This window comes from Amycolatopsis nalaikhensis, assembly GCF_030264295.1.
In the GTDB taxonomy this organism is placed as follows: Bacteria; Actinomycetota; Actinomycetes; order Mycobacteriales; family Pseudonocardiaceae; genus Amycolatopsis; species Amycolatopsis nalaikhensis.
The window spans coordinates 4,193,759-4,250,958 of record NZ_CP127173.1 but is presented as its reverse complement, the minus strand read 5'-3'; the positions used below and the strand labels follow the sequence as shown (position 1 = coordinate 4,250,958).

The following is a 57,200-nucleotide window of genomic DNA, read 5'->3' as shown; positions in this document are numbered from 1 at the left end:
TGCCGTAGTCTCGTAACGATCTTCTTCTCCGGTAAGGATTGCACTATCGATGGTGCCGCGGAAGCAGGTGTCGTCGATATGGGTGGCGCGGCCAGACTCGTGCGGTGCATGTTCACCGTTCGTTCCACGGCCTGGCCCAGGTTCTGCCACAGGTGAAAGCGGTCGGCGACCTGGATCGCCTCGGGTGCGCCGGTGCGTGCACCCTCGGCGTAGCCGCCGGCGCGGTCACGGCAGATGACCTCGGTTCCTGGATGCCGGCGCAGCCAGGTCGCCAGCGCCGCGCCCTCGCGGCTATCCAGCACGTCGACCGGTGTATGGGTGCGCAGATCGATCAGGACCGTGCCATATCGGCGTCCGCGGCGAAAGGCGAAGTCGTCCACTCCGAGCACCGGCACGTGCCCTACCGGTTTCTCCGGTAACGCCCGAACCGCGCGAAGGAGGGTATCCCGCCCAACCGGAATCCCCAACGCGGTCGCGAGCCTGGCTCCGGCACGTCCCGCCATGGCCAGCCCGAGGTGACCAAGCATATCGCGCAGCAATGGAGTATAGCGAGAGTGCGGCCGTGTCAGGCCTGCCACTTGCTCGGCGAAGGTCACCGCAGCACATCCGCCATTGACACAACGGAATCGGCGGACCAGCAACTCGATGACGACCCGCGTCCCGGCCGTCGGCGCATCGGCGATACGACGGAGGTACCGACCGTGAACCACCGTGGACGACACCCCGCAATGCCCGCACTTCCCGCTCTGCCCACGCATCCGGGCGCACACCGTCACCATCCCGGACGAGCGTTCAACCCTGTCGAGCAGTAGTCGGGATAGGTGAGGCCACAACACCCTTTGAGCGTCCACAGTGCACAGCCATCATGATCCGCTAAGCCGCGCACTAGATCACGACGACACGCTTCACAAGATCAGCGCCAGAACCCGCACCTTCACCACGATCGCGTCGATGAAGATCGCAGCGTAGACCGCGTCCAGTGGGCGATGCGCCCATTCCTCCATCTCCGCTACGACTTTGTCGGTGATCCGCGAGATTGTTTCCTTCGAAACCGACGCGCCGTAAATGTCGGCGAAGTGCGCGGAAATCTCACCCGTGGTGAGCCCTTTCGCATACAACGACAACACAATCTCGTCCACATCACCGATTCGGCGTTGCCGCTTCTTCACGATTTGTGGTTCGAACGTGCTTTCCCGATCTCTCGGCACCTCGATCCGCACTTCACCGGCGGCATCCGAAATCACAGTCTTCGACCGGGTGCCGTTCCGGATGTTCGTCGACTCCCGATCCACCTCGGCACGATTCTTCTCGTGGCCGAGGTGCTCGGTCATCTCCTCATTCAGCGCGGTTTCCAACACGTTCTTGGTGAACAGCTTCAACAGCCCGTTCGGGCCGGTCAGCTCCAGCCCCCGCTGCCGGGCCTCGGCCACCATCGCCGCCGCGGCGGCCTGCTCCGGCGACAACTGCCGCGCCGGCTCGGCATCACTCTTACGTGGAGTCACAGCCCCAGATGTCATCACTCACAGTGCCCATCCCGCCGGACCTTCGGCCCGGCGTAGTAAGGGAACTATGCCGATGCGAGTTGATCACGGGGACGTCCTCCTGATGTCGTGTGCGAGCTTGCAGTCCCAGGACATCGAGGAGGACGTCATGCCCCACGGTAGTGGCCTGTCGCGTGGTGACAAGCGCCGAAACGAGCGGTTGGCTCGGTTGCGGGCGCTGGTACCACCCCAGAACGCGATCGTGGGGATCGATCTGGCCGATGAGAAGCAGGCGATCGTGGTGACCGATCACGATTCGCGGGTGCTGGCGCGCAAACGGGTCCGGGCCAAGGCGTGGCGGCTGGGTTCGGTGCTGGAATGGGCCCGTGAGGTGGCGCGCCGGCACGGATTCGCCGATGTCACGGTGGGCTGTGGGTCGCGTCCCATCGAGTGGTGTAACTCGGTGCGCGTGAGGCTCTGCTGGTCAGATCATGCCGTGATGAGTTCGGGTGTGGCCAGTTCTTCCGGGGTTGGCGGTGTGGTCAAGGTGGCCATGGTGGCTTCGGAGAGGTAGCGGCGGTCGGTGGTCTGCCATTCGTCGTGGGCTTCGACCAGGACGGCGCCGGCGAGGCGGAGCAGGGCTTCGGGGTTGGGAAAGACGCCGACGACGTCGGTGCGGCGTTTGATCTCCTTGTTCAGCCGCTCGAGGGGGTTGGTGGACCAGATCTTCTTCCAGTGGCTGGGCGGGAAGCTGGTGAACGCCAACAGGTCGGTCGCGGCGTCGCGCAGCATCGTCTCGACCTTGGCGGACTGCCGTCCCAGCATGCCGGCGATGACATCGAGCTGGTCGTGCACCATCTCTGCCTTGGGCTGGGCGAAGATGGTGCGGATCGCCGCGGCGACCATCTCGCCGGAGGCCTTGGGGATCTGGGCGAGCACGTTGCGCAGGAAATGCACCCGGCAGCGTTGCCAGGCCGCACCGAGCACCACTGCGGTGATGGCGTGCTTCAAACCGGTGTGCGCGTCGGAGATGACCAGCTGCACCCCACCCAGCCCGCGGGCCTTCAGACCGCGCAGGAACGCGGTCCAGAACGCGCCGTCCTCGCTGTCGCCCACGGCGAACCCGAGCACCTCGCGCCACCCGTCCGCGCGCACGCCGGTGGCGATCACCACGGCCTGGGAGATCACTCTGCGGTTGACTCGTGCCTTGCAGTAGGTGGCATCCAGGAACACATACGGGAACGTGTGCTCGGCCAGTGACCGGTCCCGGAACGCGCCGACCTCGGCGTCCAGATCGGCGCAGATGCGCGACACCTCGCTCTTGCTGATGCCGGTGTCCGCACCCAGCGCCTTGACCAAGTCGTCGACCTTTCGGGTGGACACACCGTGCAGATAGGCCTCCATCACCACCGCGAACAACGCCTGATCCACCCGCCGACGCCGCTCCAACAGCGATGGGAAGAACGACCCGGTGCGCAGTTTCGGGATCCGCAGCTCCAGATCACCAGCGGTCGTGGTCAGCATTCGGGCACGGTGCCCGTTGCGTTGCGTGGTGCGCTCTGCTGAACGCTCGTGCGGCGCGGCGCCGATCACCGCCGTGAGCTCGGCCTCGATCAGCGCTTGATAGATCGTTTCCGCGGCCTGGCGGACACGATCACCGACGTCCGCGACCTTGAGTGCGTCCAATACTTCCAGCAGGGCAGACTGGTCCAGGGCCATCGCGTGGCACCTCTCTACGAGAACTTTGGTCGGTTCACGCAGAGACTCACGCGGTGGCCCCTCCCGGCTGGTCAGACACGCCGGTCAAGACCCCGACTTACACCACCACCTGGGACGCAACCGGGCTGTGAGCCGACCGGGCACCGGTGGCGCGTTCTTGATCAGCTCGCGGCGGGGTTGGGCATGCCGCTGGTGTGTGTGCAGCCGCTGCTGGTCGGGCGGGCCCGGGAAAGCGAGGACTACACCCGGGACAAGACCGACGACAAGGACGCCGTGCTGATCGCGCGGCTGGTCGGTGACCTGCGCTGCTACGTGCCGGAACGGGCAGAGGAAACCTGGGCGCGGCTGCGGCACCTGGGCGCTCGGCGGGAACGGCTGGTCGCCGCGGCCACCGCGAACGTGCAACAGCTGCGCGACCTGCTGGAATGCGCCTGGCCAGCGGTGCTGGGCTGCGCGGCCAAACCGTTCGAGTCGAACAGTTGGTGCGCCGCGCTGACGGTAGTGCTCCACCGCGGCAACGGCCGGCCGGAACGGCTGGCCAGAATGAGGTTTTCTCAGTAGCGTCCGTGGTGTTCGTGGTGGGTGAGGACGAGTGCTGCTTGGACGATGTGGCCGATGCGGTGGGGGCAGAGGCTGATGTGGTGGAGTGCGCGCCAGCGGGTTTTGAGCAGGGCGATGGCGCGTTCGCCGAGGGCTCGTGCTCGTGATTGCAGCAGGTTGTAGACCCGCTGACGAGGGCCTAAAGGTGGTTGACCTGCGGCTTTCTTGATCGGGGTGTGGATGCCGATACCGGCTGAGTGGTAGGCCTTGTCGGCCAGGGTCGGCAGGCCCTGCCCGGCGGCGGCGGTCAGGGCGCCGACGATGTCCAGGTCGCGGGCGGCGGAGAGGTCGTTGCGGGAGCCGGGCAGCACCGCCGAGACCCACAGCGGGAACCCGTCGGGGGTGGCCAGGAACTGGATGTTGCCGCCGAAGGCGCGGTGCTTGCCGGAGTACCACAGATGCACCGTGGCCCCCCGATTGCGGCCTTTGGTTTTGATCGTGGTCGCCGCGACCCGGTCACAGGTGATCAGCGTGCCGTCGAGGATGACGTGGGTGTCGCCGGCGGCGCGGCGTTCGCGCAGGACCTGGTGCAGGTCCGGGGCGTGGGCGGCCAGGGCGGTGATCGCTTCGTGCAGGTAGCGATAGGCGGTAGCCACGCTGATCCGGTGATCGGTGGCCAGGCGGTGGATCGGGGTGGCGTCGCGGAACCACCGCAGCACCAGCACCGCCTGCCGGTACGGGGTCAGGGCCCGCCGGCCCCGGCGTGTGCCACGACGCCGGCGTTCGGTGCGCAACACATCGGAGACGAACCAGACCAGCTCGCGCGCCACATCGAGCGTGGCACCATAATCGATCACGTGGGGCCTCTGGAACCTCGGACTTGATCTTCGCAAATCCAGTCCTACCAGGGGCCCCACGCCCACATCTCAAGGCACGCGCACCCACTACTGAGAAAACCTCAATGGGGCTTGCACGGTTTCTGCAGGCAGTCAACCGTGAAGTCGCGCACTGGGGCGGGCGCCAGATCTGGCGGCGCATCGTCAGCGCCGTCTTCACGGCGCTGACCGACCAGGCGGGCGTAAGCGCGCAACGAGCCGGCGCGTTGGAACGGGCCTGTTTCGTGCTCGCCGACTGGCATGCGACGAAGCGTCGACTGTCGGAAGTGGAGGCTCGTATGGTCGAGGTCCTCGACCAGCTTGAACTGACCGACCTGGTCAGCTCCATCCCGGGACTGTCGACCGTGGGCGCGGCCGCGATCCTGGCCGAAACCGGGGATCTGACCCGGTTTGACAGCCCGCGCGCGGTGGTCAAACACGCCGGGCTATGTCCCCGCGAGAACAGCAGCGGCACCAAGGACGGCCGGACCCGCATAGCTCGTCGCGGCCGTCCCAGGCTGCGCTTGGCCGCATGGCGCGCAGTCTGGGGCGCCCAAGCGAACAACCCGGTGCTTACCGCTCGCTTTTATCATCTGACCACCCGGCCGGAAAACCCGCTCACCACCGGGCAAGCCCACGCCGCGCTCGCCGCCGCACTGCTGCGCTGGCTGCATGTCATCATCACCCAACGCGTCCCCTGGAACGAACAGATCGCCAGCGGACGCATCGATCTTTCCGCCGCCGCCTGAGCCAGGCCGCGGCGGATTCCAGGGACGGGCCAAGCTCCACCCGGCGTTGAGGACCGACCTCGACCGACACCCTGAGCAGGCCCGCCGTCTCCTCCCCAAACTCGATTGCACGCTGTCGGGTCAGCAACCCCATTGCCAGCTACGTAGAGCCGAGGAGCCGGTGAGCCCCCGATCCCCACTTGACAAATTCGTCTTACGCTGGTGTCGGGCCAGAAACACCGATCTTGAGACAGTCCCGCCACACCGAGTAGGCAGTAGATCGGCGCGTGGTCCGCAGCCAGCGGGGGTGGCTGAAGGTGATCGTCGTGCCCGGTGTCCCGGCTAGTTGCTGCGGTAGGGCTTGTAGGGCAGGACGCGTGGTTCGCGGGGCGGGGAGACGAGGTTGTCGCCTGGCCAGAAGGGTCCTTCCGCGGCGAACCGCCGTACGTGTCCGGTCAGCTCGTCCAGGTGCTGTTGCCGCTCGACCGGGCCTGCCTGGGAGCGGGTGCCGTCCGGGTGGTACAGCTCGTGCACGGTGTTCGGGCCACCGCCCACCAGAACAGCCGCGACCTGCGGCAGACCCATCGGCATCGCGTCGCAGCCTTGGTGGCGGGCGATGTGCACCACCGCGTCCACCACCTGTTCCCAGTCGGCGACCAGAGGCCACAACTGCCCGCCGTCCAGCTCGAAGGTCAGCGTCGATAGCGGCACCACCTCGCCAGGCGTGCGGCCGGGGAACTCGGTCAGGCAGCGGTAGATCCGGCCGCCGTCCGGCTGCGGCGCCGCCGGGTGCAGCAAGGTCAGGGCGTGCACGATCGTGGCGTTGATCGGCACTGGGTGCTGCGGGGACTGGTAGGGCTCGTGTAGGGCGAGCAGATACACGTCCTGGATCGTCACATGTTCCCTTTCCGTCGCGGCTGAGGTGGGGCGGGCCATCAGGCGTACGGCTCGACGGAAATGCTGTAGACATGCCCGCGCCAGGACCGATCCACCGGCAAGGCACGGACGGCGTACTGGTAGGTGGGCAGGCCCAGCTTGTCGGCGCGGGCGAGTAGCGCGCGGATATCGCCCAAGGTCAGCACATGTGCCGACAGTCGACGGCCCCAACGGCGCCATTCCACCTCGGGGCCGGTGGGCTTCTGTGTGACGCTCGTGCGTTTCTCCGCGTCGCTGCGGTCGGCTCCGTGTGCGTTCGCGGGTGGTGACGCTGGCGGACCGTCGCTGTCGGTGTCGCGGGCGTCTTCGACCACGGTCTCCAGGCGTTTCACCTTGCCGTCCCAGCCGGCGAAGCACCGGACGGGCGTCGCGTCGGGGAAGTGCAACGCCGTGGCGCTGTCCACGAACTCGCGCAGCTCATGGAAGTGGAAGATGGTCCGGTCAGGGCGCCTGGCCTGCGTCACGTTGTGCGTCACGACCACCACGATAGGCATTCGCCCCGACACGGCACGTGGCCCCTCTGTGGATCACCCGACTGGCCGAGCGGGGGGTGCCGACAAAGGACACGTAGGTGGCCAAGCTCGATTGGTGATGCACGCTGTGGCGGTCCGCCAGCGCGGTGCCCTGCTGGGGTTGCCGGGGGGTCCTGGTCGCGGTAGGTGGGTTCGGTGTGCTCGCTGCCGATGTCGGCGTCCTGTTGCTCGCTCTCGGCCGTCACCGGATCGATTTCGGGTCCGCTCATGCGTCCACCCTTCCTTGCGTGGCTCCGGTCGGCCAGCTATGTTCATATGTAGAACTTGTGTGCGGAATGCGAACGGAAGCAGCTCAATGGCCGAGATAACGTCGCTCCGTGACGCCGTCGCCCAGCTGGTGCACGACGGGGACACGGTCGCCCTCGAAGGATTCACCCATCTGATCCCGCACGCGGCGGGGCAGGAGATCATCCGCCAGCGGCGCAGGGACCTCACGCTGGTCCGGATGACCCCGGACATCGTCTACGACCAGCTCATCGGCGCCGGGTGCGCGAAGAAGCTGATCTTCTCGTGGGGTGGCAACCCGGGTGTCGGGTCGCTGCACCGCTTCCGCGATGCCGTGCAGAACTCCTGGCCGGTGCCGCTGGAGATCGAGGAGCACAGCCACGCCGGCATGGCGAACCGCTACGTCGCCGGCGCGTCCGGGCTGCCGTTCGCGGTGCTGCGCGGCTACCGCGGCACGGACCTGCCCAAGCACACGGACACGATCAAGACGATCACCTGCCCGTTCACCGGTGAGGAACTGGCCGCGGTGCCCGCCATCAACCCGGACGTGTCGATCATCCACGCGCAGCGGGCCGACCGGGCGGGCAATGTCCAGATGTGGGGCCTGGTCGGGGTGCAGAAGGAGGCCGTGCTGGCCGCCAAGCGCAGCCTGGTCACGGTCGAGGAGGTCGTCGACGAGCTGACCCCGGTGCCCGGCCAGGTCATCCTGCCGACCTGGGCCGTCACGGCGGTCGCCGAAGTGCCCAACGGCGCGCACCCGTCCTACGCGGCTGGGTACTCCGAGCGCGACAACGAGTATTACGCGTATTGGGATTCCATTGGGCGGGAGAGGGACTCGTTCCAGCGCTGGCTGGACGAGAAGGTGTTCGGCGTGGAGGTGGCCCAGTGACGACGGTCGAACGGACGTACACGTCCGACGAGATGATGTCGATCGCCGCGGCCCGCGCCCTCACCGGCGGCCAGCGGGTGTTCGTCGGCATCGGGCTGCCCTCCACCGCGGCCAACCTCGCGCGCCGCACCCACGCCGAGGACCTGGTGCTCATCTACGAGTCCGGCACGCTCGGCTCGAAGCCCACCCGGCTGCCCGCGTCGATCGGTGACGGCATCCTCGCCGACACCGCCGACGCGGTGATCAGCGTGCCGGAGGTGTTCAACTACTGGCTGCAGCCCGGCCGGATCGACGTCGGCTTCCTCGGCGCGGCGCAGCTGGACAAGTTCGGCAACATCAACACCACGGTCATCGGCGCCGACTACGCCGACCCGAAGGTCCGCCTGCCGGGCGCCGGTGGCGCGCCGGAGATCGCCGCGAACTGCCACGAGGTCTACGTCGTGGTGCGGCAGAGCAAGCGCAGCTTCGTCGAGCAGGTCGACTTCATCACCTCCTTCGGCCACGGCCGCGGCAAGGGCGAGCGGGAGAAGCTGGGCCTGCCCGGCGCCGGCCCGACCCTGGTGATCACCGACCTCGGCGTGATGCGCCCGGACCCGGAGACCGCCGAGCTGGTGCTGACCCAGATCCATGAGGGCGTCACGGTGGAGCAGGTCAAGGACGCGACCGGCTGGGACCTGAAGGTCGCGCCGGAGCTGGAGACCACGCCGCCCCCGACCGAGGCCGAGCTCACGGCCCTGCGGGAGTTGAAGGCCGCCAAATGAGTGACGCATACGTTCTCGACGCCATCCGGACCCCGTTCGGCCGCTACGGCGGCGCCCTGGCGGGAGTCCGTCCCGACGACCTCGCCGCGCACGTGCTGCGTGAGCTGGCCTCCCGCAACGACCTCGACCCCGCCACGGTGGACGAGGTCGTGCTCGGCGACGCCAACCAGGCGGGCGAGGACAACCGCAACGTGGCGCGCATGGCCGCGCTGCTCGCGGGCTGGCCGACCTCGGTGCCCGGCACCACCGTGAACCGGCTCTGCGGCTCCGGTCTGGACGCGGTCATGCAGGCCAGCCGCACCATCGCGACCGGCGACGCGTCGCTGGTCGTCGCGGGCGGCGTGGAGTCGATGACCCGCGCGCCGATGATCCTGCTCAAGCCGGAGAAGGCGTACTCCCCGGCGACGCAGACCCTGCATTCGAGCACCCTCGGCTGGCGCATGGTCAACCCGGAGATGCCCGAGCAGTGGACGATCTCGCTGGGCGAGAGCACCGAGCGGCTGGCCGAGAAGTACGGCATCACCCGCGAGGCACAGGACGAGTTCGCGCTGCGCAGCCACCTCAACGCGGCGAAGGCGTGGGACGCGGGCTTCTACGACGACCACGTCGTGCCCGTCCCCGGCACCGGCCTGACCCGCGACGAGGGCATCCGCGCCGACTCGACGCTGGAGAAGCTGGGCAAGCTCAAGCCCGCCTTCCGCAGAGGTGGCACCATCACCGCGGGCAACGCCTCGCCGCTCAACGACGGCGCGTCCGCCGTCCTGCTGGGCGACCAGGCCGCGGCCGACCGGCTCGGCAAGACACCGCTGGCGCGCATCGCGGGCCGCGGCGCGGCCGGTGTCGACCCGGACGTGTTCGGCATCGGCCCGGTGCGGGCCGCGGAGATCGCGCTGGAGCGCGCCGGGATCGGCTGGGAGCAGCTGGCCGCGGTCGAGCTGAACGAGGCGTTCGCCGCGCAGTGCCTGTCCTGCTTCGCCGACTGGCCCAAGCTCGACCCGTCGATCGTGAACGTCAACGGCGGCGCGATCGCGATCGGGCACCCGCTGGGCGCCTCCGGCGGCCGCATTCTCGCGTCGCTGGCCTACGAGCTGCGCCGCCGCGGCGGTGGCTACGGGCTGGCCGCGATCTGCATCGGCGTGGGCCAGGGGCTCGCGGTCGTGCTGGAAGCGTGAGGAGAAAGGAAAACGTGCTATGGCAGCACCGACGAGTAACAAGCTGATCCTGCCGCGCTACCGGCGGGACCCGGAGGGCACGCACCCGCCGCTGGACTCACCGGGCTACCGGTCGACGGCCCTGCGGCACCCGAAGCAGCCGCTCGTTCTGCTGCCGCAGATGCTCACCGAGGTGACCGGCCCGCTGCTCGGCCCCGGCCGCCTCGGTGAGTTCGACAACGACCTGACCCGCCAGCACGCGGAAGAGCCGCAGGGGCAGCGCATCCTGGTGCACGGCCGCCTCCTCGACGGCGACGGCCGGGGCATCCCGAACTCGCTGATCGAGATCTGGCAGGCCAACGCGGGCGGCCGCTACCGGCACATCGGCGACAACTGGCCGGCCCCGCTGGACCCGAACTTCGACGGCGTCGGCCGCACCATCACCGACTCGCAAGGCCGGTACGAGTTCACCACCATCAAGCCGGGCGCGTACCCGTGGAAGAACCACGACAACGCCTGGCGGCCCGCGCACATCCACTTCTCGGTGTTCGGGCAGGCGTTCACGCAGCGCCTGGTGACGCAGATGTACTTCCCGGACGACCCGCTGTTCTTCCAGGACCCGATCTTCAACTCGATCCCGGACGAGAAGGCGCGGCAGCGGATGATCTCGCGGTTCGACTACAGCCGCACCACCGACCACTGGGCGCTGGCGTTCGAGTTCGACATCGTGGTGCGCGGCCGCGAGCAGTCGGTGTTCGAGAACGAGGAGGAGGAGGACGAGTGAGCGACACTTGGCCCTTTTCGCGCTTGCTCGTCCGACCGGGTGCGGGTGTCCCGCAGAACACAGAGGAAGACGAATGACGACCCCTTCGCAGACCGTCGGCCCCTACCTCGCGATCGGCCTGCCCTGGGAGGACGGCCCGACCGTGGTGCCCGAGGGCACCGAGGGCGCGGTGTGGATCCGCGGCACCGTCACCGACGGCGAGGGCAACCCGGTGCCGGACGCGATGATCGAGACCTGGCAGGCCGATCCGCAGGGCCGCTTCGACCACCCGGACGACCCGCGCGGCCGCGTTCCCGGGTTCCGCGGGTTCGGCCGCTGCCCGACCAAGCCGGACGGCAGCTACGAGATCCTCACCCTGCTGCCGGGCGCGATCCCGGGCGAGAACGGTGCGACGCAGGCCCCGCACATCGACGTGTCGGTGTTCGCGCGCGGGCTGCTGCACCGGGTCGTCACGCGCATCTACTTCCCGGAGAACACCGAGGCCAACGCCGCCGACGCGGTGCTGAACTCGGTGCCGGAAGACCGGCGCGGCACGCTGATCGCTGCCAAGACCGACGACGGCTACCGCTTCGACGTGCGTCTCCAGGGTGAGGCTGAGACAGTGTTCTTCGATGTCTGACCTGTTCGACCCGATACTCGCCGCCGGGCCGCTCCGCGACGAGGTCTCCGACGCCGCCTGGCTGCGGGGACTGCTCGACGCGGAAGCGGCGCTGGCGGAGGCGGAGGCGGACGCGGGCGTGATCCCGCGCGAGCACGCCGACCGGATCGCCGCCGTGGCTCGTGACGGGAAGTTCGACCCCGCCGCGATCGGTGCGAAGTCCGTCGGCGTCGGCAACCCCGCCGCGCCGCTCGTGCGGGAGCTGACCGCGCAGGTCGGCGGCGAGGCGGGCCGCGTGGTGCACCTCGGCGCGACCAGCCAGGACATCGTGGACACCGCGGCGATGCTGGTGTCCGCGCGCGCGGTGGACGTGCTGCTCGGCGAGGTCGAGGCGTGCGCGGACCGGCTCGCCGAGCTGGCGCGTGAGCACGCCGGCACTGTCCAAGCGGGACGGACGTTGCTGCAGCAGGCGCTGCCGGTGACGTTCGGGTTCCAGCTCGCCGGCTGGCTCTCCGGGCTGGACGCGGCCGCGGACCGGTTGCGGGCGCAGCGGTTCGCGGTGCAGCTCGGCGGGGCGACCGGCACGCTGGCGTCGCTGGGCGAGCAGGGGCCGGCGGTGCTGGCGGCCTTCGCGCGCAGGCTCGGACTTGCGGAGCCCGCAATGCCGTGGCACACCGAGCGGACGCGCATCGCGGAACTCGCCGGGGCGCTCGGTTCGTTGGCAGGTGTGGTCGCCGGTGCGTCGCGGTCGCTGGTGCTGCTCGCGCAGACCGAGGTCGGCGAGATCGCCGAGGTCGCCGAGGGCAGCGGCGGATCGTCCACCATGCCGCACAAGCGGAACCCGGTCGCCGCGGTGGCGGCCGCGGCGGCCGCGCAGCAGGCGCCCGGACTCGTCGCGACCCTGCTCGGCGCGATGGCGCAGGAGCACCAGCGCGCGGCCGGTTCCTGGCACGCCGAGTGGCGGCCGCTGACGGAACTGTTCCGCAGCACCGGATCCGCCGTGCACTGGCTGCGCACGAGCCTCGACCGGCTCCAGGTCGACGCGGACCGGATGCGCGCGAACCTCGACCTCACGCACGGCGCACTGCTGTCGGAACGGGTCACGACCGCGCTCGCGGCCGAGACCGGGCGGCTCGAAGCACACGACGCGGTGAGCGCGTGCACCCGCCGCGCTCTGGCCGGTGAGGGTGAGCTGGCCGATCTGCTGGCCGAGGACGCCTTGGTGGGCAAGCACCTGTCGCGCGAGCGCATCGGCGAGCTGCTGGACCCGGCCGGTTACCTGGGGAGTGCGCGGTTCTTCGTCGAACGGGTGCTGGAGAAGCGAAAGGGGACTTCGTGAAGGTCCACTACGAGACCGCGGGCGATGGTGAGGTCGTCGTCCTGAGCAACTCCATCGGCAGTAACCTGCGCATGTGGGAGCCGCAGGTGAAGCCGTTGGTGGACAACGGTTTCCGCGTCGTCCGCTACGACACGCGGGGTCACGGGCAGTCGCCGGTGCCGCCGGGGCCGTACTCGATCGCCGACCTCGGGCGTGACGTCGTCGAGCTGCTGGACACGCTCGGCGTCGAGTCCGCGCACTTCGTCGGCCTGTCGCTGGGCGGGATGACCGGCGCCTGGCTCGGGCAGCACGCGCCGTCGCGGTTCCGGTCGCTGGCCCTGACGTTCACCTCGGTCAAGCCGGGCAACGTCGACATGTGGACCGGGCGCGCGAAGCAGGTGCGTGCCGAGGGCATGGCGACGATCGCGGAGGGCAGCATCGGCCGGTGGTTCACGCGGGACTGGATCGACGCGAACCCCGAACTGGCCGAGGAGCTGCGGCAGATGACGGCCACGACCCCGGCCGAGGGCTACGCGTCGTGCTGCGAGGCCATCGCCGGGCTCGACCTGACCGCGGGGCTGGGCACGATCACCGCGCCGACCCTGGTGATCTCGGGAGCCGACGACGCCGCGCTGCCGCCCTCGCACGGGCAGGTCATCGCCGACGGCATCCCGGGCGCGAAGTTCGAGGTGATCGACCACGCGGCCCACCTGGGCAGCTACCAGCAGGCAGGCAAGTTCACCGAACTGCTCCTGGAGCACCTGAAGGGGGCGCGATGAGCGACGAGCTGTACGACGCGGGCATGCGGGTCCGGCGCGAGGTGCTGGGCGACGCGCACGTCGACCGCGCCACCGCCAACGCGACCGAGTTCACGCGGAAGTTCCAGGACTACATCACCCGCGCCGCGTGGGGCTCGATCTGGACGCGCGAGGGCCTGGATCGCAAGACCCGCAGCTGCATCACGCTGGCCGTGCTCACCGCGCTGCACTGCCACGGCGAGATCGCGATGCACGTCCGCGCCGCCGTCGGCAACGGGCTGACCGCCGACGAGATCGGCGAGGTGCTGCTGCACGCCGGCGTGTACGCGGGGGTGCCGGCGGCCAACGAGGCGTTCGCCATCGCGCAGAAGACGCTGGCCGAGATGGGAGAGCCCACCGCCCAGCCGCGCGCCCACTAATCCCGCCCGTCGCCCGCCACCACCCTCAACGGAGGCGCTTCGCGCCGCAGTTAGATTGGAAATATGGAACCGACCGAGCGCGGCGCGCACCACGTCCAGTCGCTGGAACGCGGCCTGGCCGTGATCCGCGCGTTCGGCGCCGGGTCGCCCGAGCTGACGCTGTCCGACGTGGCGCGCTCGACCGGCCTGACCCGCGCCGCGGCCCGGCGGTTCCTGCTGACGCTCGTCGACCTCGGGTACGTGCGCACGGACGGGAAGTACTTCTCGCTGACCGCGCGTGTGCTGGAGCTCGGCTACGCGTTCCTGTCCAGCATGACCCTGCCCGAGGTCGCGCAGCCGCACCTGGAGCGGCTGTCGGCGGAGGTGCGCGAGTCGAGTTCGGTGTCCGTGCTGGAGGGCGCCGACATCGTCTACGTCGCGCGGGTCGCGGTGTCCCGGATCATGACGGTGAGCATCAACGTCGGCACCCGGTTCCCCGCCTACGCCACCTCGATGGGGCACGTGCTGCTCGCCGGGCTCGACGACGAGGGGTTCGCCCGGTACCTGGAACAGGCCGAGCTGCAGCGCCTGACCTCGCACACGCTCACCTCGCCCGCCGCGCTGCGGGCCGAGCTGGCCGCGGTCCGGCAGCAGGGCTGGGCGCTGGTGGACCAGGAGCTGGAGGAGGGGCTGCGGTCGGTCGCGGCGCCGATCCGGGACCGGCAGGGCCGCGTCGTGGCGGCGGTGAACGTGTCCACCCACGCCAGCCGCACCCCGCGGGAGACGGTGATCGAGGAGATGGTTCCGCCGCTGCTGGCCGCCGCGAAGCGCATCGAGGACGACCTGGCCGTCGCACCCGCGCAGGCCCGCCGTGGCTGAGTGCGCCGGGCTGCTGCTGGCGGCCGGCGCCGGACGGCGGATGGGACGTCCGAAGGCGCTGGTCGAACTGGACGGGGAACCGTTGCTGCGCCGGGCTTTGCGGGCCCTGACCGACGGTGGCTGTTCGCCGGTGCGCGTGGTGGTTGGCGCGCAGGCTTCGGATGTGCGGGCGTTGCTGCCGGATCCGTCGTGGGCGGTCGAGTCGCCTGACTGGGCCAGCGGAATGGGCGCGTCGCTGCGGGCCGGGCTGCGGGCACTGCCGGACGCGTCGGCCGTGCTGGTGCACCTGGTCGACCTCCCGGGGGTGGACGCCCGCATCGTGGCGCGGCTGCGGGCGCTGGCCTCGCCGGACGTGGTCGCGCGCGCCGCCTACGACGGCGTGCCGGGGCATCCAGTGCTGTTCGGCCGCCGCTGGTGGGACGAGGTCGCCGAGAGCGCCTCGGGCGACCGCGGAGCCCGCGACTGGCTCCGCGGCCGCACCGACCTGCGGCTGGTGGAGTGCGCCGACCTGGGCGGCGGCCAGGACGTGGACACCCCAGCGGACCTGCCGCGCTAGGCGGCGACCACCCCGGGCGCCGCCGGTTCGCCGGGCGGGTGTCCCCGCGACGGTCACGCTGGCTGCGGGTGGTCTCCGAGGGTGCCCCGGGCGTACCCGAGTGCGCCGACGTGGGTCGCGGCGGCGGGGCCGTGTCGCCCGGGCGGACCTGCCGCGCTACGGGGCGACCCCGGGCGCCGCCGGTTCGCCGGGCGGGTGTCTCCACGACGGTCACGCTGGCTGCGGGTGGTCTCCGAGGGTGCCCCGGGCGTACCCGAGGGCGCCGACGTGGGTCGCGGCGGTCGGGTAGGCCGGGGCCGATCATCCAGCCGAGGCGTTCGCAGTCGACATGTTGACTGAACTAACTTGACTGTTCCGGCAGGTCATCGGGCCTGCTCAAACAGGCGTTGCTAGCTTGCCTGTGTGATCTTGGAACGGGATGTTGCACGTCTGGTGGTGCCGGCAGTGGGCAAGCTGGTCGGTCCGTTGGACGGCGAGTCGGAGCCGTATGAACTGGTGGACACGACGGGCGCGGTGGTGGCGCCTGTGAGTGCGTTTTTCCGTGAGTTGACGGCGTCGGGCCGGCCGATGGCGACGCTCCGGTCGTATGGGATGGACCTGCTGCGGTGGTGGAGATTCCTGGCGGCGGTCGACGTGCGATGGGATCGCGCGAGCCGGAGCGAGGCACGGGATTTCAGTTGCTGGATCCAAATCACGGCCAAACCACGCCGCGGCTCAGCCGCCTCCGTGGGATCTGTGAAGCCGGCGGCGGGCAAGCCCGCCCCTGGTGTGGGGTATGCACGGTCGACGATCGTTCACAGTGAGACGGTCCTTCGCAGCTTCTACGATTTCCATCTCGAGACTGGCGACGGACCGGTCGTCAACCCGTTTCCGTTGGATCGGTCGCGGCGATCCGGGCGAGCCAATGCCCACCACAACCCCATGGACCAGTTCCGTCGGGATCGAGTGGGCCGGTACCGGCCGCGGGTTCCACAGCGGATGCCGCGAGGGATCCCTGATGATCGATTCGACGAGATCTTCGCGAGGTTGCCCTCGGATCGGGATCGGGCGTTGGTCGCGTTCTGGATCTCCAGCGGGGTCCGCGCGTCGGAGTTGCTCGGAAGCTCGGGTCAGAGACGCCGACCCCGGTCGGCAAGTGATCACAGTGGTGCGTAAGGGAACGCGGTCCGTCCAGGAGGTTCCCGCGTCCCCGGACGCGTTCGTCTACTTGCGGATCTACCAGGAACAGATGCGTGGCCTCGTGCCACCGGGCCGGACGCAACCGTTGTGGTGGACACTGCGGCGACCGTACCGGCCGTTGACCTACCACGCGGCGCACCGCATGTTCGAGCGGGTTAACACATTGCTGGGCGCGAGCTGGACGCTGCACGCCCTTCGACACACTGCCGCCCAACGGATGGCCGCCGATCCCGACCTGCCGTTGACCCACATCCAGGCCGTGTTGGGCCACGCCTCGCTGACCACAACCGAGCGGTACCTGATCCCCGGCAGGGACGCGGTGGTCGAGCAGGTGCTCGCCCACTACGCGCGGCAAGCAGCCCGACGCGACCAGCCAGCACCTGCACCGCCGCCCGGCCCAACTTATGACCCGCGATCTCTGGAGATCCTGTGGGGAAGGCCCGACGGCGTATGACGAGCATCGCGGCTGACGACGACCAGCTGCCACTTCAGACGCACACCGACGGCACCCTCGACGGACATAGCGTCGGCGAGGGCGCCGCGTACGTGCAGATGCTGCGACGGAGGTTCCCGCCTCGGCCTGCCGCAACGTCCTGGGTGCAGACCACCTGGTCGCGGGAGGAGATCCTGGACCTTCTGGCGTCGCCGACGTTTCGCACGTCCAACCGGATCACGCAGCGCGCCCGGTTACTCGGGGCGCGGCGGCTGCTGGACTGGCTGGCCATCCACCCCGGCAATACGTGGCAGCAGCGCTGGCTGGCCAGCGGCCAACACGACCTGTCCGGGGGTGACTGGGCGCGGCTGCCATCTGACTGGCTTGCCGCCCAAGGTGACGACGGTGCGGCCAACCTCGGCGTTCTGGCGTCCGGGATGAGGATGCTGGTCTGTGCCGAGGTGATCCGCCCGGCCGCGGCTTGGGTGATCACGCGGCGCTCCTCTCATTTGACCGCAGGTATGGCGCAGTACCGCGACCCCGCAGGATTCGCCGCGTTGGACCGCCTCATCACTGCTGACCCGGCAATCAGCAGGGACAATGCCAACCTCGCGAAATCTCGGGTCGCGTTCATCCTGGCCACCAAGGGAGGCCGGATCTCCGACGTCACCGTCGGCGATTGCGTGGAGCTCTACGACACCAACCCTGGTGCGCAACGTGTGAAGCGCTATGGCCGGACCTTGTACTACACCTTGCTGCACCGGATGGGTGTGTTCAGCGCCGACGCGCCGTCCACACTGGATGAGCTGTTCTGCGGCCGACGGCGAGGCCAGCTCTCCGTCCGCGAACTGGTCGACCGGCACAACCTGCAATGCGCTCCCATTCCGGACCTCCTCGTCGACTATCTGACCGAGCGTCGGCCCGCGATCGACTACGCCACGTTGACTAACCACGCACACATGCTGGCTGGGCTGTTCTGGGGCGACCTGGAACGCCACCATCCCGGCATCGCGTCTCTCCACCTGCCCTCAGAGGTCACCACGGCCTGGAAGACCCGGTTGCGGACCGGCATGCCGGAGGCTGGCGACCCGGCCACCGGCACAGAGAAATCCATCGGGCGCCACAAGGTCGCGCGGGTATTGCTCGCCGTGCGCGCGTTCTATCTCGATATCGCCCAATGGGCGCTGGAAGAGCCCGCACGCTGGGGTCCGTGGGCCGCGCCGTGCCCGATCAAGGCGGTTGAGGCTCGCGCCAAGAAGGAGCAGCAGGCCACCAAAGCCCGCATGGACCAGCGCACGCGTGAGCGCCTCCCCGTTCTACCCATCCTGCAGCGCACTGCGGCCGAACGGTGGAAATCGATGGCCGCCCGGCTGGAGGCAGCGTGTAACACGCCGCCCGGTCAGACGTTTGAGTTTGGCGGCGACGTCTTCCGCAGGCCCTTACCGGGCGCGGCAAAGCAGCACGCCATGGTGTGGGCCGAGCACGCCACCACCGGGCTCCGCCGGAACCTGACGCTAGAAGATCGGGATGCGTTCTGGGCATGGGCGGCGATCGAGGTGCTATCTCGGACCGGGATCCGGATCGAGGAACTCCTGGAGCTCAGTCATCAGGCCATCACCTCCTATCGGCTTCCCTCCACCGGAGAACTTGTTCCCTTGCTGCAAATCGTGCCGTCCAAGACCGACGCCGAACGTCTCCTTCTCGTTGACCCCGAGTTGGCCGACGTGCTCAGCACGATCATCTGCCGTATTCGTAAGCCTGGCGGCACGGTACCCCTCGTGCCCGCATACGACTCCTACGAGCTGACGTGGACGCCGCCGATGGGGCTGCTGTTCCAGCGCAACGTTGCCGGCCAGAACCGAGCGTTCACCGCCGCCGGTATCCGCGAAGCCATCAAGCAAACGCTCGAAGCGACCGGGCTCACCGATACCGCAGGCGACCCTTTACACTTCACTCCACATGACTTCCGCAGGATCTTCGTGACTGACGCGATCATCAACGGCCTGCCACCACACATCGCGCAAGTAATCTGCGGACACAAAAAGATCGACACCACAATGGGATACAAAGCTACGTACCCTACCGAGGCGATCGAGACACACCGCGCCTTCATCGCCCGTCGACGAGCGGCACGGCCAAGTGAAGAATACCGCACGCCCACCGATAATGAATGGGACTCCTTCTTGGCGCAGTTCGAAAAGCGTAAAGTCTCCGTCGGAACTTGCGGACGCGCCTTCAACACGCCATGCATACATGAGCACGCGTGCGTCAGGTGCAGCCTACTTCGGCCTGCCCCAGCTCAACGCCACCGCTTGTTGGAAATCCGCCACAACCTCGAAGCCAGAATTATCGAGGCCAAACGTGAAGGATGGCTGGGCGAAGTCGAAGGACTGCAAGTCAGCCTGACCGGAGCCAAGAACAAGATCAGCCAACTCGACCAAACGCTCGCACGCCGAGCCACTTCGGTCGAACTCGGCATGCCGTAGTTCGCCGAACTTGCTGGCCGATCGAGCACCACTGCAAAATCGCATACCTGAGGTTCGCGAACCAACATCACGATCGGCGAGGACCACGCACGGATTAACTTTCCGGCATGACCTCGGCGTCGCTGATCTCGAAAATCAGCGCCCGCTCCGCACTATCAAGCAGGTCGTCATAAGTGAGGACCTGAACACGGCTGAGGTGCGCATTGTAGGAGCGGATCGTCTGGTCCACCTGTTCCCTCCTAACACCAGCTGGGTACGCCCGATTCTGATGGCCGATAACGACGGTCCCCTTCGCGCGTCGGTAGTCGTAGTCGAGCCCCAGTTCGTTGCGGTGAACGGTCTGGAGGGTCGCTCCCATATCGTCGAGGGAGCGAAGGTAGTTCATGCACTGGCTGACCGCCTCGTGGACCTCGTTGGCCACGATGAGGTGGTTCCGATGCAGGCGAACGATCTTGCTGTCTGGCCCTTTGAGTTCCACGATGTGCAGGCTTCTGTCGGCGCAGACCAGCGGGATATCGTGCTGGTCCAGCGGCATCAGTGTGCGCCTGGCGGCGATGCCGACGTACTGACCGCCAAACACCCAGTAGTTGGCGCCCAAGGCGTTGTGCATCTTGGTCTCGGTGACACCTTCAGTCATTGCGAGTTCGCGGAGTCGCGCTACAAGCTGCCGCCGATGCTCGATCACGGCGGCTTCCGCAGCGGACAGGCCCTGCGGTGTGGAGGTGATGCCGAGAACCACCTTGCCGAGGTCATCGCGTTGCGCCAGCTTTCGCCCCAACTCGACGGAGTTGACAGCACTGTCCGCTCTCCGCTTCCTGATCTCCGCGACTCGATCAGCGATGGACTGGGCGAACTGGCCGAAGCCCATCTCGGCGCGCGGCTCGCTCACAGAGGGTTTGTCCGAGGGGGTAGACGCCAAGTAACAGATCGCGTCGTATCTGCCGTCTTGGATGAGCCGCTCGAAGAAGATCCCGTACCTGTCCTTGTAGGAGGCACCCTCGGGGAAGCCGAACTCATCTCCGAAGTGCCCGCGCCGGGTCCGGACCGGGATCGTCGAGCGCTCGCAGTCCTCAAGCACGAAGCAGAGCGCCAGGCAGGGCTTGAACGCCGTCAACGCCTCAGGCTCGTACGGCCGGCCGAGGTTCACCGCGTCCCCGAGAATCTGCTCGACCCGGTTGCTGAAGTTGTTGCCGAAGTTTGGGCCAGTGGCGGCTCTGACGCCCACGGCGGCAATGGGTACCTCGTGAGCAATGCTTGAGACCTGTGGATGGGCTGGGAAGGGGGCGTACCTTCCCGGTGACCCGGTTGAGGTTTCCAAGCATGGCCGACGCGCCAACGTCGGCCGGGAAGGTACGACCCGATGCTGAGCGTAGTCCCTGATCCTGCTGCTGGTGATGACGGTGCGGCGGGCGGCTCGTCCGCGTCGTCGGTGATCGATGAGCTGGTGCGTGAAGGCGCGCGCCGGATGCTGGCCGAGGCGCTGCAGGCCGAGGTCGAGGCCTATATCGCCCGGTTCGCCGGCGAGCGTGACGAGAACGGGCACCGCCTGGTGGTGCGCAACGGCCACCACGAGCCCCGTGAGGTGCTCACCTCGGCGGGTGCGGTCGAGGTGACCGCGCCGCGGGTCAACGACAAACGCGTCGATCCCGGGACCGGGCAGCGGCAACGCTTCTCCTCGGCGATCCTGCCGCCGTGGGCGCGTAAGACCTCGAAGATCACCGAGGTGCTGCCGTTGTTGTACCTGCACGGCCTGTCCACCGGGGACTTCGTGCCCGCACTGGGCCAGTTCCTCGGCTCGACCAAGGGCCTGTCCGGCCCGGTGATCACCAAGCTGACCGAGCAGTGGAAGGCCGAGCAGCGCGCGTTCTGCGAACGTGATCTGTCTACTGTGGACTTTGTGTATCTGTGGGCCGACGGGATCCACGTCAACATCCGCTTGGAGGAACACAAACTGTGCCTGCTTGTGATGATCGGCGTGCGCGCCGACGGCCGTAAGGAGTCGTCGCGCTGACCGACGGGTACCGGGAATCGGCCGAGTCCTGGGCGGACCTGCTGCGTGATGCCAAGCGCCGCGGCATGCGCGCCCCCGTCCTCGCGGCCGGCGACGGGGCGCTCGGGTTCTGGAGCGCGCTACGCGAGGTCTTTCCCGAGACCCGGGAGCAGCGCTGCTGGTTCCACAAGATCGCCAACGTGCTTGCCGCACTGCCCAAGTCCGCGCATCCCGGCGCGAAGAAGGCCCTCGCGCAGATCTGGAACGCCGAAGACCGCCGGCACGCCCTCGACGCGGTGACAACGTTCAAAGCCCTGTACGGCGCGAAATTCCCCAAGGCCGTCGCCAAGATCACCGACGATGTCGAGGAGCTGCTCGCGTTCTACGACTACCCGGCCGAGCACTGGATCCACCTGCGCACCACCAACCCCATCGAGTCGACCTTCGCCACCGTGCGGCACCGCACCAAGGTCACCAAGGGGCCCGGCTCACGCGCCGCGGGCTTGGCGATGGCGTTCAAGCTCATCGAAGCGGCGCAGGCCCGCTGGCGGGCGGTCAACGCGCCCCACCTGGTCGCCCTCGTCCGCGCCGGAGCCCGCTTCGAGAACGGCAAACTCGTCGAACGCCCCACCGAACACACCCCACCCGCAGCCGCTTAAAAGATCTTCATCCACAGGTCTTGACAATTGCTCTACCTCGTCCTCGACCACGACCAGATCCCACATCCGGGGGTTCGGGTTGTAGGCACCGGGGAGCGCTATAGCCTCGTCTCTGCGGATACTCGACCGCTCCACTCCCGCACCGACAAGCTCGTCCTCGACGAGCCGCACCAGCGCTTTCTCCTGAGGTCCCCTCATTTGCGTTGTGGACGCTCGCTTCGCCCAGAATTCGGCAAGCGCGTCCGTCGCAGGGTGCGCAGCCACGGAACCCCCTCGTCAGCACCGTCACATCCGAGCACGACAGTATGCCCGGTCGTTCGGGACACGCCCTCCCTGGGGCTTTAGTTCAGAGAAGGTCTCGCCGGGCCAGCGGCCGGACCAGGTGTCCTTGCCGCAGTCGTGTTCGTGCTCGCAGCTCAGGCGTTGAAGTCCGGTGCGCAGGCACCTGGCCACGTCGCAGCCGTCGACGTGTGGCTGGCCGATGGCGACCTCGCAGTCCGGGCAGTGCGGCCGGGGTGCGGAGAGGTCTAGGAGGTCGGGCATGTGCTGTCGTGCCTTTCGGTCTGGTCGTGGGTGGGTTCGGGTGGGGCGTGCCCGGTCGCTGCGGGTCGTTGTGGCGGGTGGTCAACGCGCGGCATCGCGTAGCTCCAAATGCGGCCGGTGATCACCCACGCGCGACCTCGGTCGAAGAGGTAGATCCAGTCGGTGCTGCGGCTGTCCGGCCATGACCACGGCCAGCCGTCGCGGGGGTGATGACTTTGTCCGAGGTTCTGCTGGGTGAACACGTCGAGCAGGTCGAGTACGGCGTCGGCAAACGTCGTCGGGTCGGTGGCTTCCAGCATGAGTCGGCCGGAGTCGAGGGCTCGCAGGGTTTCGGGGTCGGCGTTGCCGTGGATGGCTCCAAGCCAGCGGGCACGGCGTCCGGTTTCGTCGTAGAAGTCGGCGGTCGTGGGGATCATCGGCCGGGTGCGCGTTCGGCGTCGGCGGGGTGTGGGAAGTAGCAGTCCTCGTCGCATTCCTGCGCGCCCCGGCTGGTGATGAAGGGGCAGTCCTCGCGGTGGTGTTTGGTGAAGGTGACGCTGCCGTCGGGGTGTTCGATGATGTGCAGCGCACCGCCGTGGGTGTAGGCCCAGGTGATGTCGTCGGGGTCGATGCGGTGCTCGGCGTCGTAGCCGTAGCTGGTCGCCAGGAGCGCGCTGATCGCGCCGTGCAGGTGGGGCGAGATGGTGTGTGTGCTCGGTGGGGTGGCGAGGATCGTGGCGGCGCGCTGGAGGAGGCGTTCGGTGACGGGGCTGAGGAACCGGGCGGGGTCGTCGATGTCGGGGCCTGGTGTCGGGGTGTTGTGCCACCAGTCGCTGGGCGCGTCGGCGGCGAGCATGGTCCAGGTCATCTGGTCGTTGAGGACCTCGGCGACGGCGCGGCTCTGGTTGATGTAGAAGTCGCGTTCGACGTGGGCGCGGACGGTGCGTCCGGCGATCTCGACGGTGCGGGTGTGGTGGTAGTGGTGCGGGCTGGTGCCGGTGGTCTCGTCTCGTTCGGTCATTGTGCTGGTCATCTCGGAGTCCTTCCGGGTGGTCGGTTCAGCGACGGGCGAGTTCGGTGCGTAGGTCGGCCAGCAGGCGGTTGTCGTGAGCGCGTCGCCACAGGTGCCAGCCGTTGGCGGTGAAGTCGCAGAGGTGGGTGGCGAGGGCGTTGACGGTGGACACGGCGAACTCGTCCGGTCCGTGGTGGAGAACCCCGCCTGCCTGGACGGTGGCGGTGTGCTCGTCGAGCACGATCTGGTCGCCCTCGGCGAGCAGTCCGGTCTCGAGCAGCTTGGCGAGGCCGTCGGGTGCGCGGCGAGGCGCCGAGGCCGCGGGCTCGCCGGCGAGGCCGAGTCCGCGCGAGAGCCAGTCGGGCATGGCGGCGGCGATCGGCCCTGTCAGCGTCACCCCCTGCGCGTCTTGAAGGGCGGCGTCGGCGAGGTAGCGCATGTGCACGAGCACCGTCATGGCGACCTCGTGCGGCCAGCGCGCGTCCACTGCCTGCCAGGTGCCCACGGTGCGCCACTCGCCCTGCATCGCGGCGAGGACCTCGACATTGGTCAGGGCGGGGTTGGTGGGCGAGGTGTGCAGGCGCACGACGACGTCTCCGGCGTGCAGGGTGGCGGGCGGCGGTTCGGGTAGCCACACCCCGGCGAACAGGTCGGCGGTGTCGGTGTGCGCGGGGTCGGGTGCGGGGGCGTCCCCGGTGAAGCGGACTGGGGCTCCGGCGGCGTCGGTGGTCCGTACGGCGACCACGACGAGCCCCCACGCCCCAGCGGGCGGGCACATCGGCACGGCGGGCGGAACCGTGGGGGCGAGCAACACGGTCTCGGGTGGCAGAGTGCCGGGAATTGTTGGCGTCGTCGCGCCGTGGTGCGTGGTCACAGCTGTCCTCCAGGTGGGCAGGTTGCGGGTGAGTGGTGTCCGCCAGACGTGGCCTGGTGGTTCGAGGTCACCGGGGTGGGCGAGTCGCGTCCCGGAGGAGCTGGTCGATCTCGTGCTTGGGTGCGGTGAGGATGGTGGTCAGCACGATGACGGCGGAGCCTTCGTCCAGCGGGCGGACGGGATTGCCGTCGACGGTGAGGTCGTGACCGTTGGCGGTGACGATCCGCCAGTCCCGTTGGCGGATGCGGTCGGCGCAGTAGTAGCTGCCGATGAGTACGCCGTCGCGGGTGACGGTGCCGTAGATGATCTGTTGTGCGTCGGCGGGGTCGTAGATGATCGAGGTCACCGTGCAGCCGTTCTCGGTGAAGCTGCGTGCGACGACGTCGGCCTCGGGTGGGTTGTGGGCAGTCATCGGCCTTCTCCTTCGGCGTTGTGCGGGTTGGTGAGGCACTGTCCGGCGGCGGTGGGTAGTCCGGTGGCGGGGTCGCGCATGAGCGGGAGCGGGACCGAGGGCGGGTCGGCGGGTGCGCGCAGCCACGCCTTGATGTCCGGGGGTCCGATGTCCTGGACGGGTTCGCGGGGGTTGCGTGGGTCGAGTGGTTCCCAGCGCACTCCGCCGCCGACCGTGAGGAACACGCCGGGGGCGGCGGGGTCGAAGGCGACGATCCAACTGCTCACGTGGCTGGTCGCCCACGGCCACGGCCATCCGGTTCGGCGGGGGTAGGCCGCGCCGATGCCTTCGGTCTCCCAGGTGATGAACAGGTCGGCGACAGCGGCGCGGTAGGTGGTCTCGTCGGTCGCGGTCAGCGCGAGGCGTCCGGGCGGGACGCGCAGGAGGTTCTCAGGTTCGCACTCCCATTGCAGGGAGCCGAGCCACTCGGCGTCATGGCCGCGCCCGAGGTAGAAGTCGGTCTTGGTCGACATGGACCTCAGCTCACCGACCTTTGGCCGGCGCCTCGCGCCGCGGCCTCGCCGGCCGAGGCCAGCTCCGCGAGCACGGTGGAGGTGGTGGTCATGCCGACCACCCGAGGGCGTCGGCGGCGATCGCGGGCAGGTAGCCGACCTGTTCACCGGTGCCGAGCCACACCACGGGCGGGTCGGTGGGCCGCACGCCCCACGACTCGGCGTCGTCGGGGGTGCACACCACCCGCGCGAGCATGTGCTCCATCGGGTAGCCGGGTTGGGCGGCGACCCGCAGCGGCGTGGCGGGGTCGTAGCCGGACAGGGCGGCGATCAGGTCGCCCACGGTTTTGGGGTGTTCGTGTGTCATGGCGGGTCACCTCGTGGTCGTGGGTTGGTGGTCCGGGGCGGGGCGTCCCGCCCCGGACCAGTGGGGCTAGCGGGCGATCGCGCGGAGGGCTGCGGTGGCGGCGTGCCCGATAGCGCGCGCGGTGGTGGTGGGGTCGGTCAGCACGTGCACGGTGGACCCGTCGAGCGGGGTGTCGTGGGTGCTGGTGGTCAGCCACAGCACGGCGCACCCGGACGCGCGCAACCGGTCGACGCTTCTATGTTTGTCAAGCCGCTTTGGGGCGGTCGGTTGGTTCGGGCGTGGCCATCGTGTTGGTGAGGCAGCGATAGAGCTGACGGGCGATGTAGCGCTTGAGGCAGCGTCGGACTTCGCGGGTGGTCTTGCCTTCGGCGATGCGGCGGGCGGTGTAGGCGCGAGTGGTGGGGCAGCAGCGCATGCGGGTCAAGGCGATGGTGTGAATGGCGCTGTTGAGGGCGCGGTCACCGTTGCGGTTGAGCCGGTGTCGTGTGGTGCGGCCGCTGGAGGCTTCGAGGGGGCTGGTGCCGGCAAGTTTGGCGAAGGCCGCCTCGTTGTGGCATCGGCCGACGTGGGAGAAGCTGACGATCACCTGGGCGGCGGTCACCGCGCCGATGCCGGGCTGGCTGATGAGGGCTGGTGCGACGTCGTTGACGATGTCGTCCAGCTGGGCTGCGTTGTTCTTCAGCTCGCGCCGGTGGGTGTTCAGGGCGTGGGCGAGACGTCGGATCTCGGCGTAGCGTACGACGTGCTCACGGGTGGCGTTGCGAGGTGAGTTCCGGCGAGCCAACTCGTGCAGCGTGGTCTCGGAGAGTCGACCACGTGCGAGTGCACGGTCGTGGTCGTCACCGTCGCGGAGCAGGGCGCGCAGCCGGTTGGTGTTGGCTGTGGCGGCCGTGGCGAGTTCGTTGCGGGCGCACAGCAGAATGCGCAATGCTTCGCGGTCGCCGTCGGCGCGCGGGGTGGGTAGGCGGTCGGCAGGTTGTTGGAGTGCCGCCAGAACGGCCAGGTGTGCATCGATCTGGTCGGATTTCCCTTTGCCGCGGCGGGCTTTGCGGTTGGGCTGCTCGCACTCGATGACGGTCAGCCCGGCGGTGGTCAGGGTTCGGGCGAGTCCGCGGCCGTAGCTTCGGGTGCCTTCGATGGATGCGGCTATCCGGGAGCCTGGGGCGTGCTCGCCGATCCAGGTCAGCAACTGGGCATGGCCTGCGCTGGTGTTGGGGATCGAACACGTCGCGATCGGCGCGCCGTTGGGTGCGGCGAGTTCGACCTGGTGGGTGTCGCGATGGGTGTCGACACCGATGACGGCATCGACGAGATCTGCCAGCATGGGCATCGGCCGGGCCTGTCAAATGTTCTGTGTATGAGATCAACTTCTGAGTTGGATGGAGTACACAGTGACCGTGGCCGAGGAATCGCAGCAGGGCTCGTTCGAGCCGCCGTTGTCGGGGTCGGGTTCGGCGCGGGATGTGGTGGCTGAGCTGGTGGATGCTGGCTTGTTGGATCGGGTGATGGATCGGGTCGATCAGGACGGGCTGGCGTTGACCGGGGAGGGTGGGTTTCTGCCGGAGCTGGTCAAGGCGGTGTTGGAGCGGGGTTTGCAGGCGGAGTTGGCGGATCATCTGGGCTATGAGAAGGGTGATCCGGCCGGGCGGGGTAGCCCGAACTCGCGCAACGGGGCGAGCCCGAAGACGCTGGCCACCGAGGTGGGGCAGGTGCCGCTGGCGGTGCCTCGGGGTCGGGCGGGGACGTTCGAGCCGCGGCTGGTTCCGAAGGGTTCTCGCCGGGCCGGCGGTCTGGACGAGATGATCATCTCGCTGTACGCGGGCGGGATGACGGTGCGCGATATCCAGCATCATCTCGCGCGCACGCTGGGCACCGAGCTCTCGCACGAGACCATCGCCAACGTCACCGACGCCGTGCTCGAGGAGGTCAAGGCCTGGCAATCGCGGCCGCTGGAGGAGATCTATCCGATCGTCTATCTGGATGCGCTGGTGGTGAAGGTTCGCGACGGCCATCAGGTGCGTAACCGCTCCGCGCACCTGGCCGTCGGTGTCGATCTTGATGGCGTCAAGCACGTGCTCGGGATCTGGGTGCAAGCAGCCGAGGGCGCGAAATTCTGGGCCGGGGTCTGCGCCGAGCTGCGTAACCGCGGCATCCGCGACGTGCTCATCGTCTGCTGCGACGGGCTGAGCGGGCTGCCCGAGGCGATCGAGGCCACCTGGCCGCACACCACGGTGCAAACCTGCACCGTGCACCTGATCCGGGCGGCGATGCGGTTCGTGGCCTACGGCGACCGGAAGAAGGTCGCGGCCGCGCTCAAGTCGATCTACACCGCCCCCACCGCCGAGACCGCCCAGACCGAACTGCGCGCTTTCGCGGAATCGGAGTGGGGCCGCAAGTACCCGGCCGCCGTCGCCACCTGGGAGAACGCGTGGGAACGGTTCATCCCGTTCCTGGCCTTCCCACCCGAGGTGCGCAAGATCATTTATACGACGAACTCGATCGAATCTTTGAACTACCAACTCCGCAAGATCATCAAGAATCGCGGTCACTTCCCCAGCGACGACGCCGTGATCAAGCTGCTCTGGCTGGCCATCCGCGACATCGAAGACAAACGCGCCCGCCAGCGCGACCGGGATGTCCTCCCAGTTGTCGTTGGACTCGAACTCGGTGACCTCGGCGGGCGGGCGGGGTGGGTCAGCGGGCGCACGTGGTGCCCGAAGATCACGCTCGCGGTCTCGGTGGGCACCCTGGTGTGGCGGGCGGCGTTGGCCAGAATCCACGCCGCCGAGGCCACGTGCGCGCACGCCCACCGCATGGACCCGGACACGTCGCACGCCACCCCGACCCGCAACGGCGGGACGGTGACCGGGGTGCGGGTGGTGCGGGTGAACGGTTGCGCGGTCACGACCGCCCCGGCGGCGAGTTGGGCTTCGGCGGCACGCACCCCGCGCATCCGCAACCGTCCCGGCGGGACGTCCGAGGTGGACTTCACCGCGACCCGTTCCCGGACCCCGGCGGTGTCCAACGCCCGCGCCAACACCCGCGCGGCGGTGCGCTCCTCCGGGGTGGGCGGGCGGGTGCCCGCGAGCCGGGTGCGACCGGTTCTGGGACCACCAGCGGCGAACACACGCCGTGCCGCCTTCTGCGCCGCCTTGTCGGCGGCGTCGGACTTCGCCTTCTCTGCGGCGGCGACGGCGGCGGGGTCCTCGGGTGCCTTCTCCCGCGCCACCTTCGCCGCCACCCCGTTGAGCACGGCGGCGATCGCGTCCGCCAATGGCGACGGGTCGGCGGGGGCGTTACCGCTACCGGTGCCGGGGGTGCCGCCGGACGGGTCGGGGGTGCCGGACGGGTCGGGTGCCGCGCCGGGGTCCGGGTCGGCGGGGGTGTTGGGGTCGGTGTCCGGGTCGGCGCCGAGGATCTCGCACCATTGCCGCCCGAGGGCGAGCATGGTCTCGCCGTCGTCGTCGGCGGTGCGCAACGCCGTGCGCCACACCGCCCGCAACTTGCCCACCGTGTCGGCCCCGAGCACGTCCTCGATGACACGGGCGACGGGGGCGACCTCGGTGCGGGTGAGGACCCCGCCGTCCGCGCGTCCCAGCAACAGCGCGGCGGTGTGGGCGGCGTGCGCGGGGGTCATTTGCGGGGCGGTGGCGGGGTCGGCGAACAGGTGCAGGTCGGCGGCGACGATGCCCTTCACGCACGCCCGCAACCAGTGGCGGTCGTCGGGGCGGCGGCGGACCTGTGCGGCTTCCATGCGCGGCTCTTCCAGCAGCATGGCGGCGGCGACCACGCCGGGCGGGGCGTCGTCCGGGGGTTCCCAGGCGGTGTGTTTGGCGTGTCCGCATTCGTGGGTCAGGGCGCCCCACGCCGGGGCGTAGCGGGGGCGGTCGGACAGGTTCGCGGGGTCCACGGTGGCGGGGTCCACCCCGAGGTGGTCGCCGTCGACCTCGATCAGCGCGCGGGCGGGGTAGAAACACGCCGGGGCACCCCCGCCCGCGCCGGGGGCGACGGTGACCAGGAGGTCGTCGCGGTCGGCGATGATCGGGACCTCGTCGGCGAAGGCGGCGGACAGGGTCAGCCATTCCGGGCGTGCGGGGAACACGGCGGCACCGGTGGCGGTCGGGTCGGCGGTGAAGTGGGTGCTCACGGTGGTGAGTCCTTTCGCGACGGTCGCGGTTCGCGGGGTGGGTTGTGGGTCAGGGTTTCGGGGTGATGCGGGCACCCAGGGCGAGCGGGGTGACGGTGCGGCCGAACGCGTCGCGCACCACGGCGGCGACGGTGGCGCGGTCCTCTTCCGGCGCGATGCCCACGAGGTTCCCGGCGGCGGCGTCGGCGCCCAACACGGCGGCGATCTTCTTGAACGCCAACAGTTCCCGCAGTTGGGGTGCCCACCCGACCTCACCCCGTTCCTGCCGGGTGGCAAGGTTGCGCGCCACGCGCACCGCCTTCTTGTCCACGCCCAACTGGTCGGCGAGGTCGTAGTCGCTGGACACCTGAACCTGCACGGAGAACCGGGACGCGAGGGCGTCGGTGAGCACCGCCCCGTGCACGCCGGGGTTGTGCCCGGCGACCACGTAGAACCCCGGCGCGGCATCCACGACCTCGCCGCCGTTGGCCTTGATCACGATCTGGCGGCGTCCGTCCATCGCGGGGTAGACCACGGCGAGCACGGTCGGCGGTATCAGGGTCGCGTCGTCGATGAACAGCGGCACCCCGTCCCGCATCGCGCGGACCAGCGGACCGTGCACGAACACGAACTCGCCGTCCGGGGTTTTGGTGTAGTCGCCCACGAAGTCGGCGACCACGGTGTCCCCGTCGCCCTGAACCGTGATGCAGTCCGGAAACGCCGCCTCCACCACCGACGTCTTGCCCGTGCCGGGCGGTCCGTACATCAGGGCGGAGACCCCGGCGTCACGCAACCGCCGCAGTGCGGTGACGTCCGGCATCCCGGACAGCAACCGGGGGTGGTAGTCCATCCCGTTGGGGCGTTTCACCGGACCGGTGACCACGCCCGCCGACCCGACGGCGGACCCGCCCGCGCCCGCCGGGGCGGGCGTGGTCGTGGGCGCGGCGGTCGGTGCGGCGGTCGGCGTTGTCGGGGTTTTCGGGCGGGGTGTGCGTGGCGGGGCGGGGGTGATCGTGGGCGCGGCGGCGGACGCCGTGGTCGCGGTCGCCCGGTAGGCCAGCGGGGACGTGGAAGCGACCTCGGCTTCCCCCGGTCCGCGAGCACTTTGCACGCGTTGCCGACCGCCCCGGATGACCGGTTCAGGGTCGCCGCGATGGTGCGCGGGGTGAGGTCGGTGCCCGCGTTGTCGGCGAGAACTTTGGCGACCATCGCGCGGAGTTCACCGTTGCCGAGCCGTTTCGGCGCGCCCGCCGGGGCGGGCGGCGTGGTGGACGGAGCCGGGGCGGGCGGTGCGGCGGGCGGGGTGGGCGTGGTCATCGCGGGCGGTCCTTTCGGGTGTGCGGGGGCGGCGGGTCAGGCGGCGAGCGCGGACTCGGCGGCGTCGGCGGCGGTCTGGTGCCGTTCGGCGTCGGTGTCCGCCGCTTCCGGGGTGGCGTGGTCCGCCGACCACCCGCAGTAGCAAAACGCGGTGGCGGTTCCGTCGTCATTCGTCACGGTGTCGGCGTAACACATAATTGGCTCGGCTCCGGTGGCCGCGTCCACCACGACGTCGAAGGTCTGCTGCGGGTACAGCGCGGCGGGTGATCGGAACGCGGCCGGCACTGCCTTGGCTACGGCGTCGAAGGGAGGGCGTCCGTCGCGGTGCACGATGGTGACTCTCCAGCCCTGCTGATGGGCGTAGAGCGCGGTGAGAAGGCCGACTGTGCCCGCGCCGAAGACGGCCAGGTGTCCTGGTGAGGCGATCGGGTTGCACCGCAGGCCATGGATGGCGACCGCAGCCGGGTCAGCGAGAGCCGCGTGGAGTGGATCTGCGCCGTTCGGTAGCGGGTGCGCGTTCTCCGCTGGGACAACGACTTGCTCGGCGAATCCGCCCGGCACGTCCCAGCCGATCCGACGCAAGCCGGCGCACAGGTGGATGTCGCCCGTCGCGCAGCGCGGACAGGTGCCACACGGCACGAGCGGGTCGACGGCGACAGAGCGGCCGGTGGGGTCAGTGCCGACGATTTCGTGGCCTGGTCGCCACGGTTCTGGAAGCGCGAAGCCGTTGGGAAGCCTCAGTTTCGGTAGGTCACTGCCACAGATGCCGACGTGGCTGACGCGCACCACGGTCTCACCCTCGCGCGGCTGAGCTGATCCCACATCGTGCAGGCCCAGGTCACCGTTGCGGATCTCCCACGCTTTCATGCGCGTTCCGCGAGGTAGGCGGGCAGGTGCTCGGCTGTGTCCAGGAAGGGGCCGGACCAGTCGGTGTCGCCGAAGGCGAGCGCATTCGTGGGGCCACGACGACGGACCGCGACGGCTGCCATGCCCGCGGCGAGTGCGCCGCGTAGCTCGTCACCGCCCCCATCACCCACGTAGAGCACCTGGTCCGATGGCGCGTCCAGTTCGGCGCAGATGCGGCCGTAGAGCCGTTGGTCGGGTTTGACGGCTCCGGCGGTGCAACTGAACACGGCCGCGTCCACCAGCGCGGCGAGCGGGCCGCTCGGCCAGGCTGCGACGATCTCGGCGCTGGCGTCGCTGAGGATGCCGAGTCGCAGTCGCTTGGCGCGCAACGATTTCAGCGCGTAGACGACCGACGGTGCGGGCACGAGGCGGAGCTCGCCCGAGCGTTCGCAGCTCGTCTGCGACCGGCCCCGCCGCTGCGCCCGGTCCGTGGACGACACGGACCAGGTGTGCGGCGAGGTCGGTCAGCGTGGGCAGGGTGCCGTCGTGGCGGACGTGCCAGGTGTCGCGGAAGTAGCTCTCGACCGTCGTGGTGTCGCAACCAGCCACGGCCTGTCTTTGCCGCCTAGTTGTGGCTCCACTTTTCCGGCGGGTCTTGGCCCCAGGGCAGGCGTCGGGAACGGAGCCGGAAAGCTCTCAGCGGATGGGTTTTCCGGTGGTTTTTGGCCCTACCCTGGTTGGGTGAATGTTGGGAGTTCTGGGGCGTGGGCGGCGAGACGGGGAGGGGCAGCCGGTAGCTTGTGCGGGCCGGGTGCTCACGGACCTGTCTCCGACAAGACAGTCCGCCGTGAGCAGCCGGCCCTTTTGTTTGCGGGCATGGAAAAGCCCCGGCTCGTGGTGTCGAGGCGGGGCTTGACCGGGGTTTGGCCGGGTGTCAGGCGGTCTGGGTGCCGTCGTCGACGGTGTCGCGTTCCCGCTGTTCGAGCAGGCGAGCCTGGGTGCTTTGGGCGCGGTAGGACTCGCTGCCTGTCTCGATGATGGTGCCGTTGAACGTCATGCGGTCGACCACCGCGCGGCAAAGCCGCTGGTCAGTGAATGTTTTCGGCCATTCGGAGAAGGGAGCGTTGGTCGCGATCGCGATCGCGCGGCGTTCCTCCCTGTCGGTGAACAGCTGGAACAGCAGTTTCGCGCCGACCTTGTCCAGTTCGACGTAGCCGAACTCGTCCAAACACAGCAGGTCGACCTTGTCGTAGCGGGCGTAAACCCTGGTCAGCTGCTTCTCGTTCGCAGCCTCGGACAGCTCGTTGACCAGGTTCGCGGTGGTCGTGTAGCGGACTTTCAGGCCCGCTTCGGCGATCGCGGTGCCGATCCCGATCAGCAGGTGGGTCTTGCCGGTGCCGGAGTCTCCGATCAGGCAGAGCGGCCGGCCGGCGGTGACCCAGGCCGGTTCGGTGAGGGTGTTGACCACCTCCTGCGGGATGTTCGGGTTGACCGAGAAGTTGAAGTCCTCGATCCGTTTGGGACGGCGGAACTTCGCATCGCGGACCAGCCGGGTCCGGCGGCGTTCGTCGCGGTTCTCGACCTCGGCTTCCAGCAGCTCCAGCAGGAACGTCTTGTAGGAGGCCTGCTGGCGCAGCGAGGCCTCGGCGATCTCGCTGAAGCGGTCGCGGATGGTCGGCATCGCCAGGCTGCGGCAGGCCCGGTCGATGAGGGCGTCGAGGCTGTCCATTTCGGTGCCGGGCATGGCTTTGCGTTCGGCGGGGGCGGTGGTCATGCGCTGGTGCCTTTCCGGCGTCGGGTGAGCAGCTGGTCGTAGATGTCGAGCGAGGGCAACGGCCGCTCGGCGAGTTTCGGTCCCTGTGGGTGCAGGGTGATCACGTCGGCCCCGCCGCCGGGGGCGACCGTCCGCGGCCGGGCCCGGGGATCGGGGGTGTCGTCGGTGATCGCGGGCATGATCGCGGTGTCGATGCCCAGCTCGGCGCAGTCGTCCTCGTCCAGCAGCGGACGGGCGTCGCGGTGGGCTTTCTCTGCCTTGCGCGCCTCGATCGCCACCAGGTCCGGGCTGGTGCCGCCGATCTGCAGCGCGGCGGTCATGCCGGCGATGACGAACTCGGCGTCCAGGTGCCGGTGCAGCAGCAGGACCTGGATCAGCAGCCGGGTGCCCTCGCGGTCTCCGTGGACCTGGCGCACCGAGTTCCAGAACGCGTCGTGGACCTCGGTGAACGTGCCCTCCTTGCGGGCGGTGGCCAACGCGGTCGACCCGGGCAGCGCGCCGGGCTTGCCCAGCAGGATCTCCAGATAGTGGTCCAGGTCGTCGTGGGAGGCTCCGCGCTGGGTCAGCCGCGGGTGCCGGGCGATGACCTTCCCGCGGTCGGACACGACGACGTCGTTGGCGCGCAAGGACACTCTCACCGTGCGGCCGATGAACCGGGCCGGGACCGAATACAGGCTCTGGCGGACGGTGATCCGAGAGTTCCGGTCCACCTTGGGGTTGAAGACCGCGCCGCAGTCGAAGTCGTCGAACGGCAGCGGCGCCAGCAGGTCTGCCTCTTCGCGGAACTTGAACCCGACCGTGACCCGCTGGCCGTGGATGACCCGGTCCTCTTCGGCCAGGTCGATCGCCGCGCAGCGCTCGTTGAGTTCGTCGAGGGATTCGACGTCGACGACCGGGACCAGGTGGTTGCGGCGGAACCGGCCGCCTTCCTGTTCGACCCCGCCCTTCTCGTGCGCGCCGTCCTTGCCGGGGATGCAGTAGAACGGCTCGAACCCGTAGTGCGAACGGAACTGGACCCAGCGCTCGGACTCGATCCTGTTGCGGCCGAAGCAGACCCGGTTCACCGCGGGCTTGAGGTTGTCGTAGCGGATGTGACGCGTCGGGACTCCGCCCAGCGCCCGGAACGCCTCGACATGGCCCTGCATGAACGCCTCGAGTGCCTCGGACTTGAACACCCGGTGGATCGCCTTGCCCGAATACGACAGCCGCAACGTGAACAGGTGACACCGCAGCACCTCCCCGCGGACGCGGACCCACACGTCGGCGAAATCGACCTCCGCCTCCTCGCCCGGCTGGTGCTCCTGCGGGACCATCCCCTCCAGATGCAGCGCGCCCGCCTTGGCCTCGGCAACGATCTCCGGCCGGCGCCGGGCGACGTACTCGTAAACCACCGTCCTGCCCACCTGGTCGAACCCGTACTCGCTGATCAGCCGCTGGTAGATCCGCATCGTGGTGTGCTTTTGCTTGCGCGGGGCCCGAAGGTCCTCCCGCAGCATCTCGTCGATCCACCCGTAGGCCGGCTCCAGCCTCGACTTCCGCGGCGGCGGTTTCTTCCGTTCCTTGGGCACGGCACTGGCCAACGCTTCCCGCACCGTGCGGCGGTGCACCCGGTACCGCTCGGCCAGGGTCCGGACCGAGACGTCCGGATCCGTCCGGTGATCACGACGAATGCGTGCGAACAACTCCACGCGCGACAACGACAACTCAGGCCTCCGACACGACCGAGCAAGGGGTTAAGGCCGCCCATCGTTGCCGCTCCAACCAGGTGAACCAAGATCGTTCACACCATCGTGGGCGTGTCCACATCGGACACGGGTGGGGCCAAAACCCGCCGGAAAACCGAGACGGAGCCACAACTACCCGGAGCCGCGGGGCCAGAGATCACCGGCAAAAACAACGGCCGCTACCCGTGATGCCGCGCTGGCGCGTTCCTCGGGAGTGGGCGCGGCGACCAGGGTGCCGAACAGGTCCAGGACGACAGCCTGCACAACCAGATCAGGCGGTGGTGCTGATGCGCGCGAGCTTACGGCCGACCTTGAGGTAGAAGTCGCCGGTCTGACCGTCGAGCTTGTCCTTGACCAGGGTCGCCAGCGGTTCGCGGGTTTCGTCGGCGCTCAGCGTCACCTGCTCTTGGCCACCCTCCGACTCGACCACGAGGCGCAGGCCGTTCTGCTGGGCGACGCGGCGGACATTGCCGTTGCTCTTGGCGAAACCCAGAGCCTTGACGACCTCGGTGACAGGCTGGCTCAGGTCGGCGATCGTGGGCAGGTCCTCGACCTCGCCGAAGGTGCGCTTGGAGAAGCGGGCGACGAACTCCTCGCGCGCCTTCATCGCCGCGTCGACGCCGTGGATGGCGGCGGTGACCTCCCCGGCGAGGATCTTCTTCAGGTCCATCGGGTGCAGTGTCCCGGCCTCCACACGATCGCTGGTGATGGCGAGTTCGGGGTCCAGCCATTCCGACAGTGCCCGGAAGTAGGGCTCCACGAGCCGGTCGGGTACCGACATGATCTTGCCGAAGATTTCGCCGGGTGGGGCGGTCAGCGGCACGTAGTTGCCCTTGGACTTGCTCATCTTGGCCCCGGTGCCGTCCGTGCCCTCGATCAGCGAGGTGGCGACCACCAGTTCGGGGGTTTGGCCGCAGACGTCCATGACCTTGCGGCACATCTGCATGTTGAGGAACTGGTCGATCCCGCCGACCTCTAGGTCGCAGTTGGTCTCCACGGAGTCCAGCGCCATCACGACCGAGTACATCAGTTCAGCCAGCGACAGACCCTGTCCGGCGTCGAGGCGCTTGCGGAAGTCCTCACGCTGGAGCGGCATCGACACCGGGATCTGCGAGATGATCTCGATGATCTTCGGCAGGGTGATCTGTCGCAGCCAGTCGCCGTTGTGGCGGAACTGGGCACGGTCGAAGTCGAAGAACGGGGTGACCTGCTGGCCGTAGGTGGCGAGGTTGCGGGCGATGTCCTCGTCGGTCAGGGCGGGGCGATCGTCGGAGCGGCCGGACGGGTCGCCGATCTTGGCGGTCATGTCCCCGACGATGAACACGACCTGGTGACCCAGGGTCTGCCCAGGGTTCGGTTAACACCTCACCTGTGAGGCTCCGGCCTCGCCTGGAAGGATGTCACCGTGCCCAAGCCCTACCCCCGCGAGTTCCGCGACGACGTGATCGCCGTCGCCCGCCGCGGCGAAGCCCCGTTGAAGCAGGTCGCGAAGGACTTCGGAATCTCCGAGTCGTGCCTGGCCAACTGGCTGCGCGCCGCCGACGTCGAGGACGGCACCCGGCCCGGCGTGACTCGCGATGAGTCCACCGAGCTACGGGAACTGCGCAAACGCAACCGCCTGCTGGAGCAGGAGAACGAGGTCCTGCGCAAAGCGGCGGCCTACCTGGCCCAAGGCAATCTGCCGGGAAAATAGTCTTCCCGCTCGTCCGTGAACTGGCCGCGGCCGGCGCCCCGATCAGGGTGTCGGTCGCGGTGACGTGCAGGGTGCTGGGCATCTCCCGGCAGGCCTACTACCAATGGTGTGCAGCGCCGGTCTCGCAGCGGGACTACGACGACGCGCACCTGATCAACGCCGCGCTCGAGATCCACGCCGACGATCCGGCCGACGGGTACCGGTTCATCGCCGACGAACTCGCCCGCCGGGGCTTCACCGCCTCGGAGAACCGGGTGTGGCGGATTTGCTCCATGCAGCAGATCTTCTCTTCGCACGCCAAGAAGAAAGGCCGTTCCCACAAGGCGGGGCCACCGGTGCACGACGACCTGGTCCGCCGGGACTTCACCGCCACCGCACCGAATACCAAGTGGCTCACCGACATCACCGAACATTCCACCGGTGAGGGCAAGCTGTATTTGTGTGCGGTCAAAGACTGCTACTCCAACAAGATCGTCGGATACTCCATCGACTCGCACATGCGGGCCTCACTCGCCGTCAGCGCGCTGCGCAACGCGATCGCCCTGCGTGACCCGGCCGGAACCGTCGTCCACTCCGACCGCGGCGCCCAATTCCGGTCGGCAGCCTACCGGCGTCTGCTGCGCAGCCACAGGCTGACCGGGTCGATGGGGCGGGTCGGGGCCTGTGGTGACAACGCCGCGATGGAATCATTCTTCTCGTTGCTGCAAAAGAACGTTCTCGATACCCGGCGATGGCGGACCCGGGAAGAACTCCGGTTGGCGATCGTGTCCTGGATCGAGACGAAGTACCACCGCAAACGCCGCCAACGCGCCCTGGGCAAGCTCACCCCGGTCGAGTTTGAGACCATCTACACGACCGCAGCAGCGGCCTGAGAAGTAGTCAGCTCCGGTGTCAACCGAACCCTGGGCAGACCCCCATGCGCTGGAACCGGCTGAGGATGAGCATGGGCACCGAGTGCCGATGATGTGCTGCGCCGCTTCGGTTGGCAGCGCGGCGAACCGCGCGAGTTGCTCAGGCCAGCCCGATTTGTTGCCAGCGTAGGGGCAGTTTCTCGCCGCAGTCGCCGTGTCTAGATGGGTGCGTGTCCTGGTAGAGGACTGCGCGCCTGCTGTGCGCTCGATCCGGGCTGGACGATCAAGTGTCTCGTTTCCTGCCGTTCGCGTGTGGTGTAGATCATACTCTGCTTGACGGTTTCGTTAGTCCGGAGTGAAAGGACTGGCAGAACGTCCATGGTGGATGTTCGTGGTGGGTTTCTGTTCTCCCGCTGCATGAGCGCATCCGGCCGGGACTGACACGGCGGTTGTGCCATGGTTCCGTGACGGCTACGTCCGCTTGATGCCGAAGGACCCAATGGCATCGAGCTGATCGGATGTTTACCCGGGCAAGGACTGTGCGTTCCCCAACGCGGCGTGTGATGGCGCGGATGTCTCCGCTGATCAGTGACGGTCGTCGAAGAGACTGGTGACCGATCCGTCGGCGAAGATTTCGTTGATGGCGCGGGCCACCAGGGGTGCGATGGACTGCACCTTGAGTTGGGTGAAGTGCTTTTCTTCGGGAATGGGGAGGGTGTCGGTGAGGACGACTTCCTGGATGCCACTGGAACTCAGGCGTTCAGTGGCGTCGCCCGTGAGCACGCCGTGGGTGGCGGCGGCGATGAACGCCCGCGGCGCCCGCGCCGTTCAGGAGTCGGGCGGCACCGATCATCGTTGTCCCGGTGTCGATCATGTCGTCCACGACCACGCACAGTCGGTTTGTGACGTCGCCGACGAGCTGGGTGGTGTCGGGATGTTCGGCATGCAGGGACTTCCGCTGCTGAATGAACGCGATGCGTTGCCCGCCAAGTAGCTCGGCCCAGGTTTCGGCGAGTTTGACGCGTGTCCGGCGTCGGGAGCGACCACGGTGATGTTCGCGTGCCGGTAGCGCCACCGGATGTGGGCAGCCAGCAGTGGCTGGGCCAGGAGGTGGTCGACCGGCCCGTCGAAGAACCCTTGGGCCTGGGGGGTGTGCAGATCGACGGTGATGATCCGATCAGCCCCGGCTGTGGTGAGCAGGTCGGCGACGAGCCGCGCGGAGATGGGTTCCCGCCCCCGGTGTTTCTTGTCTTGGCGGGCGTAGGGGTAGAAGGGCCAGATCACGGTGATGCGTTTGGCGCTGGCTCGTTTGAGCGCGTCGATCATGATCAGCTGTTCCATGAGCGCTGTGTTGAGCGGATCGGTGGCGGTGTGTAGCACGAAGGCGTCGCTGCCCCGGACGGATTTGTCGAAGCGCACGAAGGTTTCGCCGCCTGCGAAGGTGTGGGCGGTCTGCGGGGTGATGGACGCGCCGAGTGTGTCTGCGATGCGATGTGCGAGGGCGGGGTGCGCGCTGCCGGCGAAGAACATGAGCCGCTTGGTCACGACTCCCGGCCGTCTGCTTCCCGGTGCAACGGCAGTGGCGCTCGGGATCGGTGCGGCGGCCGTCATGTGTTGTCTCCAGTTGACGTGTGGCAGAAGTGGAACCGCGGGCGGAGCCGGACGGGGGAAGCGGAGGCTCGCGGCCCCGCCCGCGGGATCATGAGCCGTCTATGCCAGACGTCGGGTCAGTGCGTCGAATTCGTCGCGAAGTGCGGTGGGCAGCTTGTCGCCGACGGTGGCGAACCAGTCCCGAATGAGCGGAAGTTCGGCTGTCCATTCGGACGGTGTGACGGCGAGGGCTTCGTCGACGTTGGCGGGGTTGATGTCCAGGCCGGTCAGGTCGAGGTCGGCCGCGGTGGGTACGGCCCCGACCGGGGTCTCGGTTGAGTCGGCGGTGCCTTCGATGCGGCCGAGGATCCAGGCGAGGACACGGGAGTTCTCGCGGAATCCCGGCCACAGGAAGCGGCCATCCTCGCCGCGGCGGAACCAGTTGACACCGAAGATGCGTGGGAGTTTCGCGGGGTCGGCGTTGGTGCCGATGGCCAGCCAGTGGGCGAAGTAGTCGCCGACGTGATAACCCATGAAGGGCAGCATCGCCATCGGGTCGCGGCGCACCACACCGATCTCGCCGGTGGCGGCGGCAGTGGTTTCCGACGAGAGGGTGGCGCCGAGGAACACGCCGTGCTGCCAGTGGCGTGACTCGGTTACCAACGGGATCGTGGAGGCGCGTCGTCCGCCGAACAGGATCGCCGAGATCGGTACCCCGGCCGGGTCGTCCCATTCGGGCGCGATGCTTGGGCATTGCTGGATCGGGGTGCAGAACCGGGAATTGGGGTGCGCGGCAGGTTCGGAGGAGTCCGGGTGCCAGTCCCGGCCCTGCCAGTCGGTGAGGTGTTCCGGTGCCGTGTCGGTCATGCCTTCCCACCAGACGTCGCCGGTGTCGGTGAGCGCGACGTTGGTGAAGATCGTGTTGCCCCGCTCGACCATCCGCATCGCGACCGGGTTGGTGCCGTATCCGGTGCCGGGGGCGACGCCGAAGAACCCGAATTCCGGGTTCACGGCGTAGAGGCGTCCGTCGGTGCCGAAGCGCATCCAAGCGATGTCGTCGCCGAGGGTTTCGGCTTTCCAACCGGCCACGGTGGGTTGCAGCATCGCCAGGTTCGTTTTGCCGCAGGCGCTGGGGAACGCGGCGGCGACGTAGTGCACGGCTCCTGCGGGCGAGGTGAGTTTGAGGATGAGCATGTGCTCGGCCAGCCAGCCCTCGTCGCGGGCCATCACCGACGCGATGCGCAGCGCGTAACTTTTCTTGCCCAGCAGGGAGTTTCCGCCGTAGCAGGAGCCGTAGCTCCAGATGGTGCGATCCTCGGGGAAGTGCGAGATGTACTTGACGTCGCTGCAGGGCCACGCCACATCGACCTGGCCGGGTTTCAGCGGGGCGCCGACCGAGTGCAGGGCCTCCACGAAGTCGGCGTCCTCACCGAACTTCTCCAGCGCCATCGCGCCAATCCGGGTCATCAGCCGCATGGAGACAGCGACATAAGCCGAGTCGGTGATCTCCACACCCAGTTTCGGGTTCTCATCGGCGAGCGGTCCCATGCAGAACGGGACCACGTACATCGTGCGTCCGCGCATGCTGCCCCGGTAGAGCTCGGTCATGATGATCTTCATGTCGACCGGGTCCATCCAGTTGTTGGTGGGCCCGGCGTCGTTTTCGTTCTCGGAGCAGATGTACGTGCGGTCCTCCACCCGCGCGACGTCGCGCGGATCGGAGGTGGCGAGGAAGGAGTTGGGTTTCTGCGGTACGCGGACCAGCGTGCCGGCCTCGACCAACGAGATCGTCAGCCGGCGCCATTCGTCGTCGGAGCCGTCGCACCACACCACCCGGTCGGGGGTGGTGAGTGCGGCGACCTCGCGCACCCACGCCAGCAGACGCCGGTGGGTCGTCGGTGCTTGATCCAGCCCGGGAATGGCACTGGTCGGGTGGGTGTCGGTCGAGGTGGTCATGGTGCCGCTTTCTGTGTTGCGGTTCTCGGCGCTGGTCACCGGGCGAGTTGGGTGTGGAAGACGCTGGTCACCGCGTCGGCGACCAGCTGGGTCACGGCGATGCCCGCGACGTTGGGCACGGACCTGCGCGGCGACGAGACAGTCATCAGGACTTGCGCGCACGCACAGAAGATCTCGATGTCGAAGGCCAGGCCGGGAGCGTGCACGGCGGCTCCCAGTAGCCCGGCCGCCGCGTACGGTGCCACGCCGGTGTCCTCGCGGGTGATCACGGTAAGCCCGCCGAGCCGCGCGGTCGCGCGGGTGGGCAGTTCTCCGACGAGGTCGATCACGGTGTCGGCGCCGAAGACGATGTTGTGCAAGGGAAAGATCGCGGCGTCGGAAGGGTTCCAGGTGGTGATGTCGTCGACCCCGGCGGCCATCAGCAGCGAGGTGAGGATGGGCAGATCCCGCGCTCCGGCGAGGACCACCCTGCTGCCGTGTGCTCGTCGCCCGGCCTTGGCCAGCGAGTCCACTGTCACAGCGGCCAGGGCGATCGCGGTGACGTCCTCGTCGATCAGCACCGGCCGCGCCTCGCTGTCCTGCAGCTCCCGCTGCACCTCGCGGGCCCGCGCAGGGTCCACCCGGGTCAGCAGGACCGCGCCGATGTCGGCGGGCAACGCCCGGATGCCCGCCGCGAGTCCGGTCGCGTCGGTGGCGAGGATGACGGTCGGCCGCGCGGGAACCCGAGCCAGGCCACTGATCAGCTCAGCGGAATCACGCAGCGTCGCTGTCAGGTCGTCGTTGCGGGGCAAGGCGCTGCCGTCGGACACGATCACCACCCGCTGGACCGCGGAGTCCGTGGAAGAAGCTGATGCCATGGTTGCTATCCCCTGACCTCTGCCGTGGTCAGGTCCGCGGGGTCGATCCAGTCCGTGGTGTCGATGCCGTGGCGTTCGGCCAGGTCGAGGAGATCTTTGATGCGGGCGATGTGCAGGTAGATCTCGTAGTCGTGCTCGGCTTCCCGCGCGGCTGCCAGCTTCTCCTGCGCGCCCAGAACACGACCTCGCAGCACGGTCACGAACTCACTCATCGTCCTCGCCTCTTCCCGTCCTTGATGCCCGGTGTGGGCGAGCCCGTCCTGTCCACGCCGACCTTTCTATCGTCTATGCAGTTAAAGAAGTTTGCAAGTCTTAACTCGTGCGAGAATGCACACACCGAGCGCTGGAGGACACGCCGCATTCGCTGCGTGCGTTAGAGGTCGTTGCCAGCGTAGGAGAGGTTGAAGCTCTTGTTGGTCAGCGGGAAGTCCGGCACGATCGTGTCGGCCAGCGCGACCGGCAGTGCTGGCCAGTTGAAGAAGCTGGGGTCCACGATCTTCACCCGCGACAACGTGCCGTCGGTGGTGATCTCCACGCGGTGCACGATGGTGCCGCGCCAGCCCTCAACGATCCCTACCCCCGACCGGGTCACTCCGCCTGGCCGGTCCACGCTGGAGGTGAAGGGCCCGGTCCGGCCCGCGAGTTCACCGGCCAGGTAGGTGATCACCCCGATCGACTGAGCGATCTCCTCGGCGCGCACCAGGAACCGGGCCAGCACATCCCCGTCGGTGCGGGCGTGCTCGACGCGGGGAAAGTCTCCGTCCAGAAACGGGTGGTCGTGGCGGGCATCGACGGCCAGGCCGCTGGCGCGGGCCACATAGCCCAGCGTGCCCAGGTCGCTCGCCTGGGCGGTGGTGAGGATCGCGGTGCCGGTGAACCGGTCGGCGACGACGGTGTTGCTCAGGGCGAGGTCGACGATCTCGGCGACGTCAGCGCCGATCGCGGCCAGCTGATCAAGGTCGGGCAAGGTGCGGACGCCCGCGCCTCCGGGGCGGATCGCGCCGCGCAGCAGTCGGTGACCGGTGACGTCGTCGTTGATCCGCAACAGCTGTTCGCGGACGCGCTGGGCATGGGTGTTGAGGAGGGAGTGGCCGACGTCGTTGCACAACGCGCCGAGATCGGTGACGTGGTTGTAGAGCCGTTCCAGCTCCAGCAACATCGCGCGCAGCCGCAGCGCGTCCTGTGGTAAAGGGATGCCGCAGGCATCCTCAACGGCCTGGCAGAACGCGAGACTGTGCCCGACCGCGGTATCCCCACTGACGCGCTCGGCCAGTTCGATCGCCAACTCCGGACGGCGCCCCTGGAACAGTTTCTCCAGTCCTTTGTGGACGAACCAGAGGCGGGCCTTGAGATTGAGGATGGTCTCGCCGACGACGGAGAAGCGGAAGTGACCGGGTTCGATCATCCCGGCGTGCACCGGGCCGACGGGGATCTCGTACACCCCGGTTCCTTCGACGGTGCGGAACGGGTAGGGGCCGTCGACATCGCCGAACTCCGGAGGGTCGCCGGCGGCGCTCAGCATCGGGTACCAGCCCGCCGGCCAGTGGAAGTGGCGGACCAGGCGGCGAGGTAGTGGGTGGTCGGTGGGCACGATGCCGAACAGGTCGCGCATCTCGCGTTCGAACCGCCCGGCTGCGAAGGACAACCCGGCCAGGCTGGGCACCCGCGGGTCTGCGGGATCGAGCCGGACGTGCAGTTCGACGCGCCGTTCGGGCCCGGTCGCGGTGAACAAGTACACCGCCCGCAGCGCGTCACCGTCGTCATGCCCGGCGACCAGCGCGAGCCGGTGTCCGTGCTCCAGCAGCGCCTGTGCCCGATCCGGTAGCTCAGCGGCGGCGATGGTGCGGGCAGTGCGGCGATATCCGGCCGCGCTGCTGAACGCCGACGACGGCGCGTTGGTCATGGTGCCCCCGTGACGGTGGTAGCGGCGGTGTGCAACAACGAGGTCAGTGGTCCAGCGGCAATCCCGACGGCGGCACATACCAGCAGCCCGGATACCAGCACGACGGCGACCGTGATCGGCAGCGGCCGGATGGCGGTGGCCGCGCCCGGCCCGTCCGGCGGTGCGCCAAGCAGCATGCGGCTGGTGTGCCCGATGAGGGCGGCGGCGATCACCAGCACCAGGATCAGCGCTGCGGCAGTGACCCAGCCCAAGCCTGCCGCGAACCCTGCTCGGGCGATGCCGAACTCGCTGGCGAACAGGCTGAACGGGGGCAGCCCGATCAGCGCGAGGACCCCGAACCCGAGACACCCCGCCAGCACGGGTTGCCGCGCGGCCAGCCCGCGTACGCCGTCGATGTGGCTCGTGCCGGTGGTTTGCAGTATCCGACCGGCGCTGAGGAACAGCACACTTTTGGCCAGGCCGTGCCCGAGGACGTGCAGCAGCGCCGCGGCGAGCGCCAGCGGGCTGCCTACGGCCGCGCCGAGCGCGACCAGGCCGAGATGTTCGATGCTGGAATAGGCCAGCATCCGTTTGTAGTCCCGCTGGGCCAGCAGCAGCGACGCCGCCACCGCGAGGGATGCCAGGGCCATGACGATCAGCACGGCGCGGGTGAACCCGGTGCCCAGCGCCGCGTCGGCGATGACCTTGACCCGCAGGATCGCGTAGAACGCCACCGACAGCAGCACCCCGGACATCAGCGCGGACACCGGCGCCGGGGCCTGGCTGTGCGCGTCGGGCAGCCACGCGTGCAGCGGCGCGAGCCCGGCCTTCGTGCCGAACCCGACGACGAGCAGCACGACGGCGAGGCGGGTCACCCCCGGGTCCAGATCATGGGCACTACGGGTGAGTGCGGCCAGGTCGAGTCCCGGTGCGCCGGGGGCGTGCTGGGCGGCGAAGTTGAGCAGGAACGTGCCCAGCAGCGCCAGTGCGATGCCGGTGGAGCAGATCACCACGTACTTCCACGCCGCTTCGATCGCCGGGCGGGTGCGTCGCTGCCCGACCAGGAACGCGGTGACGATCGTGGTGGCCTCGACCGCGACCCACAGCACACCGAGGTTCGCCGCCAGCACCGCCAAGGCCATCGCGGCCAGGAACACCTGCACCAGGACGCTGTGCCGGGCCGCGGTCCGCACAGTCGCCCGTCCCGCGTCGATCTCGGCCAGCAGATACGCCGGGGTCGCGGCGGTGGCCAGCAACGCGACCGCGCCGATCACGATCAGCATGAACGCCGACAGCGCGTCGACCCGGATCAGCCCGGCCAGCGCCGTTCGCGGACCGGATGCCGACGTCGTGGCGGCTGTGGTGATCGCGGCAGCCAGCACGAGGGCGGAGGATCCGGCGCTGACCCATCGGGTCGCTGATCGCCACCCGGCCAGCAGGTACACCGCCGCGCCGAGGAGCGGCACGATCACGGGAGCGAGCATCCAGGCGTTCGTCATGAGTCGCGCAGCCTCCGCAGTTCGTCGAGGTCAGCGTCGCCGAAGGTCTCCTGGATACGGGTAGCCAGGATCTGCAGCACCAGCACCGCCAGCAGCACGTCGAGGGACACCCCGAGCTCCACCACCAGACCGGCACCGGACGTGGTCAGGAACCCAACTGCGGTGATCCCGTTGTCCATCAACAAGAACCCGACGAGCTGCGACAGGGCGCGGCGGCGAGTGACGAGCACGAAAAACCCGATCAGCACCACCGTCATCCCGACCGGGATCGCCTGCGTGGCCGCCGACGGCGCCAACGCGATCAGCGGCTGCGACACCGCGTAGGCCAGCATCGTCAGCACGGCCACCGATAGCAGTGATGCGGCCACGTTGACCAGCGGCCGGGTTTCGCGCCGCGCGTCACCGGCCTTGGCCAGCGCCCGGCGCAGCAGATACGGCAGCACACCGACCCGCAACACCGCGATCCCGGCCGCAACGACACCCAGTTCGACCGAGCTCTCGTGCACGGCCAGCACCGCCACCAGCGCCGTCAACGCCAGTCCCTGCACGGCGAACACCCGGATGATCACCGCGAGCTCGCGGCGCCACACGATGAGCACCGCGGTCAGCAACAGCGCGCCACACGCCAGGTCCAGCATCTGCACGTAGGCGGTGTCACTCACGAAGCCAGTCCTCTGTGGACATTCGCATAGGTCCTTTCGATTCAGGCGAGGAAGAACGACGCGGCGACCGCGAGCAGAGCGAGCAAGAACGACCCGGCGAGCAGCTCGGGTACCCGGAACAGGCGCAGTTTCGCCAGGAACACCTCACCGGCCGCCAGCACGCTGCCCAGGACCGCGACCTTCGCCACCCACGCCAGCACCCCAACGAGGATCGCCACAGGTGCGGCGGAGGTGGCGATGCCCCAGGGCAGGAACAGGTTGGCCAGCAACCCCAGAAACACCGTCAGCCGCATCGCCGACGCGAGCTCGACCAGCGCGAGGTCCGGGCCCGCGTATTCGAGGATCATCGCCTCGTGCACCATCGTCAGTTCCAGGTGCGTGGACGGGTTGTCCACCGGCAGCCGCCCGGTCTCGGCGACGATCACCACGATCAGCGCGACCGCGGCGAGCAGGCTGACCGGGGAGATCACCCGCGCCGGGTCGTATAAGGTCGAGGTGACGATCGAGGTCAGGTTGGTCGATCCGACTCGCACCGACAGCGCGAAGATCGCGACCAGCAGGGTGGGCTCGACCAGCGCGATGATCGTCATCTCCCGGCTGGCGCCCATCCCGCCGAACGCGGTGCCGGTGTCCAGCCCGGCCAGCGCCAGCGCGACCGTGCCCAGTGCGAGCAGCGCGACCACCGCGAACAGGTCCGCCACCGCGACCATCGCGGAGTCGGTGGTCGCGAACGGCGCGACTACCGCGACCACCAGTGTCGTGGTGACCAGCACCAGCGGCGCAAACCGGAACACCTCACTCGTGCCACGCGGCGCGATCCGCTCCTTGCGAAATAGCTTGCGCAGATCGCGCCAGGGCTGCCCGATCCCGGCCCCGGCGCGGCCTTCCAGCTTGGCCCGGACCTGCCGCATCACCCCGACCAGCACCGGTGACGCGGCTACCACGACGACCGGCTGCAACACACCGCCGACGATCCCGAGTGCGCTCACCTGGTCACCGCCAGCAGCAGAAGGAGCCCGCACACGGTGTAGAAGCCGTACCCGAGGTAGCGGTGCACACTTCCGGTCGCCAGCCGCCGGCCTGCCTGTCCCCACGAGTCCAGGGCCGCCAGCACCGGCTCGTAGAGGCGGCGTTCGATCCGGTCTGGCACGCGCCGCCGGTATTCCACTGCCTGCACCAGATAGGCGGACTCGCGGTGGTGCGTCACGTCGATGTCGGTTTCGGGTTGCACCACATTGTCGAACACTCGCTGCAGCGGTTCGGCGAACGAGGTCGCGGTGTACTCCATTCGCGCCGACATCGGCCCCGCCCCGCAGTCCCACAACCGCGCGGCCCGCCGTGCCCGGCGGGCCGCGACCAGCCGCACCGCACCGGCCGCCACGAGCACGGCGGCCAGCAGTGTGAGCGTCAGCATCAGCGGGGACAGTGACCCCGCGACGTCGGCCAGCCGCAGGGTGACCAGCCCGGCCACGGCCGGATGTGCTGATCCTGACACCACGCTCGCCGCGGCGGCAACGCCGGGCAGGACCAGCGCGGGTACCAGCGCCAGGACCGCGCAGGCCACGGCGGCCACGCCCATCCCGGCCAGCATCGTGGGTGGGCTCTCGTGCGCGTTCTCGGCGGCGGTACTGCGGGGCCGGGCGAGGAACCCGACGCCGAACGCCTTGACGAATGTCGCCACCGCGAGCCCTGCGGTCAAGGCGACTGCCGCGACCGCCAGCGGCATCGCGATCGCGGTCGCCACTCCCGATGCCGGGAGTCCGTGGATGAGGGCTTGCAGCAGCAGCCACTCGGACACGAACGCCGTCCCGGGCGGCAGCGCGGACCCCGCCAGCGCGCCCCACCCGAACGCGGCGGTCGTCACCGGCATCGTGGCGCGCAGGCCACCGAGCGTGTCGAGGTCGCGGCTGCCGGTCGCGTGCAGTACCGACCCTGCTGCGAGGAACAGCAGTGTCTTGAACGCCGCGTGGCCGATCACGTGCAGCAACGCCGCCGCCAGCGCCAACGCCGCCAGCATGTGGTCACCGGACGCGGCGAACAACCCGGCCGCGCCGACACCGACCAGCACCAGCCCCATGTTCTCCGTCGTCGAGTACCCCAGCAGCCGTTTCAGGTCAGTGCCCATCGCGGCTTGCAGGATCCCGTACACCGCTGAGAGCGCACCGAGGGCGAGCACCAGCAGCCACCACCATCGCGGGCCGCCGCCGAGCAGGTCGGATCCGACCCGGACGATCCCGTACACGCCGAGGTTGACCATCGCCGCCGACATCAGCGCCGACACATGACTCGGCGCCTCCGGGTGGGCGCGGGGAAGCCACGCGTGCAGCGGCACGATCCCGGCTTTGGACGCGAACCCCGCCAGCGTCAGCACGAACACCAGCCCGGCGGTGGCAGGCGATAGATGCGCCGAGGCCTCGCGCAGCGCGGGAAACGAGTCGCTGGTGGCGTGCCCGGCCAGCAACAGAAGTCCGATGAGGATGGTCACGAACCCGAGGTGGGTCATCACCGCGTACCACCGGCCCGCACTCGCCACATTAGGACGGCGTCGGTGCTCAGCGAGTACCAGCAGCAGCGATGTCAGCGCCATCAGCTCCCAGCACACCAGCAACGTGCCCACGCTGGAGGCGACCGGTACCAGCAGCATCGCCACCACGAATACCGGGAACACCGCCTGGACCAGCCGGGAATCCAGGCCGTGGCGGGCATAGGAGATGCCATAGATTCCGGTGGCGACTGCGACACCGCCGGTGACCGCCACGAAAAGCCCTCCGAGGGCGTCCATCGTGAACGAGACCCCGGACAGGGGCAGGAACGCTGGCAGGGCAAGGGAAAAAGACTGACCGGCCAGCGCGGCGGTACCCGCCGTCACACCGGCAAGCCCGGTGAACGCCATTCCGGCGCCCACCACCGCCGAGCGCACCCGCTGCGGCACGACCAACGCCGTGACTGCGCTGAGCATCCCCGCAGCCGTGGCCACCGCGAAGCCAACAGCAGCAACATTCATCGACCGGTCAGCTTCCGCAGTCCCTCGACGATCGCCTCCGGCCGCGGTGGGCAGCCTGCGATTTCCAGATCCACCGGCACGACGTCGGACACCGCGCCGGCCAGCCCGTAGGCCCCGGCGAACGCGCCGCAGTTCCGAGCGCAATCACCGACCGCAACCACCAGGCGGGGCGCGGGGGTCGCCTCGTATGTGCGCCGCAACGGTGCCGCCATGTTCCGGGTTACCGGACCCGTCACCAGCAGTGCATCCGCGTGTCGCGGTGAGGCGACCAGGCGCGCGCCGTAACGTTCGGCGTCGTAGACAGGTCCGAACGCCGACCCGATCTCCACTTCGCACCCGTTGCACGAACCGGCGTCGACGTGCCGCACCTGCACCGAACCGCCCAATGCTGCGGCGCCTGCGGGCATGGCGCCGCTCGGTCGAGGTGGCGCGGGCTCGGCCACCCGGCCGGTCCGGCGGATCTTGCGCCACACACTCAGCACGCGCTGCTCCTGACTGTCATTCTCAAGAAGGGTGCGCTCACCCCGCCTGGACGACTGAGCGGGAGACCAGGCGGGGTGAGCGCGGCTCATGCGCTCCGCGAGTTCGACGTCGACGGAGGCGGCCCTGCCGACGCCGCCGGTGCACGCAGGTCGTCGAGCAGTTCGATCTGACCGGTGAGCACCCCGGTCAGGATCTGCCGCGCGACCCGGAGCAACTCGGCCACATGGGGGCTGGTCAGCGAGTAGTAGACGGTCGAGCCTTCCTTGCGGGTCACGACCAGGCCGGCGCGGCGCAGCACGGCCAGTTGCTGGGACAGGTTTGCCGCTTCGATCCCCACCTCAGGCAGCATTTCGGCCACGGCGTGCTCGCGTTCGCTGAGCAGCTCCAGCACCCGGATCCGCGCGGGGTGTCCCAGGGTCTTGAAGAACTCGGCCTTCGCTTGGTAGAGGGGTCTGCTCACGGACGCTCCTCCTCACGCACGTGCCACCCTGGCATCGTGTTCAACACTTGCTAACCTTAGCAAGTCTGAAATCCTATTGTGCACCGAGTGGACCGCATCGAGAGGCATGAGATGCGCGAACCGACCGTCGCCGATGTCATGCCCGAACTCGACTTCGCTTGCGGGCTGGGCACTTTATCCCTGCTGGAAGGTGACGTGGTGGCCGGTGCCGCATCGCTGCGACCGGTCAACGGCTACCTCCCCGTTCCCCGCATCCCACCGGCACCCGACGCCGCCTTGCTCGACACCTACGAGCTGAGCGACGCCGAGCAGATGGCGTGGTGGCGCGACCGGCTGGCCCGCGTCCGGGGCGAACTCGATCGCACCCACGCTTCCGACTGAAACAGCAGGGCTGGCCGCGGCGGTCTGGACCGGTGACGTTTCGGTGGCCCACCGGATGGTCAGAAAGCTGCGGGCCGGGACGGTCTGGGTCAACGACTACGGCACGCTCGATCCGTCGCTTCCGTTCGGCGGGTTCAAAGGAGTCGGGCCATGGCAGGGAACTGGGTGCGGCGTCGATGGAGCTCTACACCGAGACCAAGTCCGTGTGGATGCACCTCGACACGGTTTGACGGGGTCACGTTCGAGGCGGAGGGCGGTGTCGCGGACACCCGCCGAGGAGGACACGATCGTCGGTCACGAGTTCGTCGGTGTCGTGGAATCCGTGGGCGAGGGCGTGCGGCGGGTCGAGCCCGGGATGCGTTGCCTGGCGTCGATGTTCACCGCGTGCGGGCGCTGCCCGAGCTGCGTCGCCGGCAACCACCTCGGTTGCGACCGCTATGCGCTGTTCGGCTACGGTGACTTGTTTCGGAGGCCTGGACGGGGGCAGGCCGAGTACGTCCGTGTCCCGATCGCGGACATGACGCTCTTTCCGGTCCCGGACAACCTGACCGACGAGCAGGTGCTGTTCGTCGGTGACGTCCTCGCCACCGCCTACACCGGTTGTGTCGAGGGCCGCATACAGCACGGGCGATCGTCGTGGTGGTGGGTGCGGGTCCGGTCGGCCAACTTGCTGCGAAGTGCGCCCGGCTGTTCGCTCCCGCGCAGGTGTTCGCGGTGGACGTGGTGGCCGACCGTCTCTCGGAAGTGGCCGCGGTCGGGGCGGATGCAGAGGTCGGAGATGGTCGGCAGGCTCGACGGCAAGGTGGCGATCGTGACCGGGGCGGCGCGCGGCCAAGGCGACGCCGAGGCGCGCCTGTTCGCGGCTGAAGGCGCCCGGTTGGTGCTCGGTGACGTCCGCAAGGATCAGTTTGCACGCGCTCGCGGACGAGTTGGGGCACGACGGCAACGACGTCGTCGTCCAGGACTTCGACGTAACCGACGAACTGGCTGGGCATCCGCGGTGCAAATTGCGGAGTTACGGTTCGGCAGGCTCGACGTGCTCGTCAACAACGCGCGGGATATGGAATAGAGATCGTCGAACGGGTGCCCGCGGTGTGCGAGCACACGCCGCACAACATTCGGTACCTGCAAACCAAACAGGAAAAGATGGGTCACCTGCTCGGCCTCACTGGTCGTGGACCGGGCCACCGTCGCCGCGGTCGCCCGCGAGCTGGGCCGCTCCTGGGACACCATCAACACCATCGCCGTCGAGGCCACCACCGAACTGCTCGACGCCCATCCGGCCCGGCTCGAAAACGTGCGGGTGATCGGGGTCGACGAGCACCGCTGGGCCCACACCCGCCACGCCCCAGGCGACGGGTTCGTCACCGTGATCGTCGACCTCACCGAAGTCGTGGAACAGACCGGCCGGGCCCGGCTGCTCGACCTGGTCGAAGGCCGCTCCGCGGCCGCGTTCGCCGACTGGCTGGCCCAGCGCACACCCGAGTTCCGCGCTCAGGTGCAGGTCGTGGCCATGGACGGGTTCACCGGCTACAAGAACGCCGCCACCAGCGCGGTGCCCGACGCAGTCACGGTGATGGACCCCTTCCACGTCGTCGCCCTGGCCGGCGAGAAGCTGGACCTGTGCCGCCAACGCCTGCAGCGGCAGCTCCTCGGGCGCCGTGGCCGCACCGGTGACCCGCTCTACCGCATCCGCCGGGTCCTGCGCACCCGCACCGAGCTACTCACCACCCGCCAACAAGCCCGGCTCGACGCAGTCTTCGCCGCCGACGAGCACACCCCGGTGCAGGTGACGCACTGGATCTACCAGCAGATCATCGCCGCCTACGCCCACCCCGACCCCCGCCACGGCCACACCCTGATCACCCGCGTGATCGACACCATCCGCACCGGCGTCCCCGCCGGGCTCGAGGAGCTCACCACCCTCGGGCGCACCCTGCACCGCCGCCGAGCCGACGTGCTCGCCTACTTCACCCACCGCGCCTCGAACGGCCCCACCGAGGCCATCAACGGCCGCCTCGAAGCACTACGCCGCAACGCCCTGGGCTTCCGCAACCTGCTCAACTACCGCATCCGGTCGCTACTGCACTGCGGAGCCCTTGCACTCTAAATCCGGAAGAGCCGGTATGGCTCGACAGGTCGGCCGACTGTCACCCCACCTTCGGGCGCACCCACCGGTTCGCCGTCAACATCCTGGGCCCGCGCCACGCCAGCCTCGCCGTTCGGTTCGCGACGAAAGGAGGGGACAAGTTCGCCGAGGAGACCTTCGTGGACGGCGTGCTGGGAGCGCCCCGGCTTCCGGATGCGGTTGCGACGGTTGAGTGCGAGGTCGAGGCGCGTTACCCGGGCGGCGACCATACGATCCTGGTCGGCAACGTCCAACACGCTCACCTCGGCCCCGAGACACCAGTGGTCTACGCGCGGAGGAGATTCTTCGACGCCCCGGTGTGACACGAGGAGAAGACGGCAGCTCTTGACGCACGGGAATCGACGCCGACACCGAGGCTACCTCCACAGCCACGGTGCGCTATATTTGGAATGTCTCCGTTATGGGTTGCGCCACCAGTTGGTCCACCCGAGTATCGTTTTTGGCATATCACGGACATGGCTGGCGTGACGATCGAGTAACGCGACGTCGGAAAACCTGAGACAAGCAGTCTACCCCTGCTGACTGATGACCGAGTCCGGCAGCTGGACTGATTTCGTCTGGAGGTATTCTTCGAGCCCGGCGCGACCGAGTTCGCGGCCGATGCCGGACTTCTTGTAGCCACCGAATGGTGCGCGTGGGTTGTAGGCGGCGCCGTTGATGTCAAGCTGCCCGGTCTGTATCCGGCGGGCGAGGGCGATCGCGCGCCGGTGGTCCGCCGACCAGATGGCGCCGGAGAGCCCGTACATCGTGTCGTTGGCGATCCGGAGTGCCTCGTCGTCATCGCGGTAGCTCATGACGGCCAGTACTGGTCCGAAGACTTCCTGTTGCGCCAGTTCGGAGTCGCTGTGCACGTCGGCGAGCACGGTGGGGGCGATGAAGTAGCCTCGCTCGCGTGCGGGCTCGGGGCCGCCGGTGACGAGTCGGGCTCCGTCCGCGACGGCACGTTCGATGTACCCGCGGACGCGTGCTTGCTGGGTCTGTGAGGCCAGCGGGCCGAGTCTGGTCGCTGGGTCGAACGGGTCTCCGACGGTGTAGCGTTGCGCGGCTTGGCGGGCGAGCAGGAGCGCCTCGTCGTAGCGTGATTCGGGCACGAGCATCCGGGTCCATGCCGCGCAGGTTTGGCCGGAGTTGAGGAATGCGTTGCCCACGCCGACTTTGACGGCGGTGTTGAGGTCGGCGTCGTCGAGGATGATGTTGGCGGACTTTCCGCCGAGTTCGAGGCATACCTTCTTAATGGTGTCCGCGGCGATCGAGGCGACGCGCCTGCCGGTCGCCGTCGAACCGGTGAAGGAGACGAGGTCGACGCCGGGATGACCGGCTACCGCCTCGCCGACCTCTGGTCCGTATCCCGTCACCAGGTTCAGGACTCCCGGCGGTAGGCCGGCCTCGTGTGCCGCCTCCACGAACTGGTACACCGACAGGGGCGCCACCTCGCTTGGCTTGAGGACGACGGTGCAGCCCGCCGCGACAGCCGGCATCACTTTCGCGACCACCTGATACAGCGGGTAGTTCCACGGTGTGATAGCCCCGACCACTCCGTAGGGCTCCCGGATCACCAATGAGTTGCCGACCTGCTCTTCGAAGTTCGTTTCCTCGAGCAGGTCCCGATAGCTGCTGGCGATCGCCATGGGCACGGCGGTCTGCACACCGCGCTGCACCTTCAGCGGCGCGCCGATCTCCTGTCCGATGGTGGTGGCGATGTCCGGCAGTCGGGGCTCCAGTGCCGCGACCAGCCGGGCCACCCGGTCCCGGCGCTCGGCCATGGACACACCGGGATCGAACGCGTTCCGCGCCGCTGTCACCGCACGGTCGACGTCGTCGACGGTTCCGGCCGGCACGTGTCCGATGACCTGCTCGGTGGCCGGGTTGACCACGGCAATGCGGTCTGTCCCGCTGGGTTGCACCCATTGCCCGCCGATGTAGTGACGTGTTCTGTCGTGCTGGTCCAATGCTGCGGCCCTCCCGGTCGGTGGTCGTTGCTGTGGTCTCACATCACGATGCTGGCGCGCACGACCTTGCGGCTGTTCGCCGCGGCGAACGCCGCGTTGATGTCTTCCAGGGGAAACGTCGTGGTGGCGAACTGGTCCAGCGGGAGCCGGTGCTGGTTGGCCGCGAGAAAGGAGAGTGCCTGCCTCAGCGCCGTGGGTTCGTACAGCGAGACGCCGATGATGCTCTTGTTCGCGGTGACCAGTCGGGATGGGTCGGCTGCGTAGGTTTGTCCCATGTTGATGTTGCCGACTTCCAGGTAGCGGCCGCTCTGGGCGAGCATCTTCAGGCCTTCCGGCACCACGGCCGGGGTGCCGGCCACCTCTACCACCACGTCCGCGCCGCCGTCGGTCAACTTGCGCGCCCGCCGGATACGATCCGCCGAATCGGGATGATCAGCGAGGCTGATCACCTCGTCAGCTCCGAATGCGCGGGCCAGTTCCAACCGCTCGGGGACCGCGTCGACCACGACGACCTGCGCGGCCCCGCGGGCACGGGCAATCGCCGTCGCGAACAGCCCGAGCCCGCCGGCCCCCTGTATGATGACGCGTTCGCCGAAGCTCAGGTCGGCTCGCTCCAGTCCGTAGATCATCTGCGACAGCGCACAGTTGACCCCCGACACCACTTCGTCAGGCAGCGTGTCCGGCACGGTGTAGAGCACCGCGCCGGCGGGGAGCAGAAAGTAGTCACCGTAGCCACCAACGAAGTAGGGTGGTCTGTTGGCGTCGCCGAGCATGGCCATCGTCAGCTTCTGACAGGACACGCGCCGTCCCGCCAGGCAGCTCCGACACCGGTGGCAGGGAAAGAAGTAGGGGAACACCACCCGTGTGCCCGTCTGCACCGGCGCGCCGTTGGAGTCTTCGGTGACTCGTTCGCCGGTTGCGGCCACCGAACCGACCATCTCGTGGCCGAGCACGGTTGGTAGCGTGCCGCCGAGCCCGCGGGTGACGAACGAACCGTGCCAGGCGTGCAGGTCTGAGCCGCAGATGTTGGCTCGGTGCACCTTCACCAGCACTTCGTCCGATCCAATCGACGGTAGCGCGACGCGCCGCAGCTCAAATGGCTGCTCGGGTGCGTTGAATTGCGCGATCCGGCCCTCGAACATGTATTACATCCTTTCTCGCCACGCCTGTTGCGGGGCTCGCGGAAACGGGCAACAGGCCTGTTGGCGGCGCGGTCCCGCGGTGAGTCGCAAGGGTTCCGTTTCGCTACACGCCGGGTCCTGGTGAGGAGTCGTTTCTGGGAGCGGTAGTCGGCGGCGGCTGGTGGCCGTGGTACGGCGTGACCGGCGTCGCGGTGGGGTCGAGCGTTCCCGCGGCGATGGCGGCTTCCTGGTGGGCGATCTCCGCTTCCAGCGCTCGATTGTCCCCGCGAGCGCGTGCGGCCAGTGAGCGTGCCGCTGTCGGGAGGAGCGTGCAGGCACCGGGTATGTCGGGTCCGTGCTGGCAGCCTGTACCGCCAGGCTGCCGGGCGACGTCGACGGAGGGGGTACCGCGCAACAGCGCACCTCCGAACCGGCGGCGTGCCGGGCGCGCGCACCGCACGCAGCTGGTGGCCGCGGGGATTGGGTGTTCCACCCATGCTTCGTGTCGTGCACGGCACGACGTGCACGAGTATTCGACGAGAACAGCCATGATGTCAGTCGTAGCAAGCGGGCGCGTGCTTGAGCGTCGCCCAGTCCTCGGGATCGTGGGAGATCCACACCGTGGCATCGTGCGCCCTCGCGAGCTGCTTGAGGCGACGGATCGAGCGGACCGCCTGCAAGGTGTTGTAGTCCGACGGCATCGGAAGGTCTTCGGTGAGGGCCTGGCGGAGGTGGACGGTGTCACCGGTGAGCAGGAACGTCTGGTTGGGCAGCCGCACCAGCACGCTAGTGTTGCCGGGGGTGTGACCTGGCATGCGGTGGATGACTATGCTGCCGTCGCCGAACAGGTCATGATCCGTCGAGAGCTGGTTCCATTTCCAGTCACGCGTCGTGTCGAAATCCGCGGTCCGGAAGAAGGGTGTGGCCGCGGGCAACGGCCAGTACGAGTAGGGCAGGTCGCCTTCACCGATGTACAGCTGAGCGTCGGGGAAGAGCCGGATGCCGCCGGCATGGTCGAAATGCGCGTGCGAGACGATCACGTGATCGACGGCCGAGGGCTTGTAGCCAAGCGCCTCGAGTTGCCGGTCCACACGGTCCTCCGGTCCGTAGGCGAGTCCGACGACGTCCGCGAGGTCGCCGTAGACGGCGTGCGGGTCCTCGGCCGCCTCGAACGCGATGCCGGTGTCGAACAGGACCAGCCCCCGGTCGTGTTCGATCAGAAAGGACGGTACCGGAATGGTGACCTGCCCCTGCCCGTTGACGACCATGATGCCGGTGTCGAGTGTGAATTCCGCCCCCGGCAACGCCCACATCCGATTGGC

The 57,200-nt window shown here is 68.7% G+C and carries 53 protein-coding genes and 5 pseudogenes (2 of these 58 running past the window's edge); 23 read left to right on the top strand and 35 right to left on the bottom strand.

What is annotated here, in order from left to right; genetic code table 11:
• Together QP939_RS21080 and QP939_RS21075 are read right to left on the bottom strand one after the other, a co-directional pair.
• Positions 1-758 carry the 5' portion of an ISL3 family transposase gene (locus QP939_RS21080; protein WP_285459805.1) on the bottom strand. The gene continues 727 nt to the left of window position 1, outside the view, so the window shows 758 of its 1,485 coding nt (coding positions 1-758); its start codon is at positions 756-758; the stop codon falls past the left edge of the window.
• A 168-nt stretch (positions 759-926) separates the two neighbouring features.
• Positions 927-1,517: pseudogene (locus QP939_RS21075) on the bottom strand (transposase); the annotation flags it as partial.
• A gap of 103 nt (positions 1,518-1,620) precedes the next feature.
• Here QP939_RS21075 and QP939_RS21070 point away from each other — a divergent pair.
• The gene (locus tag QP939_RS21070; RefSeq protein WP_285458514.1) at positions 1,621-2,055 is read left to right on the top strand and encodes a hypothetical protein; all 435 of its coding nucleotides are present in this window, start codon (positions 1,621-1,623) and stop codon (positions 2,053-2,055) included.
• Here QP939_RS21070 and QP939_RS21065 read toward each other — a convergent pair.
• Complete coding sequence (locus QP939_RS21065; protein WP_285458513.1) at positions 1,971-3,200, bottom strand: IS256 family transposase; 1,230 nt, start codon at positions 3,198-3,200, stop codon at positions 1,971-1,973. The genes QP939_RS21070 and QP939_RS21065 overlap by 85 nt on opposite strands.
• 3 nt (positions 3,201-3,203) lie before the next feature.
• Here QP939_RS21065 and QP939_RS21060 point away from each other — a divergent pair, with 3 nt between their 5' ends.
• A complete protein-coding gene (locus QP939_RS21060; protein ID WP_285458512.1) occupies positions 3,204-3,761 on the top strand; it encodes an IS110 family transposase in 558 nt (185 codons plus the stop codon).
• On the opposite strand, the gene QP939_RS21055 is transcribed toward QP939_RS21060, so the two are convergent.
• Positions 3,755-4,597, bottom strand: coding sequence for a transposase family protein (locus QP939_RS21055; RefSeq protein WP_285458510.1), 843 nt, complete (start codon positions 4,595-4,597; stop codon positions 3,755-3,757). The genes QP939_RS21060 and QP939_RS21055 overlap by 7 nt on opposite strands.
• 104 nt (positions 4,598-4,701) lie before the next feature.
• Here QP939_RS21055 and QP939_RS21050 point away from each other — a divergent pair, with 104 nt between their 5' ends.
• The gene (locus QP939_RS21050; RefSeq protein ID WP_285458508.1) at positions 4,702-5,364 is read left to right on the top strand and encodes an IS110 family transposase; all 663 of its coding nucleotides are present in this window, start codon (positions 4,702-4,704) and stop codon (positions 5,362-5,364) included.
• A gap of 321 nt (positions 5,365-5,685) precedes the next feature.
• On the opposite strand, the gene QP939_RS21045 is transcribed toward QP939_RS21050, so the two are convergent.
• Both QP939_RS21045 and QP939_RS21040 read right to left on the bottom strand, forming a co-directional pair.
• Complete coding sequence (locus QP939_RS21045; protein ID WP_285458507.1) at positions 5,686-6,225, bottom strand: hypothetical protein; 540 nt, start codon at positions 6,223-6,225, stop codon at positions 5,686-5,688.
• A 53-nt stretch (positions 6,226-6,278) separates the two neighbouring features.
• Positions 6,279-6,755, bottom strand: a complete 477-nt coding sequence (locus QP939_RS21040) for a hypothetical protein (protein ID WP_285458506.1) — start codon at positions 6,753-6,755, stop codon at positions 6,279-6,281.
• Positions 6,756-7,107: 352 nt separating this feature from the next.
• Between QP939_RS21040 and QP939_RS21035 the strand changes: the two genes are divergently transcribed.
• The 12 genes from QP939_RS21035 (at position 7,108) to QP939_RS20980 (ending at position 19,227) form a co-directional block, all read left to right on the top strand.
• Entirely contained in the window at positions 7,108-7,926 is an 819-nt protein-coding gene (locus QP939_RS21035) for a CoA transferase subunit A (RefSeq protein ID WP_237335983.1), read from the top strand.
• Between the two features lie 32 nt (positions 7,927-7,958).
• The gene (locus tag QP939_RS21030; protein WP_285459804.1) at positions 7,959-8,687 is read left to right on the top strand and encodes a CoA-transferase subunit beta; all 729 of its coding nucleotides are present in this window, start codon (positions 7,959-7,961) and stop codon (positions 8,685-8,687) included.
• Positions 8,684-9,859, top strand: a complete 1,176-nt coding sequence (locus tag QP939_RS21025) for a thiolase family protein (protein ID WP_285458504.1) — start codon at positions 8,684-8,686, stop codon at positions 9,857-9,859. The genes QP939_RS21030 and QP939_RS21025 overlap by 4 nt, the downstream gene beginning before the upstream one ends.
• Before the next feature lie 19 nt (positions 9,860-9,878).
• Entirely contained in the window at positions 9,879-10,622 is a 744-nt protein-coding gene (gene pcaH / locus QP939_RS21020; RefSeq protein ID WP_285458502.1) for a protocatechuate 3,4-dioxygenase subunit beta, read from the top strand.
• A 73-nt stretch (positions 10,623-10,695) separates the two neighbouring features.
• Positions 10,696-11,241 carry a protocatechuate 3,4-dioxygenase subunit alpha gene (gene pcaG, locus QP939_RS21015; RefSeq protein ID WP_020421708.1) on the top strand — a complete coding sequence of 182 codons (546 nt, stop codon included), beginning with the start codon at positions 10,696-10,698 and terminating at the stop codon, positions 11,239-11,241.
• Positions 11,234-12,559, top strand: coding sequence for a 3-carboxy-cis,cis-muconate cycloisomerase (pcaB, locus tag QP939_RS21010; RefSeq protein ID WP_285458499.1), 1,326 nt, complete (start codon positions 11,234-11,236; stop codon positions 12,557-12,559). Before pcaG ends, pcaB begins: the two co-directional genes overlap by 8 nt.
• Complete coding sequence (pcaD, locus tag QP939_RS21005) at positions 12,556-13,317, top strand: 3-oxoadipate enol-lactonase (protein ID WP_285458497.1); 762 nt, start codon at positions 12,556-12,558, stop codon at positions 13,315-13,317. Before pcaB ends, pcaD begins: the two co-directional genes overlap by 4 nt.
• Positions 13,314-13,715 (top strand): 4-carboxymuconolactone decarboxylase, encoded by a 402-nt coding sequence (pcaC, locus tag QP939_RS21000; RefSeq protein WP_285458495.1) that lies wholly within the window; start codon positions 13,314-13,316, stop codon positions 13,713-13,715. The genes pcaD and pcaC overlap by 4 nt, the downstream gene beginning before the upstream one ends.
• A gap of 63 nt (positions 13,716-13,778) precedes the next feature.
• Complete coding sequence (locus tag QP939_RS20995; protein ID WP_017984324.1) at positions 13,779-14,573, top strand: IclR family transcriptional regulator; 795 nt, start codon at positions 13,779-13,781, stop codon at positions 14,571-14,573.
• Positions 14,566-15,129 (top strand): nucleotidyltransferase family protein, encoded by a 564-nt coding sequence (locus tag QP939_RS20990; protein ID WP_285458494.1) that lies wholly within the window; start codon positions 14,566-14,568, stop codon positions 15,127-15,129. Before QP939_RS20995 ends, QP939_RS20990 begins: the two co-directional genes overlap by 8 nt.
• Positions 15,130-15,904: 775 nt before the next feature.
• The gene (locus QP939_RS20985; protein ID WP_352251998.1) at positions 15,905-16,762 is read left to right on the top strand and encodes a tyrosine-type recombinase/integrase; all 858 of its coding nucleotides are present in this window, start codon (positions 15,905-15,907) and stop codon (positions 16,760-16,762) included.
• Positions 16,759-19,227: a tyrosine-type recombinase/integrase gene (locus QP939_RS20980; RefSeq protein ID WP_285458492.1), complete on the top strand. Its 2,469-nt coding sequence runs from the start codon at positions 16,759-16,761 to the stop codon at positions 19,225-19,227. The genes QP939_RS20985 and QP939_RS20980 overlap by 4 nt, the downstream gene beginning before the upstream one ends.
• A 94-nt stretch (positions 19,228-19,321) precedes the next feature.
• Here QP939_RS20980 and QP939_RS20975 read toward each other — a convergent pair whose 3' ends face one another.
• A complete protein-coding gene (locus tag QP939_RS20975; RefSeq protein ID WP_285458491.1) occupies positions 19,322-20,545 on the bottom strand; it encodes a Shedu anti-phage system protein SduA domain-containing protein in 1,224 nt (407 codons plus the stop codon).
• A gap of 42 nt (positions 20,546-20,587) precedes the next feature.
• Between QP939_RS20975 and QP939_RS20970 the strand changes: the two are divergent.
• Positions 20,588-21,876: pseudogene (locus QP939_RS20970) on the top strand (IS256 family transposase).
• Between the two features lie 527 nt (positions 21,877-22,403).
• Here the strand turns inward: QP939_RS20970 and QP939_RS20965 are convergent.
• The 8 genes from QP939_RS20965 to QP939_RS20930 form a co-directional block, all read right to left on the bottom strand.
• The gene (locus QP939_RS20965; RefSeq protein WP_285458490.1) at positions 22,404-22,835 is read right to left on the bottom strand and encodes a hypothetical protein; all 432 of its coding nucleotides are present in this window, start codon (positions 22,833-22,835) and stop codon (positions 22,404-22,406) included.
• Positions 22,832-23,431, bottom strand: coding sequence for a hypothetical protein (locus tag QP939_RS20960; RefSeq protein ID WP_285458489.1), 600 nt, complete (start codon positions 23,429-23,431; stop codon positions 22,832-22,834). Before QP939_RS20960 ends, QP939_RS20965 begins: the two co-directional genes overlap by 4 nt.
• Before the next feature lie 25 nt (positions 23,432-23,456).
• Positions 23,457-24,284: a restriction system modified-DNA reader domain-containing protein gene (locus QP939_RS20955; protein WP_285458488.1), complete on the bottom strand. Its 828-nt coding sequence runs from the start codon at positions 24,282-24,284 to the stop codon at positions 23,457-23,459.
• A 67-nt stretch (positions 24,285-24,351) separates the two neighbouring features.
• Positions 24,352-24,696, bottom strand: coding sequence for a hypothetical protein (locus tag QP939_RS20950; protein WP_285458487.1), 345 nt, complete (start codon positions 24,694-24,696; stop codon positions 24,352-24,354).
• Positions 24,693-25,208: a hypothetical protein gene (locus tag QP939_RS20945; RefSeq protein ID WP_285458486.1), complete on the bottom strand. Its 516-nt coding sequence runs from the start codon at positions 25,206-25,208 to the stop codon at positions 24,693-24,695. The genes QP939_RS20950 and QP939_RS20945 overlap by 4 nt, the downstream gene beginning before the upstream one ends.
• A gap of 88 nt (positions 25,209-25,296) precedes the next feature.
• A complete protein-coding gene (locus QP939_RS20940) occupies positions 25,297-25,554 on the bottom strand; it encodes a hypothetical protein (RefSeq protein WP_285458485.1) in 258 nt (85 codons plus the stop codon).
• 66 nt (positions 25,555-25,620) lie between these two features.
• Complete coding sequence (locus QP939_RS20935; protein ID WP_285458484.1) at positions 25,621-25,776, bottom strand: hypothetical protein; 156 nt, start codon at positions 25,774-25,776, stop codon at positions 25,621-25,623.
• A gap of 22 nt (positions 25,777-25,798) precedes the next feature.
• Positions 25,799-26,884 carry an IS110 family RNA-guided transposase gene (locus QP939_RS20930; protein ID WP_285458483.1) on the bottom strand — a complete coding sequence of 362 codons (1,086 nt, stop codon included), beginning with the start codon at positions 26,882-26,884 and terminating at the stop codon, positions 25,799-25,801.
• 61 nt (positions 26,885-26,945) lie between these two features.
• Between QP939_RS20930 and QP939_RS20925 the strand changes: the two are divergent.
• Positions 26,946-28,190, top strand: a pseudogene (locus QP939_RS20925) (IS256 family transposase); the annotation flags it as partial.
• 1,560 nt (positions 28,191-29,750) lie between these two features.
• Here QP939_RS20925 and QP939_RS51840 read toward each other — a convergent pair.
• Positions 29,751-30,548 carry an AAA family ATPase gene (locus QP939_RS51840; protein ID WP_352251989.1) on the bottom strand — a complete coding sequence of 266 codons (798 nt, stop codon included), beginning with the start codon at positions 30,546-30,548 and terminating at the stop codon, positions 29,751-29,753.
• A 7-nt stretch (positions 30,549-30,555) separates the two neighbouring features.
• Here QP939_RS51840 and QP939_RS51835 point away from each other — a divergent pair, with 7 nt between their 5' ends.
• Positions 30,556-30,735, top strand: coding sequence for a hypothetical protein (locus tag QP939_RS51835; protein WP_352251986.1), 180 nt, complete (start codon positions 30,556-30,558; stop codon positions 30,733-30,735).
• 298 nt (positions 30,736-31,033) lie between these two features.
• On the opposite strand, the gene QP939_RS20910 is transcribed toward QP939_RS51835, so the two are convergent.
• The 5 genes from QP939_RS20910 to tyrS form a co-directional block, all read right to left on the bottom strand.
• Positions 31,034-31,864 carry an alcohol dehydrogenase catalytic domain-containing protein gene (locus QP939_RS20910; RefSeq protein ID WP_285458482.1) on the bottom strand — a complete coding sequence of 277 codons (831 nt, stop codon included), beginning with the start codon at positions 31,862-31,864 and terminating at the stop codon, positions 31,034-31,036.
• Positions 31,861-32,343 carry an HAD family hydrolase gene (locus QP939_RS20905; RefSeq protein ID WP_285458480.1) on the bottom strand — a complete coding sequence of 161 codons (483 nt, stop codon included), beginning with the start codon at positions 32,341-32,343 and terminating at the stop codon, positions 31,861-31,863. The genes QP939_RS20910 and QP939_RS20905 overlap by 4 nt, the downstream gene beginning before the upstream one ends.
• Positions 32,344-32,777: 434 nt before the next feature.
• On the bottom strand, positions 32,778-33,617 hold the full coding sequence (gene istB / locus QP939_RS20900) for an IS21-like element helper ATPase IstB (RefSeq protein ID WP_285458478.1): 840 nt from the start codon (positions 33,615-33,617) through the stop codon (positions 32,778-32,780).
• A complete protein-coding gene (gene istA / locus QP939_RS20895) occupies positions 33,614-35,314 on the bottom strand; it encodes an IS21 family transposase (protein ID WP_285459803.1) in 1,701 nt (566 codons plus the stop codon). The genes istB and istA overlap by 4 nt, the downstream gene beginning before the upstream one ends.
• 298 nt (positions 35,315-35,612) lie before the next feature.
• The gene (tyrS, locus tag QP939_RS20890; RefSeq protein WP_285459802.1) at positions 35,613-36,680 is read right to left on the bottom strand and encodes a tyrosine--tRNA ligase; all 1,068 of its coding nucleotides are present in this window, start codon (positions 36,678-36,680) and stop codon (positions 35,613-35,615) included.
• Positions 36,681-36,746: 66 nt separating this feature from the next.
• On the opposite strand from tyrS, the gene QP939_RS20885 reads away from it, so the two are divergent.
• A protein-coding gene (locus QP939_RS20885) for an IS3 family transposase (RefSeq protein ID WP_434219586.1) occupies positions 36,747-37,906 on the top strand; the annotation gives its coding sequence in 2 pieces (ribosomal slippage) (positions 36,747-37,025 and positions 37,028-37,906; 1,158 coding nt in all).
• Positions 37,907-38,470: 564 nt separating this feature from the next.
• Here QP939_RS20885 and QP939_RS20880 read toward each other — a convergent pair.
• From QP939_RS20880 to QP939_RS20830, 11 genes and pseudogenes are all read right to left on the bottom strand, one after another.
• Positions 38,471-39,415 (bottom strand): annotated as a pseudogene (locus tag QP939_RS20880) (ribose-phosphate diphosphokinase).
• A gap of 180 nt (positions 39,416-39,595) precedes the next feature.
• Positions 39,596-41,431 carry a phosphoenolpyruvate carboxykinase (GTP) gene (locus QP939_RS20875; RefSeq protein ID WP_285459801.1) on the bottom strand — a complete coding sequence of 612 codons (1,836 nt, stop codon included), beginning with the start codon at positions 41,429-41,431 and terminating at the stop codon, positions 39,596-39,598.
• Between the two features lie 35 nt (positions 41,432-41,466).
• Positions 41,467-42,288 (bottom strand): hypothetical protein, encoded by an 822-nt coding sequence (locus QP939_RS20870; RefSeq protein ID WP_285458477.1) that lies wholly within the window; start codon positions 42,286-42,288, stop codon positions 41,467-41,469.
• A gap of 5 nt (positions 42,289-42,293) precedes the next feature.
• Positions 42,294-42,500, bottom strand: a complete 207-nt coding sequence (locus tag QP939_RS20865; protein ID WP_285458476.1) for a hypothetical protein — start codon at positions 42,498-42,500, stop codon at positions 42,294-42,296.
• A gap of 161 nt (positions 42,501-42,661) precedes the next feature.
• Positions 42,662-44,191 (bottom strand): hydrogenase large subunit, encoded by a 1,530-nt coding sequence (locus QP939_RS20860; RefSeq protein ID WP_285458475.1) that lies wholly within the window; start codon positions 44,189-44,191, stop codon positions 42,662-42,664.
• On the bottom strand, positions 44,188-45,669 hold the full coding sequence (locus tag QP939_RS20855; RefSeq protein ID WP_285458473.1) for a proton-conducting transporter transmembrane domain-containing protein: 1,482 nt from the start codon (positions 45,667-45,669) through the stop codon (positions 44,188-44,190). The genes QP939_RS20860 and QP939_RS20855 overlap by 4 nt, the downstream gene beginning before the upstream one ends.
• Positions 45,666-46,331 carry a hypothetical protein gene (locus QP939_RS20850; protein ID WP_285458472.1) on the bottom strand — a complete coding sequence of 222 codons (666 nt, stop codon included), beginning with the start codon at positions 46,329-46,331 and terminating at the stop codon, positions 45,666-45,668. The genes QP939_RS20855 and QP939_RS20850 overlap by 4 nt, the downstream gene beginning before the upstream one ends.
• 41 nt (positions 46,332-46,372) lie before the next feature.
• Positions 46,373-47,320 (bottom strand): respiratory chain complex I subunit 1 family protein, encoded by a 948-nt coding sequence (locus QP939_RS20845; protein WP_285458471.1) that lies wholly within the window; start codon positions 47,318-47,320, stop codon positions 46,373-46,375.
• Positions 47,317-49,335 (bottom strand): proton-conducting transporter transmembrane domain-containing protein, encoded by a 2,019-nt coding sequence (locus QP939_RS20840; RefSeq protein ID WP_285458470.1) that lies wholly within the window; start codon positions 49,333-49,335, stop codon positions 47,317-47,319. Before QP939_RS20840 ends, QP939_RS20845 begins: the two co-directional genes overlap by 4 nt.
• Entirely contained in the window at positions 49,332-49,742 is a 411-nt protein-coding gene (locus QP939_RS20835) for an NADH-quinone oxidoreductase subunit B family protein (protein WP_285458468.1), read from the bottom strand. The genes QP939_RS20840 and QP939_RS20835 overlap by 4 nt, the downstream gene beginning before the upstream one ends.
• Positions 49,743-49,903: 161 nt before the next feature.
• Positions 49,904-50,278, bottom strand: a complete 375-nt coding sequence (locus QP939_RS20830; RefSeq protein WP_285458467.1) for an ArsR/SmtB family transcription factor — start codon at positions 50,276-50,278, stop codon at positions 49,904-49,906.
• A gap of 87 nt (positions 50,279-50,365) precedes the next feature.
• Between QP939_RS20830 and QP939_RS20825 the strand changes: the two genes are divergently transcribed.
• The 4 genes and pseudogenes from QP939_RS20825 (at position 50,366) to QP939_RS20810 (ending at position 53,110) form a co-directional block, all read left to right on the top strand.
• Positions 50,366-50,659, top strand: coding sequence for a hypothetical protein (locus QP939_RS20825; RefSeq protein WP_285458466.1), 294 nt, complete (start codon positions 50,366-50,368; stop codon positions 50,657-50,659).
• A 256-nt stretch (positions 50,660-50,915) separates the two neighbouring features.
• Complete coding sequence (locus QP939_RS20820; RefSeq protein WP_352252684.1) at positions 50,916-51,728, top strand: SDR family NAD(P)-dependent oxidoreductase; 813 nt, start codon at positions 50,916-50,918, stop codon at positions 51,726-51,728.
• A 27-nt stretch (positions 51,729-51,755) separates the two neighbouring features.
• Positions 51,756-52,769, top strand: a pseudogene (locus tag QP939_RS20815) (ISL3 family transposase); the annotation flags it as partial.
• Positions 52,748-53,110 carry a flavin reductase family protein gene (locus QP939_RS20810; protein WP_285459800.1) on the top strand — a complete coding sequence of 121 codons (363 nt, stop codon included), beginning with the start codon at positions 52,748-52,750 and terminating at the stop codon, positions 53,108-53,110. The pseudogene QP939_RS20815 and the gene QP939_RS20810, both read left to right, overlap by 22 nt.
• 207 nt (positions 53,111-53,317) lie before the next feature.
• Here the strand turns inward: QP939_RS20810 and QP939_RS20805 are convergent, their stop codons facing one another.
• The 3 genes from QP939_RS20805 to QP939_RS20795 form a co-directional block, all read right to left on the bottom strand.
• Complete coding sequence (locus tag QP939_RS20805; RefSeq protein WP_285458464.1) at positions 53,318-54,757, bottom strand: aldehyde dehydrogenase family protein; 1,440 nt, start codon at positions 54,755-54,757, stop codon at positions 53,318-53,320.
• Positions 54,758-54,795: 38 nt separating this feature from the next.
• Positions 54,796-55,899 (bottom strand): zinc-binding dehydrogenase, encoded by a 1,104-nt coding sequence (locus tag QP939_RS20800; RefSeq protein ID WP_285458463.1) that lies wholly within the window; start codon positions 55,897-55,899, stop codon positions 54,796-54,798.
• A gap of 533 nt (positions 55,900-56,432) precedes the next feature.
• On the bottom strand, positions 56,433-57,200 hold the 3' portion of the coding sequence (locus QP939_RS20795; RefSeq protein WP_285458461.1) for an N-acyl homoserine lactonase family protein. Its footprint extends 15 nt past the window's final position; the window shows 768 of its 783 coding nt (coding positions 16-783); its start codon lies beyond the right edge, outside the window; it ends in the stop codon at positions 56,433-56,435.

Coding starts and splice junctions, on each gene's coding strand:
- QP939_RS20860 (WP_285458475.1), bottom strand. CDS start 44,191: ATGACCAACGCGCCGTCGTCGGCGTTCAGCAGCGCGGCCGGATATCGC.
- QP939_RS20940 (WP_285458485.1), bottom strand. CDS start 25,554: ATGACACACGAACACCCCAAAACCGTGGGCGACCTGATCGCCGCCCTG.
- QP939_RS20870 (WP_285458477.1), bottom strand. CDS start 42,288: ATGGCATCAGCTTCTTCCACGGACTCCGCGGTCCAGCGGGTGGTGATC.
- pcaH (WP_285458502.1), top strand. CDS start 9,879: ATGGCAGCACCGACGAGTAACAAGCTGATCCTGCCGCGCTACCGGCGG.
- QP939_RS20995 (WP_017984324.1), top strand. CDS start 13,779: ATGGAACCGACCGAGCGCGGCGCGCACCACGTCCAGTCGCTGGAACGC.
- istB (WP_285458478.1), bottom strand. CDS start 33,617: ATGACCACCGCCCCCGCCGAACGCAAAGCCATGCCCGGCACCGAAATG.
- QP939_RS21030 (WP_285459804.1), top strand. CDS start 7,959: ATGATGTCGATCGCCGCGGCCCGCGCCCTCACCGGCGGCCAGCGGGTG.
- QP939_RS20950 (WP_285458487.1), bottom strand. CDS start 24,696: ATGACTGCCCACAACCCACCCGAGGCCGACGTCGTCGCACGCAGCTTC.
- QP939_RS21035 (WP_237335983.1), top strand. CDS start 7,108: ATGGCCGAGATAACGTCGCTCCGTGACGCCGTCGCCCAGCTGGTGCAC.
- QP939_RS21025 (WP_285458504.1), top strand. CDS start 8,684: ATGAGTGACGCATACGTTCTCGACGCCATCCGGACCCCGTTCGGCCGC.
- QP939_RS20875 (WP_285459801.1), bottom strand. CDS start 41,431: ATGACCACCTCGACCGACACCCACCCGACCAGTGCCATTCCCGGGCTG.
- QP939_RS20985 (WP_352251998.1), top strand. CDS start 15,905: ATGCACGGTCGACGATCGTTCACAGTGAGACGGTCCTTCGCAGCTTCT.
- QP939_RS20945 (WP_285458486.1), bottom strand. CDS start 25,208: ATGTCGACCAAGACCGACTTCTACCTCGGGCGCGGCCATGACGCCGAG.
- pcaG (WP_020421708.1), top strand. CDS start 10,696: ATGACGACCCCTTCGCAGACCGTCGGCCCCTACCTCGCGATCGGCCTG.
- QP939_RS20965 (WP_285458490.1), bottom strand. CDS start 22,835: ATGATCCCCACGACCGCCGACTTCTACGACGAAACCGGACGCCGTGCC.
- pcaB (WP_285458499.1), top strand. CDS start 11,234: ATGTCTGACCTGTTCGACCCGATACTCGCCGCCGGGCCGCTCCGCGAC.
- QP939_RS20840 (WP_285458470.1), bottom strand. CDS start 49,335: ATGAATGTTGCTGCTGTTGGCTTCGCGGTGGCCACGGCTGCGGGGATG.
- QP939_RS21050 (WP_285458508.1), top strand. CDS start 4,702: ATGGGGCTTGCACGGTTTCTGCAGGCAGTCAACCGTGAAGTCGCGCAC.
- QP939_RS21065 (WP_285458513.1), bottom strand. CDS start 3,200: ATGGCCCTGGACCAGTCTGCCCTGCTGGAAGTATTGGACGCACTCAAG.
- QP939_RS20930 (WP_285458483.1), bottom strand. CDS start 26,884: ATGCCCATGCTGGCAGATCTCGTCGATGCCGTCATCGGTGTCGACACC.
- QP939_RS20865 (WP_285458476.1), bottom strand. CDS start 42,500: ATGAGTGAGTTCGTGACCGTGCTGCGAGGTCGTGTTCTGGGCGCGCAG.
- QP939_RS20910 (WP_285458482.1), bottom strand. CDS start 31,864: ATGAAAGCGTGGGAGATCCGCAACGGTGACCTGGGCCTGCACGATGTG.
- QP939_RS20855 (WP_285458473.1), bottom strand. CDS start 45,669: ATGACGAACGCCTGGATGCTCGCTCCCGTGATCGTGCCGCTCCTCGGC.
- QP939_RS20960 (WP_285458489.1), bottom strand. CDS start 23,431: ATGACCAGCACAATGACCGAACGAGACGAGACCACCGGCACCAGCCCG.
- QP939_RS20800 (WP_285458463.1), bottom strand. CDS start 55,899: ATGTTCGAGGGCCGGATCGCGCAATTCAACGCACCCGAGCAGCCATTT.
- QP939_RS20980 (WP_285458492.1), top strand. CDS start 16,759: ATGACGAGCATCGCGGCTGACGACGACCAGCTGCCACTTCAGACGCAC.
- QP939_RS20835 (WP_285458468.1), bottom strand. CDS start 49,742: ATGCCCGCAGGCGCCGCAGCATTGGGCGGTTCGGTGCAGGTGCGGCAC.
- pcaC (WP_285458495.1), top strand. CDS start 13,314: ATGAGCGACGAGCTGTACGACGCGGGCATGCGGGTCCGGCGCGAGGTG.